The organism is Blattabacterium cuenoti, assembly GCF_014251315.1.
Classification (GTDB): Bacteria; Bacteroidota; Bacteroidia; order Flavobacteriales; family Blattabacteriaceae; genus Blattabacterium; species Blattabacterium cuenoti_AJ.
Window position 1 is genome coordinate 307,373 of the sequence record NZ_CP059185.1, and the last position, 57,671, is coordinate 365,043.

Consider the following 57,671-nt stretch of genomic DNA (forward strand, 5'->3'; position numbering starts at 1 on the left):
ACGTAAATTCCAGCATTTAAAAACATGCAATACTTCTTCTAAAACCGTTGTGTTTGTGTTTTTTTCTTCTTTTTTTATGATTTGATTCCCATAATTTAAAATCAATTGAATCAATTCTTCTTCAAGAAGAAGAATTGTATTTGTTTTTTTTGAAGAAAAAGTTGGATCTTCCTTAACCTTATTAAATGGACTAAGTTTATGTACAATTTTTTCGTTTATTCTTTTCAATTCAAAAATCAGAACTTTTTGACGAATGTTTAGTACTTTGGAAGCTTCTTGTAGGTATAATTCCTTTTGAATAACGTTGGATATTTTTGAAATACTATTCAAAATATTTTTTACTAAAAATGATTTTTTTATGGGATCGTCTTTATGTTTATGGAATATTTCATATATTTTTTGTTTAAAGGAAACAAAATTATAACTATTTTTTGCTACAAAATCTCTGAGTTGAGAATGAGAAAAACAATATTTTTTGGATATAGAATCTGGATCTTCTCCATTAGAAATAAATAATATACGTAAATTCATTTCTTGTTCTAGCATCATATTAATTCCTCTTAAAGAGGCTTTAATTCCAGAACGATCTCCATCATAAAACAGAACAATGTTTTTTGTAAATTTTTTGATTAATAGAATTTGATTTACAGTGAGTGAAATTCCAGAAGAAGAAACTACATTTTTTATTCCAGACTGATGTAAAGAAATAACATCTGTGTATCCTTCCACTAAATAACAAAAATTTTCTTTGAGAATGTTTTTTTTAGCTTGAAAAAAACCATATAAAATTTTACTTTTTTGAAAAATATTACTTTCTGATGAATTGATATATTTAGTGGAATATTCAGAATCAATATTACGACCTCCAAAACCTATAACCCTTCCTGATAAATTATGTATTGGAAACATCACACGTTTACGGAAACAATCAAAAAAATGATTAGTTTTCTTATTGAAAACAGCAAACCCAGATTTTTTTATATCCCGTATTTTAAATCCTTGTTTTAATGCTGTTTTCGTAAGTATATTCCAAGAAATCGGTGCATATCCTAACTCGAATTTTTGAATTATTTTTATATCAAAGCCCCTTTTTTGAATTAAATAATTCAATCCATTTTCCTGTCCTTCTTTGGTAGAATATAATTGATTAATAAAAAAACGTTTTGCATAATCTTGTATCAAGTATAATTTTTCATGTTCTTCTTCCTCTTTCTTTTTTTTATGATCGTTGTCTATATGATCAATCTTGATATTATATTTCTTGGAAAGAAAACGTAACGATTCCTCATAAGTCAAATGCTCATGTTCTATAAGAAAAGTGATGATATTCCCTCCTTTTCCAGAACTAAAATCTTTCCATATTTTTTTTGTAGGAGAAACTATAAGAGAAGGTGTTTTTTCATTAGAAAAAGGACTTAATCCTCTATAATTAAACCCACTTTTTTTTAATTCTACAAAGTCTCCAATAACATCTTCTATGCAAGAAACAGAAAGTATTTTTTTTATAGTTTCTTTAGAAATCATATATATAATTAATAATGTTTAATTTCCGAATTTCATTCTATGAATAATTTCTTTTGGATTAGAATCAGAAAAAATAGTAGTTCCTGCCACTAATATATCTGCTCCATTTTTGAATAAAAAAGAAGAATTTTCTAAATTAATTCCTCCATCTACTTCTATGAGAGCAGAAGAATCTTTTTTTAAAATTAAATCTTTAGTATCTTCTAATTTTTGATATGTTTGATGAATGAATTTTTGTCCACTATAACCAGGATTAACACTCATTAATAAAACAAAATCTATATCATTAATAATATCTTGCAAAAGAAAAACTGGAGTATGTGGATTCACAGCTATACCTACTTTCATCCCATTTTTTTTTATATAATAAATTGTTCTGTTTAAATGAATGCAAGCTTCATAATGAATATGTAAATGATTGGCTCCACAATCTTTTAACTGTTCTATATAACGTTCTGGTTGTAATACCATTAAATGTACATCCATAGGCTTATGGGCATATTTTTTGATATATTTAGTAAACAAAAATCCAAAAGAAATATTAGAAACAAAAGAGGAATCCATTATATCAATATGAAACCAATCTGCTTCACTTTGATTCAGCATTTCTATATCACGATATAAAAAAGCTAAATTTGCTGAAAGTAAAGATGGAGCTATAATTTTTTTCATATTTATTTTTGATAATTAATTAAAATGATAGTTTAATATTCTCTGTTCTAGTATATTTTTATGAAATCATAGCTTCACTAATTCCAATCCGAGAAAAACCTCCATCATGATATAAATTTTGCATGGTTACTTTTCTTGTTAAATCTGAAAAAAGTGTAATTATATAGTTAGCACAATCTTGTGTGGAAGCGTTTCCTAAGGGAGATATTTTTTCAGATAATATCAAAAGTTGATTAAAACCTTTAATGGCTTTTGCTGCTCTTGTTATAGTAGGAGATTGTGATACCGTATTCACCCTTACCTTTTCTTTAATCCCCCAATGATATCCAAAATTACGTGTAACACTTTCTAAATAGGATTTATAATCTGACATATCTCCATAATGTGGAAAACTTCGATGAGAAGCAATATATGTTATAGCTACAATAGAACCCCATTTATTCATCGCTTTTTTATTCCAAGCTGTTTGCATAATCTTATGATAAGATACAGCAGATATTTCCCATCCTTTTTTTAAAAATTCATAATTTAAAGAGGTGTAAGTTAACCCCTTTCGTATATTCACAGACATAGCTATGGAATGCAATAAAAAATCTATTTTTCCTCCAAAATGATCTAATGTTTTTTCAAATAAAATATTAAGATCTGGTATGGAAGTAGCATCTGCTGGAATCACTATAGATTTTGTTTTGTGAGATAATTCATAAATTTTACCTATTCTTAAAGAGGCTGGTGTATTGGTTAATACGAAAGATGCTTTTTCTTCATAAGCACGTTCTGCTACCTTCCAAGCAATAGAACTTTCATCCAAGGCTCCAAATATAATACCTTTTTTTCCTTTCAATAGATTGTAAGACATATTCAAAATATTTAACTAAAAATACTTATTTTTTGAAATATTAAATATTTCTTTGATAACGGATAAATAGTCCAATTTTTCCCATGTGAAAAGTTCCACTTCTTGTTTTTTTTGATTTCCTTCTATATCTAAAAAAGACTTATACACTTTTTTTGGAGTTTTTCCCATATGTCCATACACAGATGTTTCTTCATACATTGGTTGACGCAATTTTAATCTTTTTTCTATAGCATAAGGACGTAAATCAAAAATTTTCTTTATATTTGACGTAATATTTTCATTATTTATTTTTGATTTACCATAGGTATTTACAAAAATTCCTATGGGGTCCGAAATGCCTGCAGCGTAAGATATTTGTATCAGCAATTCATCTGAAATTCCTGCTGCTACTAAGTTTTTAGCTATATGTCTAGCGGCATAAGATCCAGATCTATCCATTTTAGATGGATCTTTTCCAGAAAAAGCTCCTCCTCCATGAGATCCTCTTCCTCCATAAGTATCTACTATAATCTTTCTTCCAGTTAAACCAGTATCCCCATGAGGTCCTCCCGTTACAAATTTTCCTGTTGAATTAATGTAATATTTTGTTCTATCCGTGAATAATTTTTTTACATTTTTTATATTATTCATTACTCTTGGTATGAGAATATTTTTAACATCATGAACTATACGTCTATGCATTCTTTCTTTCGTGTCAAATTCATCATGTTGAGTTGAAATGACAATAGCATGAATATGTACCGGAACATTAGCATTAGAATATTCTAAAGTGACTTGAGATTTTGCATCTGGACGTAAATAAGTCATTTTTTCTCCTTCGTTTCTAATAAACGAAAGTTCCCTTAATATATGATGTGAAATCTCTAATGACAAAGGCATATAATTTTCCGTTTCTCTCACAGCATATCCGAAAACAAGTCCCTGATCTCCAGAACCTTGTTCTTCTTTTTTTGATCGTTGAATTCCCTCTAATAGATCTAAAGATTGTTCTTGAATAGAAGAAATAACTCCACAAGAATCTGCATTGAATCTATATTCATTTTTAGTATACCCTATTTTTCTAAGGATATTACGAGCTATTTTTTGAACATTAACCCAGGTCTTAGAATTGACTTCTCCAGCTAATATAATTTGTCCCGTGGTGACTAAAGTTTCTATAGCTACTTTTGCATTTGGATCATACGCTAAAAAATGATCTAATATAGAATCAGATATTTGATCTGAAATTTTGTCAGGATGACCTTCTGAAACAGATTCACTGGTAAATAAATAAGCCATTTTTAGGACTAAAAAGTATTTTTACTTCTTTTTTTAAAAAATTACCTAATTTTGATTTGATTTTGAATTTTAATAGATTCTTGATGCAAAAGTTTAAAAACTCCTTCAAGCAATTCTTCAGAAATTCCTAAACTTTTCCCAAAAAAAAGAGATTTTTTCATAATATCTTTCCATCTACTGGGTTGAAAAATAGCAATATCTGAAGATTTTTTCAAAGTTCCTAATTTTTTAGAAATGTTCATTCTTTCTGCTAAAAGTGCAATAATATTTTCATCTAGTTCATCAATTAAAATCCTAAAAGAATCTAAATATCTTTTACTTTTCTGATTATATTTTTCGGTACATGTTAATTCTTTTAACATTTCCAAAAGATTTTCTGGAGTAATTTGTTGTTGAACATCGCTCCAAGCATGATCGGGATTACAATGACTTTCTATCATTAATCCCTCATATTGAAAAAAATGAAAAGCTTTTTTTGCTATATCTAAAAGTCCTTCTTTATTTCCACAAATATGTGAAGGATCACATAAAATAGGAATTCTAGGAAGAAGGCTCCTAAAATTTAATAAAAGGTTCCAATTAGGTTGATTTCGATATTTTGAGTTTTTGTAGGTATAAAAACCACGGTGTATAACTCCTAATTTCCTGATTCCCTTACCCGATAAACGTTCTAAAGCTCCTATCCATAATTCTACATCAGGATGAATAGGGTTTTTCACCAAAACAATTTTATTATTTTCTCCTTCCAAAGCATCCGCTATTTCTTGAATCGTAAAAGGGCTCGCCGTGCTTCTAGCTCCTATCCAAAGAATATCTATTCCAAAAGAAATGGCTAACTTCACATGTTCTGCATTCGCTATTTCTGTAGCCACCATTAAACCCGTACTTTTTTTCACCTTATGAAGCCATTCAAGTCCTATTTTTCCAATTCCCTCGAAATTATTAGGTTTCGTTCTAGGTTTCCATATTCCAGCTCTAAATACTTGAACATAGGAAGGATTCAATCTACGGGCTGTTTCTAATATTTGTTCTTCACTTTCCGCACTGCAAGGACCAGATATAATGAAAGGTTGATTCCACTTATCAATCCAAGATCTGTCTATACTATTATTCAATTTTTCCATCACAATACATTTAATTTACACATATTTTTTATCTTTTATATTGTTCGCCTTTTTCATATACTGATCTATTTTATGAAATTCTTTGTCTATTAAATAATTACGAAATTTATTTAAATAATCAATATAAAAATCTATAGCTTGAATCATATTTTTTCTATTCGAAATGAAAATAGGCAACCATGTTTCAGGGTTACTTTTAGCCAAACGTGTAGTAGAATCCAATCCACTCCCCATCATATTATTAAAAATTTTTTTTTCATTTTTAAATTTTTTTAAAACTGTACTAGCCAAAGCAAAAGAAATCACATGAGGTAAATGAGATATATAAGCAATATATAAATCATGTTCTTTAGAAGTCATATAAATCATACGCATTTTCATAATAGAATAAATTTTTGTAGCAACATTCATTGCATCTGTAGCGCTCAATTCAGAATCACAAATGATGCATTTTTTTTGAAAAAACAAATCAGAATCAGCTGAAATAGGTCCAGAATTTTCAATTCCTGCAATCGGATGTGTAGCTACAAAACGACTTCTATTAGGGTGAGAATCAATCCTATTACAAATATCATATTTAGTTGATCCCGTGTCTAAAACGACTGTATCCGTACTAACTCTAGTCAGAATACTTGGAAGTATTTTTTCTATTCCGTCTACGGGAATAGATAAAATAATTACTGAAGATTGCATAATGAGATCCTGTAAAGGAATTATTTCATCTACAATTCCAAGTTTTACAGCACGTAAAGCATTTTCTTTATTAGAATCTGATCCTATAAATTTATCTCCAAAATTGGATTTTTTCAATCCTAATCCAATGGATCCACCAATCAATCCTAATCCTATTATTCCAATATTCATGAAAAAATTCTATTTTTTGCCTGTTCCAAAATTTTGATTGGACAACACATAGAAAATCTTACATATCCTTTTCCATTATGACCGAACACTCTTCCAGGTGTGACAAATATGTGATAAGTTTTTAGAAACTTTTCGGCCCATATACGATCATTTTTATCTGCATCAGTGATTTTTGCCCAAACAAATATTCCAGAACTTTTTATTGCATATTTTAAATTTAAATAATCACATATTTCCCATATAATTTTTTTTCGTTTAAGATATTCTATATTAAGTTTTTCAAACCATTTTGAATCATGATTCATGGCTTCTATAGCTCCAATTTGTATGGGATAATACATTCCAGAATCCATTTGACTTTTTATTTTCAAAATATTCTGAATAAATTCCTTTTTTCCTATTATCATTCCAACACGCCATCCAGACATATTATAACTTTTACTTAAAGAATTTAATTCCAAAGCTATATCTTTAGCTCCTTTCACATTAAAAATGCTTAAAGGACGTTTCTGATTCAATATAAAACTATAAGGATTGTCATGAACGAGTAATACACGATTTTTTTTCGCAAAAAAAACAATTTTTTCTAATTCTTCAAAAGAAATTGTGGCCCCCGTAGGCATGTGAGGATAATTAATCCACATTATTTTTGCATTTGTTCTAGATAGGTTATCCAACCTAGGAATCCAATTTTCATTCTCATAAAGATCATAATAAATGATTTTTGCTTCCAAAAGTTTTGATATTGAAGAATAAGTAGGATATCCAGGATCAGGAATTAATACTTCATCTCCTTTATCTAAATAAGACATACTTATATGCATAATTCCTTCCTTAGAACCTATTAATGGTAAAATTTCATTTTTAGGATCCAGATCAATTTGATATATTTTTTTATACCAATTCGAAATGGCATTCCGAAGTGCTTCTATTCCAATATAACTTTGATAAGTATTAGCATGCTTTAATTCTGACGCTTTTTTCATTTTATGTACAACCCCATATGGAGGAAGTAAATCAGGATTTCCAATTCCCAAATTAATGATTTTTACCCCATCTTTTTCAAGATTATGAATTTCCTTCATTTTTTCGGAAAAAAAGTATTCCGATATTTGATGCGTCCTTTTTGCTGCTATAATCATATAATCATGAGATTATCATTAGGATCTGATTCTCCCATTTTTATATTCTCCCATAATAGATAATTGATAAAGACAGGGAATTTTTTGTATTTTTTTTTTCATATTTTCATAATATTTTATATTGTTAAATATAATATCCACATAAAATGAATATTCCCAAGGTCTTTGTATGATAGGAATAGATTGTATTTTCGTCATGTTAATTCCAAGACTAGATATAAGACTCAATATTTGAGATAAACTACCAATAGTATGCGATATTTTGAATATTAATGAAGCTTTATTAAAATAATCATTTTCTTGTTTGTAACAATTTTTAATAATAAAAAATCTAGTAAAATTACTTGTAATAGTTTGTATATTTTTTGAAATGATTTCTAGACCATATTCTTTAGCCGCATTTTCAGATGCTATTGCAGCTAAACCTTTTTTTTTGCATATAGAAACATATTTAGCAGCAGCAGCTGTATCCGAATATTCGGATATTTTGATATAAGGATGTGCATCTATGAATAATTCACATTGTAAAATAGCCATGGGGTGAGAATATATCTCCTTAATCTCTTCTATATTTTGTCCGGGATAAGCCATCAGATGATGTTGTATCGGCATATATACCTCTCCCACTATTTTCAAATTGTATTCAGATAAAAGACTGTAATTCGTTAATATTGTTCCCGCTATGGTATTTTCTATAGCCATAACCCCAACATCTACATTAGATTTAGCTACAGAAACAGCCAATTCTCTAAAAGAAGAACATTCCATCAATTTATAATTGCATCCTTCAAAATAGCTGGAAACAGCTGCATGATGAAAACATCCCCTTACCCCTTGTATCGCTATTTTTTTCATGAAACCAAAAAAAGATTGAATCACTATCAATCAACGCGGATAAATTTTATTGAAGCAAAGATAAAAAATTATTCTCAATTTTATCAATTTTTCAAAATTGAAAATGATAAAATATGAATTGATAACAAAAAGATTAAAACGGTTAACTTTATATTTTCGTATTCTATTCTACTATATGCATATGAAAAAAAAAAAATATTCCATAGGATGGAGGAATGAAAACAAGCACCCTTCTCTTTCGGAAGTTTTTTCTTCCGTTTCTGTTCCTAAGCAGAAAGGAATATGGAAAAAACTTTTTGCTTTTACCGGTCCAGGGTTATTAGTTGCTGTAGGATATATGGATCCAGGAAATTGGGCAACAGATATTGCTGGAGGAGCTCAATTTGGTTATATGCTATTATCCGTTATTTTTATATCTAATTTTTTTGCCATTATTTTGCAACATTTAGCTTTAAAATTGGGAATTGTTTGTGAGAGAGATTTAGCTCAAGCTTGTAGAGATCATTATCACCCATTTATTAACTTCATTCTGTGGATTTTATGCGAAATTTCTATTGCGGCTTGTGATTTAGCTGAAATCATTGGTTCTGTATTAGCCTTAAAATTACTTTTTGGGATTCCTATTACATGGGGGGTATTAATCACAGCTATAGATGTTTTAATTATTTTATTTTTTCAATATAAAGGGTTTAGATATATTGAAAGTGTAGTAGCAGCTTTAATTTTTACAATTTTAGTTTGTTTTAGTTTTGAAATTGTGAGTTCCAAACCTGAAATTTTTCCCATATTACAAGGTATTGTACCTAATCCTGAAATTATGAAAAACTCGCATTCTTTTTACATATCTATAGGAATATTAGGAGCTACAGTAATGCCTCATAATCTTTACCTTCATTCAAGCATCATACAAACTAGAGATTATCCACGTACTTTTGAAGGAAAAAAAATGGCTATAAAATATGCAACTATAGACAGTACTTTATCTTTATCCTTAGCATTTTTTATCAATGCAGCTATATTAATTATATCTGCAGCCACTTTTCATAAAGCTGGACATACAGAAGTTTCATCTATTATGGATGCACACAAACTTCTGTCTCCTATACTAGGTTCTAGCCTAGCTGGAGTTTTTTTTGCATTAGCTTTACTAGCATCAGGACAAAATTCTACATTAACTGGAACTCTAGCTGGACAAATAGTCATGGAAGGATTTCTTAACATAAAATTCAAACCTTGGATTCGAAGATTAATTACAAGACTTATAGCTATTGTTCCAGCTATGATCGCCTCTATTGTCTATGGAGAAAAAGGAACAACTGAATTATTAATAATTAGTCAAATCATTTTATCAGCACAATTAAGTTTTGCGATTATTCCATTAGTTAATTTTACAGGAGATTCTGAAAAAATGGGTCCATTTGTCAATGGAATTACTTTAAAAATATCAGCTTGGTTCATTACCATCATCATTGTCTTGCTAAATTTATTTTTATTATATGATACTTTCTTTAAGTAGAGAATACTTCAAAAGTTAACGTAAACTCGCGTTTTCGATGTAACCGGATACTTGCCTGATGTTTTCCTATTGTTTTAATCACTTTATTTCCAGGTATTCTAATAAATTTTTTATCTATAGAAACCCCTTCTTTATTCAAAACTTTCATCAAATATTGATTATTAATCGAACCGAAAAGTTTTCCTCCTTTACCTACCTTAACTGGTATTTTAATAGTTAATTTTCTTAATTTTTCTTCTATTTCCTTCGATTTTTCAATTAAAAAACTTTCTTTTTTAGAACGTTGTTTCAATATTTCATGAGTATTTTTTATAGTTCCAGGCAAAGCTAAAACAGCATATCCTTTAGGAATTAAATAGTTTCTAGCATAACCAGGTTTTACATCTAATTCATCATATTGAAATCCTAAATTTTCTATGTCTTTTTTGAGAAGAATTTTCATTTTATCTTAAATCATCTGTTACAAAAGGTAAAAGTCCAATCTGCCTACATCTCTTGATAGCCGAATTTAATTTATTTTGATTTTTTTGTAAAGTACCTGTGATACGACGTGGTAGAATTTTTCCTTGCGCATTCAGAAATTTGATTAAAAATACAGGATCTTTATAATCTATATATTTAATATTTCTTTGTTCAAAAAAGCAATATTTTTTTTCTACTTTAGTTTCTATTTTAATAGGAGATAAATATCTTAATTCATTATCTACTATTTGTTTTGCATGTTGATGGGTTTCCTCTAATGTCATAATTATTCATCTTTTTTTAACAATTTTTTTCTTCTTTTTTCCGCATATTCTATTCCATATTTATTTAATTTTACAGTTAAAAAACGTAAAATACGCTCATCTTGTCTGAATTTCAGTTCTAAATCAGAAACTAAATTAGAATTTAACAAAAATTCAAATAAGTGATAACAACCGCTTTGTTTTTTTTGAATGGAATAAGCAAATTTTTTCAATCCCCAATGTTCTTGATGAATAATTTCTCCTTTTTTTTGTATAATATAATTTTCATATTCTTTTGCTGTTTCTTTTGCTTGATCGTCAGACAATATAGGAGTTATTATGATAACATTTTCATAATGTTTAAGCATTGAATTTTTTTTTACGAAAATGTAAATCTATATTTTTATGTTCTTTTTTCAAAAAGATTCTAAATTTTTTCTTTGATTCGATTGATCAATTTTTCTATGCGTCGTATACTTTCTTTTTTTCCTAGCATTTCTAAAATTAGAAAAATATCAATTCCTTTTAGAAACCCTACTAAAGCTAAACGAAATAATTGCATGATTTTATGTTTATTTTTTATCGTATGAAATAAAAACCTCAAATTTACAGATGTAAATTGATTCATATCATATAACAATATTTTTGCATTTTCTAATTGAAGTATGGTATTTTCATGACAAATTTTATTGAAAAAATTTTCTTCATAAGAATTAGGAGGAACAAAAAAATAAAAAGAATGTTCCCATATTTCATGAATAAAATGAATTCTATCTATTGTTAAATGAATTATTTTCCATAAATAATCTTTTTTGCATAAAATAGAACGTGTTTTAATTTCCTTGAATAGAAAGGAAAATATCTCTTCTTTTTTTTTATTTAAATGTTTTTTATTGAACCAATTCGTTTTTTTGATATCAAAATAAACACCAGATTTTTTTATTTTTTCTAAAGAGAAAAAATGGATTAATTCTTGTAAAGAAAAAATTTCTCTTTTTAATCCAGGATTCCATCCTAACAAAGCTAACATATTCACAAATGCTTCTGGCAAATAACCTAATTCCCTATATCCTGGGATGATAATTTGGCTTTTTGGAACTTTCCATTGTATAGGATATATAGGAAAATTTAAACTATCTGTATTTCTTTTGCTAATTTTTCCTTTTCCATTATTTTTTAAAATTAAAGGCAAATGTGCAAAATTAGGAGGGGTCCAACCTAAAGACCTATATAACAATATATGCAAAGACGTAGAGGGAAGCCATTCTTCTCCTCTGATCACATGAGTAATTTTCATTAAATGATCGTCTATTGTATTAGCTAAATGATAAGTAGCCACTCCATCAGATTTTAATAAAATTTTATCGTCTAAGTGATTTGTATCGACTATTATATTACCACGTATGATATCATGCATTTTCAATTTTTCTCCAGGTTTTATTTTAAATCGAATCACATAAGAACAAGATCGTAATTTATCATATAATTGTTCTTTCGTCATAGTTAGAGAATTATTCAGATCCATTCTAATTCTAGAATTATAAGAAAAAACTAACCCACGATTATTATATTCTTTTCTTTTTTTATCAATTTCTTGATCTGTGTCGAAAGCATAATAAGCATCTCCTTGTTTTAACAATTTATTAATATACATACGATAAATATTATTCCTTTGAGATTGATAATAAGGAGAATAAGGGCCTCCATATCCGACTCCTTCATCAGGTTCTATCTGGCACCATTTTAATGTTTCCAAAATATACAATTCAGAATTTTCAACAAATCTTTTTCGATCAGTATCTTCTATTCTCAGGATGAATGTCCCCCCATATTTTTTAGCAAAAAGATAATTATATAATGCTGTTCTGATTCCACCTAAATGAAGTGGACCTGTAGGACTAGGGGCAAAACGAACTCTTACAGAATGTGATGACATAATTTTTTAATCTTATTTTCCAATGCAAAATTTTGAAAAAATATTATTGAGTACATCTTCCCTTGTGATTTCTCCCGTAATCTCTCCTAAATACCGTAATGCTTCTTTAAGATATATTGATACTAAATCTACTGAATATCCTTTATTAAAAGCATTATGTGCCAATGAGAGTTCTCTGAATGAGAGTTTCAAAGCTTCATAATGCCTGTATTGTGTTACCACTATTTTTTTTTCTTTTAATTTATCCAAAAATAAAGAACTCAAAGTATTGAGTACCTTTTTCACTTCATGATAATTTTTTGCCGAAATTTCAAAAAAATAAGGAATGTTTGATTTGAAATTCTCAAAATCCTGAAAACAAGATATATCCGATTTATTCGCTATGGAAAAAATATTTTTTAATGGATATTTTTTGTAAATTTTTTGAATATCACTAATAATTTTTTGTTTTTTTTGATTTGAAGAATCAAAAATATATAATATGACTTGAGCCTCTTCCATTTTTTTCATGGTTTTTTTCACTCCTATAGTTTCTATAGGATCTTTGGTTTTCCTAATTCCTGCTGTATCCAAAAAATGAAAAAGAATTCCATTTAAAATGACTTCTCCTTCCACACAATCTCTAGTTGTTCCTTCAATATGGGATATAATGGAACGGTCTTCTTGAAGAACCTGATTAAAAAAAGTAGATTTTCCCACATTGGGTTCTCCAATAATAACTACAGAAATTCCTTTCTTGATAGCATTTCCTAACGAAAAAGATCCAATTAAATCTTTTAAAGTTCCTTTTAATTCTTGTAAAAAAGAAAAGAGTTCTGATCTCTTAGCAAAAATCAGATTTTCTTCAGAAAAATCCAGTTCTAATTCTAGTAAAGATGCAAAATCCAATAATTTTTTTCTTAAATTTTTAATAGTTTCAGCTAACGTTCCTTTGATTTGTTGTAAAGTCATTTCATGACAGATTTTGTTTTCAGATCTAATCAAATCAGCTATAGCTTCAGCTTGTGATAAATCCACTTTTTTATTTATAAAAGCACGAAATGTAAATTCTCCAGGACGAGCCAAACGTGTTCCTTTTCTAATGAGCAATTGCAAAATTTGTTGTTGAATATAATAAGATCCATGACAAGAAATCTCTATCATATTTTCTCCTGTATAAGAAAAAGGGGATTTAAAAATAGAAACTAAAACTTGATCTAACAAATTATTATTTTCTGCCACAATATCCCCTAAATGAATAGTGTGTGTCGATTGGTTTTTTAGTTTTTTTCCAGATTTAACAGAAATAAAAATATTTTCAACTGTAGATATGGCATTTTTTCCAGAAATGCGAATAACAGAAATAGCACTAGACCCAATAGGTGTAGCTAAAGCTACAATGGTATCATCATCTAAATCTAACATAAAAAAAATAAAAAATTATGGGATATAAAAATAAGTATTTTTTTTTGAAATTTGCATTATTTTAAATATGGAATCTTTTTACAAATTTTATTGTTTTTTTCAAAAAACTCTTCAAGATTTATATCCAGAACCTAAAGAGTTAGAAACTATCTTTTTTTTACTTACTACCCATATTTTTCAATGTGATAAAACAACTATTTTATTGCGATTAAGTAGAAAAGAAAAAATCAATTTTTTTACTTACGATAAATTAATAAAAAAATTATGGGAATTAAAAAAAAATAGACCTATACAATATGTGATTGGTCACACCTATTTTTTTGGTATGAAATTCATTGTTAATGAAAAAGTATTCATACCAAGACCAGAAACAGAAGAACTTGTAAATTGGATCTTACAGGAGGATCATTCCGTTTACAATCATAATCATTCCATTCAAGTATTTGATATGGGAACAGGAAGTGGATGTATTAGTATTACTTTAAAAAAGAAAAAACCTGAAATTATACAACACATTCATGCCATTGACTCTGATCAAAAAGCTCTTGACATAGCTCGTAAAAATGCAAAATTACATAATGTTAAAATTTCATTAAAAAATGTGAATCTTTTGAAAGATAGCATGTACATATCCACAAATAAAAATAGTGTTAACATTATCGTAAGTAATCCTCCTTATATCAAACTATCTGAAAAAAAACTACTACATCCAAATATTGTTCAATACGAACCTAATCAAGCTTTATTCGTACCTGACGAAGACCCTTTGATTTTTTATAAAAAAATTTCTTTTTGGATCAAAAAAAGATTGACTGGAATCGTTTATGTTTATTTTGAAATCAACCAATTTATTTATTTAGATATTATTGATTTTTTAAAAAAAATGGGATTTCGAAAAATAGAAATCAGAAGAGATTTTCAAGGATTTTTTAGAATGGTTCGTGCAGTTTATTACGAAAATTATAAATAATTATAAAACAATATGGATAAAAAAATAGAAAAAAAAATATATAAACTCAGAAAAGAATTGTTAAAATATAATGATCAATATTATAATTTGGACACTTCTGAAATATCAGACTTCCATTTTGATAAAAAATTAAAAGAATTATCTTTTTTAGAAACAAAATATCCTGAATTACAGGATCCCACTTCACCTACAATGAAAGTAGGAACAAAAGTTCATGAAACAGACTCTATTATTGTTTATCATAAATACAAAATGTATTCTATTCAAAACACCTATTCTAAAAAAGAATTAATGATTTGGGAAACAAAAATAAGTAAATCAGTTCATTCTTTATCTTTTGTATGCGAACCTAAATATGATGGAGTATCTATTAATTTAGTTTATAAAAACGGATTTTTAACAAATGCGATAACTCGTGGGAATGGAAAAAAAGGAGAAAATGTCACAAAAAATATAAAAACGATAAAATATATTCCTCACAAATTAAGAGGGGATAACTATCCTACGTATATTGAAATACGTGGAGAAATTTTTATTCCTATAAAAAATTTTATAGAAATAAATAAAAAACGTATTAAAAATGGACAAAATCCTTATTCCAATCCAAGAAATACAGCAAGTGGAACACTGAGGATTCATGATCATCAAGAAGTACGTAAAAGAGATTTATTTTGTGTAGCATTTCATGTTATAGGAAATAATTTACCTTTTCATACACAATATGAAGCTATAAAATATATAAAATATTGGGGGTTTAAAACTCCAGAAAAAGCACGTCTTTGTAGGAACATAAAAGAAGTATTTCATTTTATAGACTTTTGGAACATCTATCAAAATCAACTACCGTATCATACGGACGGAATAGTTATTAAAGTTAATGAATATAAAAAACAATCCCTTTTAGGGTTTACCAACAAATACCCACGTTGGGCTATAGCCTATAAATTTAGACAAAAATCGTATGAAACCAAATTATTAAATATTACGTTTCAAGTGGGACGTACAGGAATCATTACTCCTGTCGCCAATGTCGTTCCTGTTTTCATATCTGGAACTACAATAAAAAGAGTAGCACTTCATAATGATAATTTTATACAAAAAATGGGAATTCATTATGGAGATACACTTTTATTAGAAAAAGGGGGAAATATCATTCCAAAAGTCACAAAAATCAATATCAAAAAAAGATCAAATCAAACCTTTCCTGTATTTTTTTTAAAAAAATGTCCATCATGTAATAGCATTTTAACAAAAAAAAATGAATTATTTTACTGCACTAATCAAAACTGTTTTTCTCAAAGAATAGAAAAAATCATACACTTTGTAAGTGTTATGAATATAAATAAAATTGGAAGTAAAATGATAAATAAACTATACAAAAAAGGTTTTTTATATAATTTTTATGATTTATACGAATTGAAAAAAGAAAAACTTCTTCAAATAGATGGAGTCAAAGAAAAATTGGCATGTAGCATTTTGAATAATATAGAAAAATCTAAAAAGAATCCCTATTACAGAGTATTGTTTTCTTTAGGTATTCGTCATGTAGGAGAATATATTTCAAAAATACTGACAGAAAATTTATTGGATATCAATTCTTTGATGCATGCAAATTATAATCATTTAATTTCTATTTCTGGCATAGGAAAAAAAATTGCAAAAAGTATCATTACTTATTTTTCAATTACAGAACATCAACACATAGTTAAAATGCTTGTAAAATACGGATTACATATTTCAAAATGTACTATGATGAAAAAATATTCTTTTTTTGAAGGAAAATCTTTTGTATTTACAGGTAAAATATCTTGTATGACCCGTCATGAAGCTAAAAATATAGTAGAATTTTTAGGCGGAAGAGTGTATAATACTGTCAATAATAAAATTAATTTTATAGTAGTTGGAAAAAATTTTGGTTCCAAATTAAAAAAAAGTATGAAAAAAAATCATATCAAAATTTTGACAGAACATCTTTTTTTGGATATACTTCAAAAAGAAAAAAAATAAAATAAATCAATTTTTTAACGATTGTCAGTAATTAATTTAAGTCCGTATAGATGGTTTTGTTTTTCATATAGAAAACAGTATATTTAATTTCTAAGTGGTGATTGATTCTGAGATGAGTTAATCCATCATTTAAGTCAGAAATCTATTTTTTTATGTTATTAAAAAATATATTTACAGAATCTGGATTCGAGTCTGAAGCTGAGTTTATTCCCTTAATGAGTCAAGATGAAGAAGATCAATTACTTAAAGACGATATTCCTGAGCAATTATGTATCTTGACAGTAAGAAATATGGTTTTATATTCTGGAATTGTTTTTCCAATCATAGCAGGAAAAAGTGGATCCATCCAATTGTTACAAGATGCTTATGGATTAGACAAAACAGTTGGAGTATTAACTCAAAAAAATTCTGGTATAGAAAATCTTAGTGAAAAAGATTTGTATTCTATTGGAACGGTTGCTAAGATATTAAAATTATTGAAAATGCCTGATGGGAATACAACCGTTATTTTGCAGGGAAAAAGAAGATTTAAAGTCAATCGTTTTATTCAAAACGATCCATATTTTAAAGCAGAAATTATAGCATTAGAAGAAAATAAACCTTCCTGTAAGGATAAAGAATACCTTGCTTTAGTAGAATCTATAAAGGAGATAGCTATAAAAATTATTCAAGATAATCCTAATATTCCATCAGAAGCAAGCATTGCTATTCGTAATATAGAAAGTCCTTCTTTTTTAATAAATTTTGTAGCAGCCAATATGAATTTGGCTACTAGAGATAAACAAAAATTGTTAGAATACGATGATTTGAAAAAAAGAGCAATGGAAACATTGCGTTTTTTAAACGTAGAACATCAACAAATTAAATTAAAAAACGATATTCAATCCCGTGTCCGTAGTGATATGGATCAACAACAGAGAGAATACTTTTTACATCAGCAAATTAAGGCCATACAAGAAGAACTAGGAGATATTTCTTATGAAAAAGAGATAGATGAAATGCGTGCTAAAGCTTCCAGAAAAAAATGGCCAAAGGAAGCAAAAAAACAGTTTGATAGGGAATTATTAAAAATGCAAAGAACTAATCCTCAAATGCCAGAGTATACGGTACAGAGAAATTATCTGGAATTGATGATAGATCTTCCTTGGGGAAGATACTCGAAAGATAATTTTGATTTGGAATATGCACAAAAAATATTAGACAGAGATCACTATGGACTGGAAAAAGTAAAAGAACGTATTATAGAATATTTAGCTGTATTAAAATTAAGGGGAGATATGCGTTCTCCTATTTTATGTTTTTATGGTCCACCTGGAGTCGGAAAAACTTCTTTAGGAAGATCTATAGCTACTGCACTGAAAAGAAAATATGTTCGTATTTCTTTAGGAGGATTACATGATGAATCAGAAATACGTGGGCACAGAAGAACTTATATAGGAGCGATGCCTGGTCGTCTATTACAATCTATTCGAAAAGTAGGAACTTCAAATCCCGTTTTTGTTATAGATGAAATAGATAAAATGGGGTTAGGAACGAATGGGGATCCTTCTTCTGCTATGTTAGAAGTTTTAGATCCGGAACAAAATACCTCGTTTTACGATAATTTTTTAGAAATGGGTTACGATTTATCAAAAGTATTATTTATTGCGACAGCAAATTCTCTTTCCCATATTCAACCAGCTCTAATAGATAGAATGGAGGTTATAGAAATGAATGGATATACTGTAGAAGAAAAAACACAAATTGTAAAAAAACATATTTTACCTAAACAATTGAAAGATAATGGATTAAAAAAATCCGACTTAGTTCTGGGAACGAAAGAAATAGAAAAAGTCATAGAAAGCTATACAAGAGAATCTGGATTGAGAACTTTGGAAAAACATATTGCAAAATTAGCACGTTATGTCGCCAAACATATTGCTATGAACAAGAAATATGTAAAGCATTTAAGTATTGAAAAAATAGAAAGTATTCTTGGAATCCCAAATGATCCAGATCGTTATGAAGAAAATAATGCTCCAGGAGTCGTTACGGGGTTAGCTTGGACTCATTTTGGTGGAGATATTTTATATATTGAATCTAGTTTATCTAAAGGGAAAGGTCATTTAAGTATTACCGGAAATTTGGGAGAGGTGATGAAAGAATCTGCTACAATTGCTTTACAGTATATTAAAGCTCATTATAAAGAATTTAACATAGATCCTATAATGTTTGAAGAAAAAAATATACATGTTCATGTTCCTGAAGGAGCAGTTCCTAAAGATGGGCCATCTGCAGGAATAACGATGTTAACATCTCTAGTATCAAGTTTTACTAAAAGAAAGTTAAGACCTCATTTAGCTATGACAGGAGAAATTACTCTAAGAGGGAAGGTTCTTCCTGTTGGTGGAATTAAAGAAAAAATTCTAGCGGCTAAACGTGCTAATATTAAGGAAATTATCCTTTCACAGGATAATAAAAAAGATGTAGAAGAAATTAAAACCGAACACTTAAAAGGATTAACTTTTGATTATGTTAGAAATATGAATGATGTGATTCATTTATCTTTATTGTAAATTATGATGCATGAATTAGAAAATAATACCTACCCAGACCCAATTCATAATAGAGAATACTTAATTAAACTCGCAAAAAAATATGGAACTCCACTTTACGTATACGATTCTTTAAAAATAAAGAAACAATATATAAAGATGAAAAATGCTTTTAGTGGTATAAAAAATTTAATCATTAATTATGCCTGTAAAGCTAATACTAATCTAAATATATTAAAATTTTTGCAAAAATTGGGAAGTGGATTAGATACCGTGTCTATTCAGGAAGTAGAATTAGGATTAAAAGCAGGTTTTCATCCTAAAAAAATTATATTCACACCTAATTGTGTTTCTATTCAAGAAATAAAAAAGGCTGTTGATTTCGGAGTTAGAATTAATTTAGATAATCTATCCATTTTAGAACAATTTGGAGAATATTACCCAGATTATGCTATAGGAATCAGAATCAATCCGCATATTATGGCAGGAGGAAATTACAAAATTTCAGTAGGACATATTGATTCTAAATTTGGCATTTCTTACTATCAAATTCCTCACATGAAAAGAATATTAAAGAATACCGGACTTAAAATAGAAGGATTTCATATGCATACAGGATCTGATATATCAGATCCAAAATCTTTTTTAGAAGGAGCAAAAGTTTTGTTTCAAACAGCTATCGATTTTCCAAATCTTGATTATATTGATTTTGGAAGTGGCTTTAAAGTTCCATACACAAAAAATGATATAAAAACGGATCTTAGTTCTTTAGGTTACTATATTACAGAAAAATTTGAAGATTTTTGTAAAAATTATGGAAGTCAAATTACTTTGATCTTTGAACCAGGCAAATTTATAGTTAGTGAATCGGGATATTTTTTAGTTAGTGTCAATGTCATTAAACATACTACTTCTACTGTATTTGCTGGAGTCGATTCAGGGTTTAATCATTTTCTTCGTCCTATGTTTTACGATGCTTATCACTGTATTGAAAATATTTCTAATCCCAATGGTCGTTTTCGTTTTTATACAGTGGTGGGATATATTTGCGAATCGGATACCTTTGGTTTTAATAGAAAAGTTAAAGAAATCCGTGAAGGAGATATTTTATGCATTAAAAATGCGGGAGCTTACTGTTTTTCTATGTCTTCCAATTATAATTCTCGTTATAGACCTTCTGAAGTTATGATTTTTAAGGGAAAAGATTTTCTTATAAGAAAAAGAGAAACGATGCAAGATCTTCTGAGAAACATAGTAGAAATACACAACATGTAGATCTCTATATTCTATATGGAGAGATGGCAGAGTGGTTAATTGCGGCGGTCTTGAAAACCGTTGAGGGTGATACCTCCGGGGGTTCGAATCCCTCTCTCTCCGCCAAATTTTACCATAGGGAATCTATAACATACATATTAAATCATGAATCATTCTTTCTTATTGAATGTTTTCTAGCTTTTTCATCTGTTTTTCAATACTTTCTGTGGTTATTTTTTTAAATAAAAATGTAGTATTCCCTAATACATGTCCTGGACATAAAATTTCTTCTATGTTTTTTATTTTATTCCAAAAAAAAGTTTTCAAACGAAGCATATCTAACAATTTTTTTGCCGTATGTGGAAGAAAAGGTTCGGCTAATTGAGCTAACATACCAACAATTTGCAGCGATACATAAAGTATAGTATTAATACGTTTTTCTTTTTTTTTATTCCAAGGTTCTTCTTCTGTTAAATATTTATTTCCTAGTCTAGCTAAATTCATAAAACATGCTAAGGATTCTCGGAATTGATAAGATTCAATTAAATCACCTATATGTTCTGGATAATTTTTAATTTTTTTTAAAATATTTTTATCCTTTATAGATAACATTTCAGGATGAGGAATAATGCCTTTATTGTGCTTTTGTATTAAAGTTAGACTTCTATTTACAAAATTTCCTAATATAGCAACCAATTCAGTATTATTTTTTCTTTGAAAATCTTTCCAATTAAAATTATTATCTTTCTTTTCAGGCATATTAGCTATGAGAATATAACGAAGTGTATCCTGTTGATTTGGGAAATCTTTTAAATATTCATGAACCCATACCGCCCAATTTTTAGAAGTAGATATTTTTTTATTTTCTAAATGAAGAAATTCATTAGCCAATATTTGATCTGGAAGAATATATCCACTATTATATGCTTTAAGTATAACTGGAAAAATAATACAGTGAAAAACAATATTATCTTTTCCTATAAACTGAATTAATTTGGTTTTTTCATCTTTCCAATAAGGTTTCCAATCTTTTTTTGTTTGTTTAGCCCACTCTATAGTAGAAGAAATATATCCTATAGGAGCTTCAAACCATACATACAAAACTTTTCCTGTATCTTTCGGAACAGGAACTCCCCAATTCAAATCTCTTGTTATGGCACGAGGTTTTAATCCTTGATCTAACCAAGATTTTGCTTGTCCATAAACATTCACTTTCCAATCTTTTTGATGCCCAATTAAAATCCATTTCTTCAAAAATTTTTGATATTGATTTAAAGGAAAGTACCAATGTTTAGTTTTTTTCAAAACTGGAAAACTTCCACTTATAGTTGATTTCGGATATATTAAATCTTCAGGGATTAGCGAACTTCCACAAGTTTCGCATTGATCTCCATAAGCTTCTTTATTTTTGCAATAAGGGCATGTCCCAGATATATACCTATCCGCTAAAAATTGTTTAGCTTCTTCATCATAATATTGTTCAGATATTTTTTCAAAAATTTTTTTTTTTTCATAAAGTTTTTTAAAAAAAGAAGTAGAAATTTCGTGATGAATTTTTGTAGAAGTTCTGGAATAGTGATCAAACTGTATCCCAAAATTATTAAAACAATCTTTAATCATGGAATGATACTTATTTACTATTTCTTGAGGAGTTTTTTTTTCTTTTTTCGCTTGTATAGCAATAGGGACTCCATGTTCATCCGATCCACATATAAAAATAACATCTATTTTTCTTCGTCTGAGATAACGAACAAAAACATCTGCAGGCAAATAAACTCCTGCTAAATGTCCAATATGAATTGGCCCATTTGCATAAGGTAAAGCAGCAGTAACTGTATATTTATTTGATTTTTTCATGTATAATTAGTTTAATTAAAAGTATAGTTATGAATAATAATAAAAAATTATTTTTAATTGACGCATATCCTCTTATTTATCAGAGTTATTATGCTTACATACGTAATCCCCTTTTCACTTCTAAAGGACTTAATACCTCACCTATCATAAATTTCACATATTTTTTAATGAACACGTTAAATAATGAAAAACCATCCTATATGGCTACTATTTTTGATTCCGGAACTTCTTTCAGAAAGAAAGAATATGACAAATATAAAGCGCATAGAAAAAAAACCCCGGAAGCTATTTACATCGCTATTCCTTATATCATAAGAATTTTAAAAACCTTTCAAATTTCTTTTTTTTATGCTCCAAACGGATATGAGGCCGATGATTTTATCGGAACAATAGCTAAAATAGCAGAAAATAAAGGATATATTATTTATATAATCACTTTAGATAAAGATTTTTTTCAACTGATAACAGAAAATATTAAAGTTTATATTCCACCTTTTAAAGGAAATGCAAAAAAAATCTTGGGGATAGAAGAAATAAAAAAAAAATTTGGGGTGAATCACCCAAAACAAATTATAGATTTATGGAGTATGATGGGAGATCCTTCTGATAATATACCAGGATTACCAGGAGTTGGAATCAAAAATGCCATGAAATTTATTAAAAAATATGGAAGTATTGAAAAATTATTAAATTCAACTCATGATCTTAACGGAAGAATTCAAAAAAATATTGAAAAAAATAAAGATTTAGGTCTTTTATCAAAGAAATTAATTACTATTGTTACTAATATCCCCTTTTTTTCTTTTCATGAAGAAAAATTTTATGTAAAAAAACCAAGTTGGCATTCCATCAAAAAAATATTCGGAGAACTTGAATTTATAAAATTGTTAAAAAAAGCTCATAAATATTATAAATATAAAACGAAAGAATAATTTTACTTTTTTATATAAAATTTATATTTTTTCATATAATTCCAAACTTTTGCATGAAGCATGGGTTTCATATTTTTTCCTTCTTGAATAGATTTTCTAATAAAAGAAGAAGATATTTCAATAATTGGAGCTTTCAAAAAAATTATGTTATTCTTTTTATGTTTCAAAACAGGGTAGGAAAAAGAGACAATTCTGGGATAAACCAAAATATCATATTTATTCAAAATAATTTTATAATTTTTCCATTTTTTTAAAGAAAGAAAAGAATCTTTTCCCAAAAGAATATAAAATTGATTTTTAGGATATTTTTTTTCTATATTGTAAAGTGTATGAATTGTATAAGAAGGAAAATATCCATATTCAATATCCAAAACACTCATTTTTTTATAATCATAAATAGCTATTCGAACCATTTTGATTCTATGTTCATAATCTAAAATATTCTTTTTTTTTTTAATGGATTTTGGGGAGAAACCACAAACCAAACATAATCTATATCTAAAAATTCTGTTATATGATTAGCAATAATTGTATGTCCTAAATGAATAGGATTAAATGATCCAAAATAAAGTCCGATTTTCATACTGATCAATAAAATAAAAATACCGAGCCTACATCATATCGTATCTCGATATTTTTTATTATTATTTTTTTAAATCATTTTAACACGATAACTAAATCCTAAAATGATAAAATGATTATTCTTATTTTCTTTTTTCATTTGATCTAAATTATAATTTATTCTTTGGTTTTGATACGCAAGATGAAAACTAAGATCATCACTTTTTCTGATAGGAAGAAATTCTATACCTCCATAATAAGTATATGCTTGTTTAAACAATTTATTTTCTCCTAAAATATTATTTATTCCTTTTTTAGAAGTCCCTATTTCATATACTCCTTTAGCAATTAAATTCCATTTGGGAATAAAGTTGTATTTTAATTTTACTAAATAAGTTCCATATTTTACAGAAGAAACAGAATGATAATCATCATTCAATGATCGTAAAATCTTTGTTACACTCCTATTTTTTTCTATATCCTCATCGCTCAATATATAGTCTGCTTCTATAGAAAAAGGTTTCAAATTGAATTTGCTACCTAAAGCTAGGAATTTCCAAAATTTTTTCTTCTCATTTTCTTGAAAAATAGAATAAGACCATCTATTTTGTATGATTTTATTATTGTTATTTAACAAACTCCAATTCCAATTCACAGAATATCCCATAGGATGATTCACTTCTTGAACGACATTTTCTTCCCTGTTTTTTATGCCATTTACAACTTGAAATTGTAACTCATGATCTTTTATGGGAAGATAAATAAAACTAAATCCAACAGAATTAACCTGACTTTTGTATACATTAGGATAACGATATGCGTTTTCATAGAAACTATTAGCATATTCCATACTACCAAAAGAAAAAGGTTGTTTTCCTAACAATAAATAAAGTTTATCATTCCACTTATATTTTAAATAAGCTAAATCAATCGTTTCAGACGTATCAGAATTTTCTATTTTTTTAAACTGTTTTGCAAAACGATAACTAATTTTGTCATTTACCTTTCCTATTACTTCCAAATTTAAATAGTCTTCAGAAAAACGAGAACCTTCAGAAAATTCTTTTTTTATTGTAGAATTAAGACTACTAGAAAAATCTATAAATATGTTACAATTAGGATTTTCATCTGTTGTTTTTTTTTGCTTTATGATTTCTGAAAAGCTATAAAAAGGATAAAAAAATCCTAAAAAAAGAATAATGAAAATAATTTTTGTTTTTTTCATTTTTTTAATTTTATTATATCAATCATATTATAATATAATAAATTTTCCAGTATAAAAAACTTTTTTCAATCAAAAACAAATAGTTAAAAAAAGATTAAATTTTTTTTTCATTATTATATTTATTTTGATAATAAAATAAAAAAAAAAGAAAAAAGAAATGAAAAGAAAACTTTTAAAACCATTTTTGGATTTTTATTATTAGGAAATAGTCTTTTTTTATTCCTAAGTTTTTTTTCTTTTCTTTTTCATTGGAAAAATGATCAAAGCCAACTCGAAAAACTTTTCGATAAAGAGATCATGGCAGAAAATTTACTTGGAAAAATGGGAGCGATTGTCTCTCACTATTTTATTCATTGTGGAATAGGAATCAGTGTTTTTTTTATCCCTATACTTTTATTTTTCACAGGATTAAAAATTCTTTTTCTTAAAAAAAAATTATTCAATAATTTTTACAAATCCACAATATATCAATTGCTATTCTTTAGCATATGGCTCCCCATATTTTTTTATGTTATTATTCCTGATCAAGGAATCTTAAGTGGAACTTTTGGATTTGAAATAGGAAACTACTTGATTCATTTATTTGGAAAAGTAGGATTATATATGCTTCTTTTTACGAGTATCATTTTTAACTTGATTATCATTTTTCGGATCAGTACTCCAACCATAAAAAATGACATGAAAAAAAAAAACCAAAATATTAACAAAAAAATAGATACAAAATTACAATTAAATACAAAAATTTTCTATAAACCAGAGAGGGCTTCTTCTTTCAGAGATAAAAACATTCTTCATTCTATTCTTTCTAGAAAAAAGGAAGATTTATCACCCATTGATCTGGAAATAGATTTAGAATCTAATAAAAAAAAAATTGTTCAAATTCTGAACTATTATAATATAGAAATATGTGAAATAAAAGCGAGTATAGGACCTACTGTCATTTTATATGAACTTTTTCCTAAAATGGGAACACGCATTTCCAAAATCAAAAACTTAAAAAATGAGATAGCCTTAAATTTATCCGCTATATCCATAAGAATTATAGCTCCCATACCTGGAAAAGGATCCATTGGAATAGAAATTCCAAATCATCATCGTTATCCTGTTTATATGAAAGATATTTTGTTTTCAGAAGAAAGTAATAAAAAAAGTCATAAAATGGAACTTCCTATTTCTTTAGGTAAAACAGTATTTAATGAGATTTTTATTATAGATTTAGCAAAAATGCCTCATTTACTTATAGCAGGATCAACAGGACAAGGAAAGTCCGTAGGATTAAATGTTATGATTGTTTTTCTACTATATAAAAAAAATCCAAAAGATATCAAGTTTATTTTGATTGATCCAAAAAAAGTAGAATTATCAATATACAAAAAGATTTCAAAATCTTATTTTGCCACACTTCCAAATTCTATAGATCCTATCATTACAGACTTACATAAAGTAAAAAATATATTAAATTCTTTATGTAAAGAAATGGATCAAAGATATGCTATTTTAGAAAAATATAAAGTTAGAAATATTCAAGAATATAATAATATAAAATACAATAATAAATATCATTTACCTTATATCATATTAATTATTGATGAATTTGCCGATTTAAATATTAATAATAGAAAAAAACAAATAGAAACATACATTACCCGATTAGCACAGCTAGCTCGCGCTGTAGGCATTCATTTGATTATAGCAACACAACGTCCATCAGTAGATGTAATTACTGGATTAATAAAATCTAATTTTACTGCAAGAATTGCATTTAGAGTGAGTTCTAAAATAGATTCTAGAACTATATTAGATTGTACAGGTGCTGAACAATTAATAGGAAAAGGGGATCTTTTATTTTATAATAAAAATGAATTGATACGATTACAATGTCCATTTATGGAATTATCAGATATTAAAAAAATCATTGATTTTTATGGAAATAATAATAAAAAAAATGAGTACTTTTTTTTGCCAGAACCAGATAAATAGAACTTATAAATAAATGAATGTTTTAATTCAAATTAATCATGATCATAAAAAAACTTGATTTATACATGATTCGTCTATTTATGACTCCTTTTTTAATTATTTATTCTACAATATTTATCATTTTTATGATCCAATTTTTTTGGAGTCAGATAGATGAATTAACAGGTAAAAACATTAGTATTTTCATAATATTAAAATTTATATTTTACTTTGGAATATCTATTATTCCATTAGTAACTCCCATTGCTCTATTATTGACTTCTATTATGATATTTGGTGATTTTTCAGAAAATCAAGAATTGATCGCTATAAAATCTTCTGGAATATCTCTATTTCGTGTTATGATCCCTCTTTTAGGGATAACCTTTGTTTTATCTATTGTATTGTATTTATTTTCAGATTTTGCCATTCCAAAAGCAAAAATGAAAGCTAAAAAATTAGGATATAAAATATCATTAACTCATCCATCTTTAAAATTAAAGGAAGGAATTTTTGTAAATCTATTCCCAAATTTTTTTATAAGAATAGATAGAAAATCAATAAACAGCAATTACTTACATAATATATTTATTTTTTTTTATGGTAAAAATTCACTTGTCAATACTATTATTTCTCAAAAAGGAATTTTAATTCCTAATAAAGAAGACGAATCAATTCAATTGAAATTAATGAATGGAGTTTTATATAGTGAAAATTTTAATGCCTCCCAAAAAAAACAATACTCTTATCAAATTGTAGAATTTGATACTTTAATTCAAAATTTTAAAATTCCTTCAGAATCAAAAATAAAAAACTTAGATGATTATGATTTTTATCAAACCCTAAATACAAAAAATCTTATCAAAAAAATAAATTTTTTCAAGATAAAAAATCAAAAAAAAATTAACACCTACGAAAATAAAATATACTTAGCCAAGTTGCAATTAGAATTACAAAAAAAATTCACATTTCCAGTGACATGCATTATAATGTTTCTTATTGGAGCTCCATTAGGTGCTATTATTAGAAAGGGAGGAGTAGGTTATCCAACTATGATAGCACTGATTATATTCATCATTTATTATACTTTATTAACTCTTACTCAAAATAAAGTAGAAAAAGCTGAAATATGTCCATGGATAGGAGCCTGGATTCCAAATTTTATTTTTTTTCCAGTAAGTATATGGATGACTTATAAAACTGTAATGGATGATTTTTATATTATATAATTTAATAAAATAAAATAGATATAGATATGGTTTTTGATTGGAATCAAAATTTTAATGGTATTGAAGAGGCCATACAAGATATACAAAATGGAAAAATTATTATTGTAGTTGATGATAAAAATCGTGAAAATGAAGGAGATTTTATAGTAGCTGCTGAAAAAATAACTCCTAAAATTGTAAATTTTCTCATTACTCATGGGAAAGGATTAGTCTGTGTTTCCTTAACAAAGGAAAAATGTGATCAATTAGAACTTCAAATGATGGTAAAAAATAATACAGATCCTAGAAAAACGGCTTTTACAGTATCCGTAGATTTACGAGGATATGGCGTTAGCACTGGTATTTCTGCTTCAGATAGAGCGAAAACTATTCTTGCCTTAGTTAAGAAAGTAAAACCAGAAGCATTCAATAAACCAGGACATATCTTTCCTCTTTGCGCAAAAGAAGGAGGTGTATTAGCTAGACCTGGACATACAGAAGCTGCTATTGATATCACTACAATGGCCGGATGCATTCCTGGAGGAGTTTTGGTAGAAATCCTAAATAAAAATGGATCAATGGCACGTCTACCGCAATTGATTCAGATAGCTAAAAAATTTCATATGAAAATTATATCCGTAGAAGATCTTATTAAATATAAGATGAAATATAATAAAAATAAATAAATCATAGCGGTCTGGACGGGATTTGAACCCGCGACCCCATGCGTGACAGGCATGTATTCTAACCAACTGAACTACCAGACCAGACCATAAATAAATTATGTAATAATTAAAGCGTCTAATTTTCTTATTATATCTTCTTTGGAAAGAATTCCAATATGAATATCTTTTTTTTCTCCATTTTTAAAAAAAACCATAGTAGGAATACTACGGATCCCATATTTAGAAGAAGTTTTCGGATTATTGTCTACATTCAGTTTAAAAACAGATACTTTTGTCTGATATTCAGAAAATATTTCTTCTAATAAAACAGACAAAGCTCTACATGGAGCACACCATGGAGCCCAAAAATCTACCAAAATAGGTTTATTCGATTCAGAAATCAATTTTTCAAAATTATCATCGTTTATTTCTTGTAACATACTTTTTCCATTTAAATAAAATAAAAAACATAACAAATTTACCTTTTTTTTTCGTTTTCATTTCAAAAATGAAAATCTTTCAATAAACAGATATAAATATCGATTCCCTCCATGATTTCTGAAATCAAAACAAATTCATTCGGTGTATGAGAACGTACACTATCTCCTACTCCCATTTTAATAGTAGAAAAAGGCATTATACTTTGATCTGAAAGAGTAGGAGATCCATAAGTCTTTCTTCCTATCAATTTAGCCTTTAAAACAATAGGATGCATAGGATTTATGAAAGATGAATTTAAATGTGAAGAACGCGGTATCATTTTAGAAAAAATTTTTTTTTTCATCATATAAATCAATTCCTCATTTTTATATAACTCATTGGTTCTGATATCTATGACAAAAGAACAAATATCAGGTATTACATTATGTTGTATTCCTCCTTGTATTTGAGTTACATTTAAAGTAGTAAAACCGAGTAATTTCGATTTTCTCTCGAAAGAAAAACTTCTTAAATATTCTATATCTTTTGTAGCTATATAAATAGCATTGATTCCTGTATTTCTAGCAGAATGTCCTGTCTTCCCTTCAGCTATACAATCTAATACTATTAATCCTTTTTCAGCAATAGCTACTTGCATTTGTGTTGGTTCTCCCACAATTCCTAAATCTATATATCCCAATTCAGGTAAAATGGATCTTACCCCTAAATCCCCAGATATTTCTTCTTCTGCAGTGATGGAAAGGACTAATCTATAAGACAATTTCGATAAACTACTTAAATATATAAAAGTAGATATCAATGATACTAGAGAAGCTCCAGCATCATTACTGCCTAATCCGATTAATTTATCTTTTTTTTTGATAGCAGTAAAAGGATCTGTAATCCAATTTTTTCCGGGTTTTACTGTATCATGATGAGAATTCAATAATATGGTTTGTATATCTTTTTTTTTAGAATAATTGTTATTTTCAGTCCATATATTATTAAATTTTCTTTTTACATGAAATCCATACTGATGAAGATAATCCTCTATCAGGAGAGAAACCTTATTTTCTTGTCTAGATATAGAAGGCGTGTTGATGATCTGAATTAGAAGTTGTATCGCTTCTTCCTTTAAAACCTGCAAATTAACTACAGACATAGCATAGTTTGATTATTATTATTAACATCATTTAAACAATTAGGGAGGCCTATACTAACCTTAGTAACTCCATTTTTTAATGCAAAAAAAGCATTTTCCAATTTAGGAATCATACCATTTGTTATGGTATGATTTTGTTTCATCTTTTGAAATAAATGAAAATTTATTTTTCGAAAATAAGATTCCGAATCCTGCACATTTCGTAAAACCCCTTTTTTTTCAAAACAAAAATGTAACTCTACTTTACAATCTTTTTCCCGAGCTAAGGACATAGCTATATAAGCAGCTATTGTATCCGCATTTGTATTTAGCAGATTTCCTATTCCATTATGTGTGATGGAACAGAATACAGGAATGATATTATTTTTTAATAAAAATTTAATTAAATGTGTATTAACGCTTTTTCCATTAATATCTCCTACATATCCATAATCAATATTTGTCACTTTACGTAAATATGATTTAATACAATTTCCGTCTGCTCCACACAATCCTAAAGCATTACAATGATAAGATTGTAATATAGCCACAATATTTTTATTGATTATTCCTGCATAAGTCATAATAACTATATCCAGAGTTTCTTTATCTGTTATTCTTCTCCCTTGTATCATTTTTGGGGAAATACCCATTTTATTTGAAATAAAATCTGCTTTTCTGCCTCCTCCATGAATCAATACTTTATATTCTTGTAGTTTACAAAAAGCTTCCAAGGAATCATGAAGAGACTTCCGATCATTAATTAAATGACCTCCAATTTTTACTATATGAATTTTCATGATAAAGATTGTAACATTCTTAAAAAAATTATTTGCGAAGCGTAAATCCTATTTTTTGCTTGTTCCAATACAATGGAATTTTTACTGTCTAAAACCGAATCTTCCACTACAACATTTCTCCTTACAGGCAAGCAGTGCATAAATTTTGCTTTATTAGTTAGCTTCATTTTATTTTCAGTAATCATCCAATCGGAACTCTGACAAAGTATTTTTCCATAATCTAAATAACTGCTCCAATTTTTAGCATAAATAAAATCTGCATTTATAAATGCTTCATTTTGATTTTGTGTAGTATAAGCTCTATTAGAAAATTTTTTATGTAAATTGTATCCTTCTGGACACGTAATCGTAAAATCTATCTGTTCTATTTTTGATATCCATTGAGCAAAAGAATTCGCAACGGAATGAGGTAATGATTTTACATGAGGAGCCCAACTTAATACTACTTTACATCTCTTTCTAAAAAAAGATGTAAATTCCGCAATAGTCATAACATCAGCTAAAGATTGTAAAGGATGTAAAGTCGCACTTTCCATATTCACTACTGGAACTTTGGAATAATTCAATATTTTATTAAAAATAATTTCTTGATAATCATAATCTTTATCAAAAAGATTCGGAAAAGTTCTTACTGCAAGTATATCACAATACATACTCATTACAGAAATAGCCTCTTTAAGATGTTCTTGTGTTAGATTCATGATGTTTCCATCATTTATTTCAATTTTCCAAGAATCCCTATGAATATCTAACACCCAAGTATTACATCCTAAGTTAAAAGCTGCTTTTTGACAACTAATTCTTGTTCGTAAACTAGGATTAAAAAAAACCAATCCAATTGTTTTATTCTTTCCAAGATATTGAAAATCATACGGATTCTTCTTCAATAAAATAGCATCTTTAATAAGATCATGTAGATTGATCACATCTTCTACGCTAAAAAATTTTTTCATAAACTTATTTATATTCAATATTCATCCCAAGCTTTTATAAATAATTCATCTATAGACAAATTACAAAATGCTTGTATAAAAGCTTTTGCTAAACGCGCATTAGTGAGTAAAGGAACATTAAAATCTACGGCATAACGTCTAATTGCATAATCATTATTCAATTCTGATTTACTAAGATTTTTTGGAATATTAATAATAAGATCCAATTTTCTATTTTTTATTAACTCAAGAACATTTGAATATTTCTTTACATTAGGCCAATAAACTTTTATTGAAGGAACCCCATGATGGGATAAAAAACTATTGGTTCCTTCTGTAGCAAATAATATATATCCTTTTTTATACAAAAGTTTTACAACCTCTAAAAGATCTAATTTAGATTCGATAGGCCCTCCAGAGATCAATATATTTTTTTTGGGAACGGTATAACCTACAGAAAGCATAGATTTCAAAAGTGCTTCATCAAAAGTATTTCCTATACATCCCACTTCTCCTGTGGAAGCCATATCTACACCTAAAATAGGATCTGCATCTTGCAATCGAGAAAAAGAAAATTGAGAAGCTTTTACCCCTAAAAAATTTGTAATAAAAAAATCAGGTTTTATTTTATTTTTCTTCTTTTCAAGAAGAACTTGAGTAGCTAATTCAATCATATTAAAATGAGAGACTTTTGATACAAAAGGAAAACTTCTGGAAGCTCTCAAATTGCATTCAATTACTTTTATTTCATTATCTTTGGATAAAAATTGAATATTGAAAGGACCGGATATATTAAAATATTTGGATATTTTTTCAGATATACGAATGATTTCTTTTAATGTAGATAAATATAAATTATGTGGAGGATATACTAATGTCGCATCTCCTGAATGTACTCCTGCAAATTCTACATGTTCTGATATAGCATAATACAAAATTTCTCCATTTTGAGAAACAGCATCTAATTCAATTTCTTTGGCATTTCTAATAAATTCTGTAATAATTAATGGGTATTCAGAAGATATAGATACTTTTTCACGAAGATAATATTGCAGTTCTTCTTGATTAGAAATGACATTCATATCCGCTCCAGAAAGAACATAAGAAGGTCTAACCAATATAGGAAAATCTACTTCTTTTATAAATTGATAAATAGCATCAAAATCGGATAATTCTTTCCATCTAGGTTGTCTGATTTTTAAATGATCCATTGCATTAGAAAATTTATATCTATTCTCCACTTTATCTATGGAAACGGGAGAGGTTCCTAAAATTTTTACCTTTTTTTCATAAAGTTTTAAAACTAAATTATTAGGAATTTGTCCTCCCATGGATACAATTGTTCCTTTAGGTTTTTCTAATTCAACAATATCTAATACACGCTCTAAAGTCAGTTCTTCAAAATACAATCTGTCACATACATCGAAATCAGTGCTAACAGTTTCTGGATTATAATTTATCATTATGGATCTATAAGATTCTTTATGAATTGTATTCAATGCATTTACACAACACCAATCGAATTCCACACTGCTTCCAATTCTATAAACACCAGAACCTAAGGTTATGACAGATTTTTCATCTCCTTCATAAAGAATATCATGTTGAATAGCATGATATGTTAAATACAAATAATTTGTATGTGCTGGATACTCAGAGGCTAAAGTATCAATTTGTCTCACATGTGGAACTATATTTTTTACTTTTCTATGTTTTCTGATTTCTTGTTCTAAATCATAAATATTGTGATTTTTATTTTTTTTAAAAAAAATACTAGCTATTTGTATATCAGAAAAACCTTCTTTTTTAGCTTTTCTTAACAATTCTTCCGGGATATCTATAAAATTATCAAAACGATCTATATTTTTTTTTGTTTGAAAAATATTATCCAGTTGATATAAAAACCATGGATCAATTTTTGTCAAATCATGTATTTCTTTTATGGAAATCCCTTCTTCTAAAGCTTCTTCTAAAAAGAAAATTCTTTGATCTGTAGGTTTTTTTAGATATTCTTTCAGCAATCGAACAGACTTCAATTTCTTATTATTATTTTTTTTAATAATATTAATAAATCCTTGCATCCCTATATCTAACATACGAATTCCTTTTTGTAAGGCTTCTTCGAAAGAACCTCCAATAGCCATAACTTCTCCTACACTTTTCATACTACTTCCAATTCTATTAGAAACACCATAAAACTTATTAAGATCCCATCTAGGAATTTTACATACTACATAATCCAATGCAGGTTCAAAAAAAGCAGAAGTATTTTTAGTGACAGAATTTTTTAATTCATGCAATCCGTATCCTAAAGATAATTTTGCGGCAACGAAAGCTAAAGGATAACCTGTTGCTTTAGAAGCAAGAGCACTAGAACGAGAAAGACGTGCATTCACTTCAATTACACGATAATCTTCAGAACTAGAATCTAAGGCAAATTGTACGTTACATTCTCCTATTATATGAAAATCTCTAGCTATATGTATCGCTAATTTTCTTAAATTATAATATTCAGAATTGGTTAAAGTTTGTGACGGTGCAACAACAATGCTTTCTCCCGTATGAATTCCTATGGGATCAAAATTTTCCATATTGCATACAGCAATACAATTATCATATCGATCTCTAACTATTTCATATTCAATTTCTTTCCATCCTTCTAAATATTCTTCTACAATAATTTGAGAAGAGTGAGAAAAAGCCTTACTTACTATCTTCTTTAAATCATTAACATTTTTAGCAAAACCACTTCCTAAACCTCCAAGGGTATAAGCAGATCTAATGATAATAGGAAATCCTATTTCTAAAGAATAGGAAATGGCATCATCCATGGAATGAACTACAAAACTTTTTGCCGTTTTTATGTTAATATGAGTTAATCTATTTCTAAATAAGTTTCTATCTTCACTGTGAATAATAGACTCAATAGAAGTCCCTAAAACTTTAATTTTATATTTTTCTATAATACCTTCTCGAAAAAGCTGTATACCACAATTCAATGCAGTTTGTCCACCAAAAGACAATAAAATTCCTTGTGGTTTTTCCTTATCTATAACACGTTTAATAAAAAATAAAGTTAAAGGAAGAAAATAAACTTTATCAGCAATTTCTTTCGAAGTCTGAACAGTGGCAATATTTGGATTAATCAATATAGTATAAATTCCCTCCTCTTTAAGGGCTTTTAATGCTTGTGTTCCAGAATAATCAAATTCTCCAGCTTCTCCTATTTTTAATGCACCTGATCCCAGGATGAGTATTCTATCTATTTTCATACTAATTTTGAAAGATTCTTTAATTATTTATTTTGTTTAATTGAATCTACAAAAAAATCGAATAAAAATTCAGTATCTCTAGGTCCACTTGAAGCTTCTGGATGAAACTGTACCGAAAAAAAAGGTTTATCATTATGAATGATTCCTTCGCAAGTGTCATCATTTAAATTTTTAAAAAATACTTTCCATTCTCTAGAAAGATTTTTTTCATCTAAAACATATCCGTGATTTTGTGATGTGATAAAACTTTTTCCTGTTTCTAATGACAAAACTGGTTGATTATGACTCCTATGTGCATATTTCAATTTATAAGTATCTCCTCCTGCTGCTATACCCAAAAGTTGATTTCCCAAACATATGCCAAATATAGGTTGTTTTTTTTTCATAACTATACGAAGATAATCTATCGGTTTTTTATAAATCTTAGGATTTCCAGGTCCATTAGAAAGAACCAATCCATCATATTTTTCTTTCGTAAAATCATAATTCCATGGAACTCTGATAATAGAACAATCTCTTCGTAAAAGACAACGTAATATATTATTCTTTAACCCAAAATCTACAAGTAGTATTTTGTATTTTCCATTTCCATATATAATTTTCTTGTGTATCGAAACTTTTTCAGAAAGATTATCCTGATTCGGATCATAAAAAGGAAGATCTTCTTTTTCCATCAAAATTTTACCTAACATAGATCCTCCATTTTTCCTAAGTTTCTTTGCAAGAAATCTAGTATCTACACCATATAATCCAGGAATTCCATTTTCATACAACCAATTTGATAAGGATTGATTCATATTCCAATGATACGGACGATTCGAATAATAAGAAATGATAAGTCCGGACACTTGAATTCTATCGGATTCATAAAATTCAGAAATAGATTTTTCACTGTAAGAATAAGAAGGAATTCCATAGTTTCCTATTATGGGATAAGTAAAAGTTAGTATTTGACCTTTGTAAGAAGGATCTGTTATACTTTCTGGATAACCAGTCATAGCTGTATTAAATACAACTTCTCCAGAAGAGGAGACTGGAGCTCCAAAATGAGAAGCTTCATATCTAGTTCCATCTTCCAATACTAGTATCGCTTTTTTTATTTTATTTTCCATTTTTTTATAGATACATACGCTAAGGCATTTTTTAATTTTTTCAGGAATAATTTAATATGATCTTCATTAATATTTAATGGAGGAAGTAATCGTAAAACATATGGATTATTAGATGTACCGACAAATACTTTTTCTTTATAAATTAAAATATTTTTCAAATCCTGAATAGGAAAATTAAATTTTAACCCTATCATAAGCCCTCTCCCCCTAACTTCATTAATCTCAGGAATGAGACGCAATTCTTGTAACAAGATTTTTCCCATTTTTTTAGCGTTTTCAATTAAATTTTCTTTTTTAATAATTTCCAATACAGCAATACCAGCTGTGCAAGCTAAATGATTTCCTCCAAAAGTTGTTCCTAACATTCCATAATATGGTTGGAATTTAGGATGTATAAGCACTCCTCCTATAGGAAATCCATTTCCCATACCTTTAGCTACAGTAATTAAATCTGGTTTTATAGAATAAAATTGATGAGAAAAAAAAGATCCTGTTCTCCCATATCCACTTTGAACCTCATCTATAATCAATACTGTATCATATTTTCTGCAAAAATTTTCAATTTTATAAAAAAAATTTAATCCGGGATCTATAATTCCAGATACACCTTGTATTCCTTCAGTAATTACAGCACAAATATCTTGATTTTTTAATTCTTTTTCCAAAGAATCAAAATCAAGATAATCTAGAAATATGGTTTCATGTTGAGCATTAAAAGGGGATATAAATTTATAATTATCTGTTACAGAAAGACTTCCACTTGTTCTTCCATGAAAAGAACCTTTAAAAGCAATAACTTTTTTTTTACCTGTATGAAAAGAAGCTATTTTCAATGCATTTTCATTAGATTCTGTTCCAGAATTGCATACAAATAATGAATAATCTTCATATCCTGAAATCTTTCCAAGAAGATTAGATAATTTTTTTTTTTGATAAATACAAACGCTATTAGAATAATAGGATATTTTATGAATTTGTTCTATCAGAGCATTCACATAATATGGATGTGAATGTCCTACAGAAATCACAGCATGTCCTCCATAAAAATCTAAATACATATTTCTTTGTAAATCAAAAACATAAACGCCTTTGCTTGTACTTAATTCTATATCTAGAATAGGGTAAACGTCAAATAATTTCATTTTAAAAACGAACGGATTTTAATCTTAAACCACAAGTCTCATCTAACCCAAACATAAGATTCATATTTTGTATAGCTTGACCAGAAGCTCCTTTTATGAGATTATCTATGATACTGATAACAATTAGTTGATCTTTTTCTTTAAGAAGATATAAAATACATTTATTGGTATTGATCACTTGTTTAATATCAACATTAATATCAGAAATCTTTACAAATGGATGATTTTTATAATATTTTTTATATATTTCTTGATTTCTTTCTAAAGAAAGAACAGAATGAGTATATAAAGTAGTTATAATTCCTCTAGAAAAATTTCCTCTGTAAGGTACAAAATAAATTTTAGAATAAAAATTGTTTTGTACTTGATAAATGGTTTGTTCAATTTCCTTCAAATGCTGATGTTTAAAAATTTTATAAGAAGAAATATTATTATTTCTTAAACTAAAATGATTTATGTCGCTCAGTCTTCTTCCAGATCCTGTAGAACCTGTTATGGCACTAATATGAATATCTTTTTCTAATAATTTATTTTTAGCTAATGGTAAAAGAGCTAAAAGAATAGCTGTGGCAAAACATCCAGGATTAGCTATATTATTGGATTTTTTTATTGTTTCTTTTTGCAATTCTGGTAATCCATAGACAAAATTTCTATTGTTAAAAATGGATTGAATATTGATTCTGAAATCTTGACTCAAATCAATCACTTTTATATTTTCTGATATGTTATTCAATTCTTTTCTGGATTGTCCATGTCCAGAACAAAGAAATACAATCTCTATTTCTTTGCTTAAATCACGGGTAAACTTTATGTTTTTCATTTCTCCTAACAAATCTTGATGGACCAAATGAATCAATTTTCCCGGATGACTTTTGCTAACTATACTTTTAATATGAGTTTTGGGATGATGAATCATCAATCTAATCAATTCTCCAGCAGTGTATCCAGTTCCTCCTATAATGCCTATTTCAATCATTCTTCTTTTTTATTTAAATTGTGATACATTTTCATTTGATTGCTCAAAATTTTTGTAAAACCCTTAACATCTTCTGCTGTCCAAGCATAATTCATTTCTCCATATTTAGCCATGTTAGATGATGTCATTAAATCAAATTTAGATTTGATCCCTACTAAATGGAATCTATAAGGATAAAGAATAATATCTACAATTCCGGTTAATCTTTCTTGTGTACTTTTTAAAAATTTTTCTATATCACGCATAACAGGATCTAAATATTGAGCTTCATGAAGTAACATGCCATACCAATTAGATAATTGGTCTTTCCAATAAAGTTGCCATTTTGTAAGAATATGTTTTTCCAACAAATGATGAGCTTTTATAATAATAATAGCAGCTGAAGCTTCGAATGCGACTCTTCCTTTAATTCCTAAAATAGTGTCTCCTATATGAATCCCTCTTCCTATAGCAAATTCTGAAGCGATTTTTTCAATTTTTATTATATTTTTTACAGCTTTTCCTTTTTCTTTATTAACACTTACTAATTCTCCCTTTTCAAATTCTAATTCTAAGTTCTCACTTTTTTCTCTTTTTAATTTTGTTGGATAAGCCTTTTCCGGAAAATCGTGATAAGAAGTAAGGGTTTCCTTTCCTCCTATACTCGTCCCCCAAATTCCTTTGTTAATAGAATATTTAGCTTGATCCCAACAAATAGATACTCCTTGATTTTTCAAATATTCAATTTCTTCTTCTCTAGATACTTTCATTTCTCTTATGGGAGATAAAATTATTTTGTCTGGACAAATGATTTGAAAAGCTATATCAAATCTAATTTGATCGTTTCCTGCTCCTGTACTTCCATGAGCAATTGCTTTTGCTTGAATATAAGTGGCATATTGTGCTATTTTAATAGCCTGAAAAATTCTTTCGGAACTTGCTGAAAGTGGATAAGTGTTATTCTTGAGGATGTTTCCGAATATAAGATATTTTATACAATTTTGATAGTATTCTTCTATGGCATCAATAGTTTTGTGAGATTTAGATCCAATGTTTAAAGCTCTTTTCTCAATTTTATCTAATTCATCCTTCTTAAAACCCCCCGTATTAATAATAACTGTATGAACTTCATATTTTTCTTCCTGTATTAAATATTTTAAACAAAAAGAGGTATCTAAACCGCCACTATAAGCTAAAACAATTTTATCTCCAGTATATAAATCATTTTTATCTTTCTTATTTTTATGTTTTTGATTATTATCATCCGTATTTGGATTGTATAAAAGACCAGTACATAAACACATTTTTCTTTGATTTCTAGTTAAAATATCAAAGTTTACACAACTTTGACATCCTTTCCAAAACTCTTCTGAATGAGTCAATTCACTAAAAGAAACAGGCTTAAACCCCAATTCCGTATTAATTTTAATAACTGGATTACTTGTTGTAATACTAAAAATTTTAGAATTTGGAAATTTTTTTCTGGAAAGTTTAAAAATTTCGATTTTAATAATTTTCGCCAATCCTTGTTTTCTAAATTCAGGAAAAACAATTAAACCGGAATTAACAACAAATTCTTCATTCTGAAAAGTTTCAAGATAGCTAAATCCCGCTAGTTTTTCATCATAAAAAGCAATAACCGCATTTCCATGAATCATTTTTGATTTAATATACTCTGGATCTTTTTTTGCAATTCCAGTCTTCCTTATTTTTGCTGACTCCTTAATTTTTTTGCAAATTAAGAAAGCATATTTCGTATCCTCTTCATGAGATACTCTAACTTTTATTTTCATCTTTGTAAGAACACACTAAGAACTTAAGAAAAAAAATAAATGCGTTTTCCCGATTGGGAGTAGAATAATGCTTCATATATTTATTTTACTTTTCTGTGACCAAATACAAATTTAATAAAGTCTTTTTAATTAATGTAAGTCTTTACAATCTAGATGAGTTTTAGTTTAAGCAAAAATCTAATCCTTTTATTTTTTCCAATTTTTTTAAAAAACTTGAGTTAACATTTATTTCATATTTTATAGATTCAAAATTTAAAAAAATTTGATCTTCTTTATCATAAAGAACTATATTCAATTTTTTATTTCCTATTTGTTGAGAAAAAAGTTTTTCTATATTGTTAATAAATACATTATTTAAACTGTTTATATTGATTTTTATTATCAGTTTGTAAACCAATTTTTTTAAAACATTTTGTAAATTTTCTATATGTATAATGTTTATTTTATATTTTTGATATTTTGATTTATCAATAGAAATACATAAATACAACGGATTATTGTGAATCAAAAAAGACTCATATTTAAAATATTGTTGTCCATAAATCCTGAATTCTTTAGAAGAATTATAATCTTCTAATAAAAAAATACCATATTTAATTCCATTTTTTATGTATGTTTTTTTTTCTATTTTGGATAAAATTCCAGATACATACATTTTTTCTCCTATAAGGAAAGATTCCTTCTTATTTAATTGTTCTAAAGAGATATTCGTAAAATATTTCATTTCATAATAAAAATCATCTAAAGGATGTGCAGATGTATAAACACCTAACACTTCTTTTTCTTTGGATAATTTATATATGTTATTCCATAAATCACATCTCATAATAATAGGTTGATCTACTTTATTTTTTGTTTTTTGTAATTTAGATCCAAATCTAATAATTTTCTCTAAAGTGCTTAATTTATCATCAGGTCCAATATGAAAATATTGTTCTCTATAAATATGAAAACGGTCTAAAGATCCGGATAAAATTAAACTCTCTAAAGTTTTTTTATTCACTACACGCAAATCTATTCTTTTAACTAGATTAAAAATAGAGGTGTATAATCCGTTTTTTTTCCTTTCTTGAAGAAGAATTTTTACAGCATTTTTTCCAACTCCTTTTATCCCCGCAAGACCAAATCTAATATGATTATAATCAGTCACTTTAAAAAAAGAATCACTTTCATTTATATCTGGACTGATTACAGATATATTCATTTTTTTACATTCTTCTATGAAGAAAGTAAGCTGTTTAATATTATCCATATTATTACTTAATACAGAAGCCATATATTCACATGGAAAATGTGCTTTTAAATAAGCAGTTTGAAAAGCTATATAAGCATAACATGTCGCATGAGATTTATTAAAAGCATAACAAGAAAAATATTCCCAATCTTTCCATATTTTTTCTAATTTATTTTTAGGATAACCTTTTTTCATAGCTTGGTAAAGAAACAAATTTCTCATTTTGTTCAGTTTTTCTTTTTGTTTTTTCCCCATAGCTATTCTAAGAATATCCGCTTCTCCTTTACTAAAATCAGCGATCTTTTGAGCTATTAGCATGACTTGTTCTTGATATATCGTGATTCCATAAGTTTCTTTTAAAAATTCTTCCATCTCTGGTAAATCATAAGTAATAGCTTCTTTCCCATGTTTTCTGGATATAAAATTAGGAATGTATTGTAAAGGACCTGGTCTATACAATGCTGTCATTGCAATTAAATCATCAAATTTATCAGGTTTTAGTTTACGTAAATATTTCTGCATACCTGGAGATTCATATTGAAAAACGGCTATAGTTTCTCCTTTTTGAAAAAGATGATAAGTTTTCTCATCTTCTAAAAAAAATGAATCCTCTGTCAAATTAATATGTTTACGTTTTTTTTTTATAAGATTTATTGCGTCTTTAATAATAGTAAGAGTTTTCAAACCTAAAAAATCCATTTTCAATAATCCAGCATGTTCCACCACATGATTATCAAATTGCGTAAGCAATAAATCTGATTCTTTTGACACAGACACTGGAATATATTCTTGAATATCATCTGGACTTATTATGATTCCACAAGCATGGACCCCTGTGCTTCTTATAGTTCCTTCCAAAATTTCTGCTTGTTGTAAAACTTTTCCCTCCAATGTATCTTTATTTTTTGCAATGTCTCTCAATCTTTGTATGTTGTTCAATTCTTCTTTATTTATCTTTTCTTGTATATTTTTTTTAGATAAAATTGTTTTTAATGAAAACATATTAGGGACCATTTTTGCCATACGATCTGTATCTTTTAGAGGTAAATCTAATACACGTCCAGTATCTCTTATGGATGATTTTGCTCCCATTGTTGCATATGTTATAATTTGTGCTACTTGATGTTTCCCATATTTTTGAACAACCCATTCAATAATTTTTTCACGTCCTCTATCATCAAAATCAATGTCAATGTCTGGTAAAGAAATTCTATCCGGATTTAAAAATCGTTCGAACAGCAGATTATATTTCATCGGATCTATGTTGGTTATTTCTAAACAATAAGCAACAATAGATCCTGCGACTGAACCTCTTCCAGGACCTACTGAAATATTCATTTTTCTAGCTTGAGAAATAAAATTATGAACAATTAAAAAATAACCAGGATAGCCAAGTTTTTCTATTGTTTTTAGCTCAAAAAAAATTCTTTCTTGAATTTGATTAGTAATATTTTTATAACGTTTTTTAGCTCCATCAAAAGTTATTTTTTTTAAAAATCGATTCTCTCCTCTATTTCCTCCATCTCTTTTATCTATAGAATCTTCAAAAGATTTTGGAATTTGAAATTTGGGAAGCAATATTTTGTGCGAAAGATGATAAGATTCAATTTTATTAACCAATTCTTCTAGAAAATCAAAAGATTCTGGAAGATCAAAAAATATTTTTTTCATTTCTTCCGTATTCTTGAAATAAAATTCATGGTTTGGAAAACCAAATCTATAACCTATTCCTTTTCCTATAGGAGTTAATTGTTTTTCTACATTTTTTACACAAAGTAAAATATCATGAGCATTTGCTTCCTTTTTATCTAAATAAAAAGTATTATTTTGTATAATATATTTTACATGATATTTTTTTGAAAATTTCAGTAATACATTATTTACATAATCTTCTTCTTCTAAACCATGACGCAATAATTCTATGTAAAAATCATCTCCGAAAAGATCCTTCCACCATAAAAAAATTTTCTCAGCTTTTCTTTCTCCATAATTCAGAATAGTATATGGAATTTCTGCATTTAAATCTCCAGTAAGAGCAATTAAATTTTCCTTATATTTTTCTATCAACTTTTTTGCAACTCTAGGAATTCCAGCATACAAACCTTCTGTAAAACCCAACGAACAAAGTTTTGCTAAATTATGGTAACCTTTTTTATTTTTAGATAGAAGAACTTGTTTATATCGTTTATCTGGGGCTTCTTTAGTAAACTTTTTTTGTAAATAATTATCTGAAATAAATACTTCACAACCTACGATTCCTTTAATTGATTTTTTTGGATAATATTTTTTGTTTATGGAATGAATAGCATTTAAAAAATGAAAAACACCCATCATGTTTCCATAATCTGTTATGCCTACAGCTGGCATGTTCAAGTCCATAGCTCTTTCTACTAGAGATTGAATGTTTATAGTAGAATAAAGAATAGAAAAATAAGTATGATTATGAATATGAGAATACTTTTTTTTATCCAATTTTTCCTTTAATATCTCATTATTGTTAAATAAAATTTTTTCTTTTTTTTCTACTTTTTCTTTTTCTAAGTAAGAGTCAGAATGATCTTTTTTAAAAAAAACTACAGAAGAAGAAATTTTTTTGGAATATTTATTTCTGAATTTCAAGATGGTATCTTTATCTACTCCTACATCTTTATGTGATATTATTCCAATACGTAATAGTTCTAAAAAAGAACGTGCTGTAGCTTTAACATCATTTGATGCATTATGTAAATTTGGAATTTTTTCTTCAAAAAGTTTTTGATATAATTCAGATAATGTAGGCCATTTCAATTTTTTTCCACTTCCTGATAATTTGCAATAAGGAGTGGAAATTTCTTTAGTATCTAGTATTTTTTTTCTTTTAAAAGAAATTTCTTTTTTTTTTCTGAAAAATTCACATTCAATAACTTTTATATCAAATTTTAAATTATGTCCAATGAAGCATTGAGATTTCTCAAAAGATTTTTGAAATTCATGTAGAACAAAATTTAAATCAACTCCATATTTTTTTGCTATTTTATTAGTGATTCCATGAATTTTAAAAGCATTAAAAGGAATATCATAATGATCCGGTTTTACAATAAAATTTTTGAATTCTATTAAATCGCCTATAACATTATGACTTTGCCATGAAATTTGCACTATTCTTGGCCAATTTTCTACATGAATTATTGGAAGATTATAGGATACAGGCAATCCTGTGGTTTCGGTATCAACAATGAGGTACATTTTATTTGAATTAGTAGAAAAAGTTACTGAAAAATTATTAGTTTTGTATTACCTGTTTTTTTATTAAATAAAATAAATAAACGAGAATACTAAAACGACTTTCTCTGTCCATATATGTATTTTTTATGGATAAAAAATAGCGAAAAAATAATAAAAATTATGTCTAATCAAACCGAAGAAATAAAAAGAAAATCACCCCCTTCATATGAAATAAAAAATGAAAAACTGGACGATCAGATAAATATAAAAACAAGTTTCGATTGGACGAAATATGAAACTCATTTAAACAATGAGATACAAGAAGAAAGAAAAAAATTGGAAAAAATATACACAAAAACTTTACCAGATGTTCAAGAATTAGAAATATATCAAGGAATTATAACACATATTTCGGATAAAACTATTATTGTAGATATTGGATTTAAAGCAGAAGGCGCCATTCCTATAAGTGAATTTAGAGAAAATTTTAATATTCAAGTTGGAAGTAAAATAGAAGTGATGGTTGTTAAAATTGATTATAAAGGACAATGTATTCTTTCGTATCAAAAAGCGAAAATGCTAAGAAACTGGCAACGTATTAATGAAGCATACGAAAAATCGGAGGTTATATTAGGTTATGTTGCAGCTAGAACAAAAGGAGGATTAATTGTTGAAATATTTGATATAGAATGTTTTTTACCTGGATCACATATCAATGTGAAACCTGTTCGGGATTATGATACTTATGTTGGAAAAACTATGGAAGTAAAAGTAGTTAAGATCAATAAAAAAACGAAAAATGTTGTTGTTTCTCATAAAGTATTAATAGAAAGAGATATTGAAGAGCAAAGAAAAGAAATGATATCAAAGTTAGATAAAGGTCAAGTATTAGAAGGTAAAATCAAAAATATTCTTCCTTATGGTGCTTTTGTAGATTTAGGGGGTGTAGATGCTTTACTCCATATTACCGATATGAGTTGGCCGCATATTAACCATCCTACAGAAATAGTTCAGTTAGAACAGGAATTAAAATTTGTTGTATTAGGAGTAGATAAAGACAAAAATCGTGTACAATTAGGATTAAAACAATTGCAACCCCATCCTTGGAATTCTTTAGATCAAAATTTAAAAGTAGGAAGCAAAGTAAAAGGAAAAGTAAGTGTTTTAGCTGATTATGGAGCTTTTATTGAGATCAAACCAGGTGTAGAAGCATTATTGCATATTAGTGAAATGTCTTGGTCTTCCGATTTATCTTCTACTCAAGATTTTGTACAAATAGGGGATGAGTTGGAAGCTGTTATATTAACCATAGATCGTCAAGAAAGAAAAATGTCTTTAAGCGTCAAACAATTAACTCAAGATCCTTGGATTAATATTCAAGAAAAATATCCTATAGGATCAAAACATACTGGAATTGTAAAAAAATTTACAAATTTTGGAGTTTTTTTGGAATTGGAACAAGGTATCTCTGGAATGATTTACACTAATGATCTTTCATGGATTAAAAAAATTAAACATTCTTCTGAATTTTGCAGTATAAATGATAAGTTGAAGGTCATTGTACTTGCTTTAGACACTCAAGCAAGGAGATTAAATTTAGGACATAAGCAATTAACAGAAAATCCATGGGAAAAATATGAAAAAATTTATTATGTAGGAAGTATTCATAATGGAATAATCTCAAGTTTATTTGAGAAGGGTGCTTCTGTAAAATTTACAGAAGATCAAAAAATAGAAGCTTTTGTCCCATTACGTTTTTTAGAAAAAAAAGATGGCACTTCTTTAAAAAAAGGAGAAAAAGCTAATTTTAAAATCATTGAATTTAATAAAGAAACTAAAAAAATTGTGATATCTCATACATCTGTTTATCGTGATCAGGATCAGAAAAAAGAGCAACGTGTGAGAAATAGAAAATTTGAGAGATCCACTTTAGGTGATATAGCAGGATTAGCTAAACTAAAAGAACAAATAGAAAAAGAAAAAAATAAATAGTTCTAAAATAAAGTAAATGGAAACACACCCTATTGCAGAAAAAGAAGGATGGAAAGTAGGAAAAGATTTTCCTGTTTGGGCTAATAATGAATTATATTTAACTACAATTAAAGGGGGATACTTGTTGGATGGAGAAACTCCTTTTGAGGCATATAAAAGATTGTCGAAAAATGCTGCAAGAATTTTAAAAAAACCGAAAATGGAAGGAGAATTTTTTAATATTTTTTGGAAAGGTTGGCTAATTCCTTCTACTCCAGTTATGGTGAATCTTGGAACAGAAAAAGGTTTACCTATTAGTTGTTTCTCTGGAAGAATTGGGGATAGTATGTACGAAATATATAGAAAAAATTTAGAAATGGCTATACTTAGTAAACATGGTGGAGGGACATCTTATGATTTTAGTTTAGTTAGACCTGTAGGTAGTTCTATTAAAAATGGAACATTAGGAACTTCCGACGGAATTATTCCCTTTATTAAATCATATGATAGTGCTATAGTAGCTAGCAAACAAGGTAGAACGCGTAGAGGCGCTGTGGCTATTTATTTGAATATAGAACATAAAGAATATACGGAATTCCTAAAAATAAGAGAACCCAAAGGAGATATTAATCGTCAGTGTCATAATGTTCATCAAGGAGTAATAATTTCTAATTCTTTTATGGAAAAGGTATTAAAAAAAAATGGAAAAGAACGAGCTATGTGGATTGATACTCTTAAAGAACGTGTTAAAACTGGAGAACCCTATCTTTTTTTTAAAGAAAATGCTAATAAAAATATTCCAGAACATTGGAAAAAACACGGATTAAAAATACATCATAGCAATCTATGTTCAGAAATTATGTTACCAACAGATGAAAATCATACACTTGTATGCTGTCTCTCTTCTTTGAATTTATATAAATATGTAGAATGGAAAAATACAAATACTGTTTTTTATGCCATTTTATTTCTTGATGCAGTTATGCAAGAGTTTATTGATAAAGGAAAACATATACGGGGGATAGAAGATGCCGTTCGTTTTGCAGAAAAAAGTAGAGCTTTAGGTCTAGGAACCTTAGGTTGGCATTCGTATTTACAATCTAATATGATTCCTTTTATATCTGTTAAATCTGAAATGTTAACGCACAATATATTTAGTAATATACAATTAGAATCTCAAAAAGCTACTAAATATTTGGCTAAAGAATATGGAGAATCTGAATGGAACATAGGAACAGGAAGGAGAAATTTAACTTTAATGGCTATGGCTCCTAATAGGAGTTCTGCTAAATTAGCTGGAGGTCTTTCTCAAGGTGTAGAACCTTTAGCTGCAAACATATATGTAGATGATGATTCAAAAGGAATGCATATTCGTAAAAATCCTTATTTGGAAAAAATACTCATAAAAAATGGATATAACATTCCAGAAGTTTGGGAACAAATAGCTAATGAAAAAGGATCTTGTCTTGGATTAACTGCTCTTAGTGAAGAACAAAAAAATGTTTTTAGATGTTTTAAAGAAATTAATCAATTAGAATTAATTAAACAAGCTAGCATCCGACAAAAATATATTGATCAAGGACAAAGTATAAATCTTTCTTTTCATCAAAATACTCCAGCTAAATATATAAATAAAGTACATCTTGAAGCTTGGAAAATAGGTTTGAAAAGTCTTTATTATTATAGAAGTGAAAGTATTCTGCGCGCAGATACCGGTAATCGAGATTTGTATTCTAAAAGTTTGTTGTAATTAATATAATTAAAAAAAAACAAGGGCGGCGACTTACTCTCCCGGAATTAACCAGTACCATCAGCGCTAATGTGTTTCACTTCTCTGTTCGGAATGGGAAGAGGTGGGCCCACATTGCTATAACCACCCAAATAATTATAATAATGCTAAAAAAGACATAACATAATATACTTTTCATGATAAATTAAAAAGCTTACGGGTAATTAGTACTACTCAGCTATGATATTACTATCTTTACACTTGTAGCCTATCAACGTTGTCATCTTCAACGACCCTTAAAAGAAGCCTAATCTTGTGGTGAGTTTCGCACTTATATGCTTTCAGTGCTTATCTCTTCCGAACATAGCTACTCAGCGATGCACCTGGCGATACAACTGATACACCAGAGGTTCGTCCAATTCGGTCCTCTCGTACTAGAATCAGGTCCACTCAAGCTTCTAACGCTCGCAATAGATAGAGACCGAACTGTCTCACGACGTTCTGAACCCAGCTCGCGTGCCACTTTAATGGGCGAACAGCCCAACCCTTGGGACCTTCTTCAGCCCCAGGATGTGACGAGCCGACATCGAGGTGCCGAACCTCCCCGTCGATGTGAGCTCTTGGGGGAGACTAGCCTGTTATCCCCGGAGTACCTTTTATCCTTTGAGCGATGGCCCTTCCACACGGAACCACCGGATCACTATGCCCTACTTTCGTACCTGATCGACTTGTAAGTCTCACAGTCAAGCACCCTTATGCCATTATACTCTACACACGATTACCAAACGTGTTGAGGGTACCTTTGGAAGCCTCCGTTACCTTTTTGGAGGCGACCACCCCAGTCAAACTACCCACCACGCAATGTCCTCAATTTTTTTGATTGAGTTAGATTTCAATTAAAAAAAGGGTGGTATTTCAAGGACAACTCCACACTGCCTAGCGACAACGTTTCAAAGTTTCCCACCTATTCTACACATTTTTTAATCAAAACCAATACGAAGCTATAGTAAAGGTTCACAGGGTCTTTTCGTCCCATTGCGAGTAATCGGCATCTTCACCGATATTACAATTTCACCGAGCTCACGGCCGAGACAGTTTCCAGATCGTTACACCATTCGTGCAGGTCGGAACTTACCCGACAAGGAATTTCGCTACCTTAGGACCGTTATAGTTACGGCCGCCGTTTACTGGGGCTTCAGTTAAAAGCTTTGCCGAAGCTAACCCTTTTCTTTAACCTTCCAGTACTGGGCAGGTGTCAGACCCTATACATCATTTTTCAATTTAGCAGAGTCCTATGTTTTTGATAAACAGTCGCCTGGATCTCTTCGCTGCGGCCTTTCTTAATTAAAAATTAAAAAAGGCTACCTTTCTCCCGAAGTTACAGGTTCATTTTGCCTAGTTCCTTAGCCGTGAATCACTCGAGCACCTTAGGATTCTCTCCTCAACTACCTGTGTCGGTTTTGGTACGGGTTGCTTTTATCTGAAGCTTAGAGGCTTTTCTTGGAAGTTCTTACCTGTACTATCCACTCGCCCGAAAGCTTGTGGTACTATTGTAGATGAGCAAAATACACGGATTTTCCAATATATTTTATACCTAACTACTTCAACGTACACATCCGTTCGTACGCGACAGTTTCATTACTCCGTCCCCCCATCGCAATAAAAGCAAGTACCGGAATATTAACCGGTTTTCCATCAATTACACCTTTCGATTTCATCTTAGGGACCGACTAACCCTCAGCTGATTAACATGGCTGAGGAATCCTTAGTTTTTCGGTGTACGGGTTTCTCGCCCGTATTATCGTTACTTATACCTACATTTTCTTTTGTAAAAGCTCCACCACACCTTACGACATGGCTTCTATGCCATTACAATGCTCCCCTACCGATTAATTATATAAATATAATCAATCCCATAGTTTCGGCGATATATTTTATGCCCGATTATTATCCATGCCCAGTCACTCGACTAGTGAGCTGTTACGCACTCTTTAAATGAATAGCTGCTTCCAAGCTAACATCCTAGCTGTCTCAGCAACTGAACTTCGTTTATTCAACTTAATATATACTTGGGGGCCTTAACTGATGGTCTGGGTTGTTTCCCTCTTGGACATGGACCTTAGCACCCATGCCCTCACTACCGTGAAACATAATAACAGCATTCGGAGTTTGTCAGGAATAAGTAGGTGGTGAAACCCCTTCATCCAATCAGTAGCTCTACCTCTGTATTATTTCACACGATGCTGCACCTAAATGCATTTCGGGGAGTACGAGCTATCTCCGAGTTTGATTGGCCTTTCACCCCTATCCACAAGTCATCCGAAGACTTTTCAACGTCAACCGGTTCGGTCCTCCACTATGTGTTACCACAGCTTCAACCTGCTCATGGATAGATCACTCGGTTTCGCGTCTAATCCTTCCGACTATACGCCCTATTCAGACTTGCTTTCGCTACGGCTCCATAGCTGAACTACTTAACCTTGCCGAAAAAATTAACTCGTAGGTTCATTATGCAAAAGGCACGACGTCACTTCACGAAGAAGCTCCGACAGCTTGTAAGCGTATGGTTTCAGGATCTATTTCACCCTTCTATTCGAAGTACTTTTCACCTTTCCCTCACGGTACTAGTTCACTATCGGTCTCTGAGTAGTATTTAGCCTTACCGGATGGTCCCGGCAAATTCAGACAAGATTTCCCGTGTCCCGTCCTAATCAGGTTTCCTACTTATGTAATTTTTCCATTTCGCATACAGGATTATCACCTTCTATGATTGATTTTTCCAAATCATTCTGCTATAGAAAAATAGTCTTTTTATTGTAGACCTACAACCCCACTATAGCCTAGACTATAATGGTTTGGGCTATTCCGCTTTCGCTCGCCACTACTAACAGAATCACTATTGTTTTCTTTTCCTCTAGATACTTAGATGTTTCAGTTCTCTAGGTTCGCTTTACTAAAAAAAGTAATATCATATTATTAATTCACATGATAGGTTTCCCCATTCGGAAATCTGCGGATCAATTCGTATGTGCCAATCCCCGCAGCTTATCGCAGCTTATCACGTCCTTCTTCGCCTCTCAGAGCCAAGGCATCCACCATACGCCCTTTATTAGCTTTTTGTAATTTCATCATTCATTGTATATTATGTATGTCAAAGAACTTTACTAAAGTCAAGAAAAATGGAGAATATCGGAGTCGAACCGATTACCTCCTGCGTGCAAAGCAGGCGCTCTAGCCAACTGAGCTAATTCCCCCTACTATTACTATATAAAAATAAATAAGTAAATAAAATATATATAATAGTCTCGCGCGGAATTGAACCGCGGACCTCTACATTATCAGTGTAGCGCTCTAACCATCTGAGCTACGAGACTGATTATAATCAATCTCCACTTATTAACTATTTTTTTTAAAAAAAGCTCCTAGCCCAATTTTTACTAGATTTTTTTAATAAGAAAAATACTCTAAAAAAGAGATGTTCCAGCCGCACCTTCCGGTACGGCTACCTTGTTACGACTTAGCCCCAGTTATCGATTTTACCTTAAGCAGCTCCTTTTATGGTCACCGATTTCAGGTACCCCCGACTTCCATGGCTTGACGGGCGGTGTGTACAAGGCCCGGGAACGTATTCACCGCATCATGGCTGATATGCGATTACTAGCGATTCCAACTTCATAGAGTCGAGTTGCAGACTCCAATCCGAACTGAGATCGGCTTTTAGAGATTAGCTTCTGATCGCCCAGTAGCAACCCTTTGTACCGACCATTGTAGCACGTGTGTAGCCCAAGGTATAAGAGCCGTGATGATTTGACGTCATCCCCACCTTCCTCTCGACTTACGTCGGCAGTCTTGTTAGAGTCCCCGACATTATTCGCTGGCAACTAACAATGAGGGTTGCGCTCGTTGAGGGACTTAACCCAACACCTCACGGCACGAGCTGACGACAACCATGCAGCATCTTGTACTCCGTCCGAAGACTAAACTATTTCTAATTTATTCGTAGTACATTTAAACCTTGGTAAGGTTCCTCGCGTATCATCGAATTAAACCACATGCTCCACCGCTTGTGCGGGCCCCCGTCAATTCCTTTGAGTTTCAGCCTTGCGACCGTACTCCCCAGGTGGATCACTTATCACTTTCGCTTAGTCACTGAAAAATATAATCCAACAACTAGTGATCATCGTTTACGGCGTGGACTACCAGGGTATCTAATCCTGTTTGCTCCCCACGCTTTCGTGCCTCAGCGTCAGTATAGACTTAGTAACCTGCTTTCGCGATCGGTGTTCTGTGTGATATCTATGCATTTCACCGCTACACCACACATTCCAGCTACTCCAATCTCACTCAAGTCTATCAGTATCAATAGCCATTTTAACAGTTAAGCTGCAATATTTCACTACTGACTTAATAAACCGCCTACGCACCCTTTAAACCCAATAAATCCGGATAACGCTTGTGTCCTCCGTATTACCGCGGCTGCTGGCACGGAGTTTGCCGACACTTATTCGTATAGTACATTCACAATTCTTATCGCGTAAGAATTTTTATTCCTAAACAAAAGCAGTTTACAACCCGTAAGGCATTCTTCCTGCACGCGGCGTGGCTGGTTCAGAGTTTCCTCCATTGACCAATATTCCTCACTGCTGCCTCCCGTAGGAGTCTGGTCCGTGTCTCAGTACCAGTGTGGGGGATCACCCTCTCAGGCCCCCTACCGATCATTGTCTTGGTAAGCCTTTACCTCACCAACTAACTAATCGGGCGCACGCCCATCTTTTGCCGCATTTCTGCTTTAATAATAAAATCATGCGATTTTATTATGCTATAGAACATTAATCCAAGTTTCCTCAGGCTATTTTCTAGCAAAAGGTAGGTTACGTACGTGTTACGCACCCGTACGCCGGTCGCCATCAAAATCTATACAGATTTCATGCTGCCCCTCGACTTGCATGTGTTAAGCCCGCCGCTAGCGTTCATCCTGAGCCAGGATCAAACTCTCCGTTGTAAAAAAAAATTAATATCAAATACGCAAAACCTTATCAAAAAATCCTGAAATCTCAGGTCTAGAAGCTTATTTCTTTAAATTTCTTGAATAATATATTAAAGAACAATAAAAATATAAACATTATTTCTTCAAATACACAATTATACATTTTTTTTTCAAAAAAAAAAAGTTTTTTACTTCATACTTCCATATTAAAAATATATATATATTTTTTTTGTTAAAAAAAAAATAATCTAATTTTATGGAATAGATAATGTCACAAATTTTCTAATTCATTAGATATGAGAACTTCAGATTTCGATTTTATTTATCCTACAAACCTTATCGCTGAATTTCCTGTTCAAGAAAGAGATGAATCTAAATTAATGATTATTCATAGAAAAAATCAAAAAATAGAACATAAATTATTTAAAAATTTATATGAATATTTTGAAGAAGGAGATACCCTTATCCTCAATAATACCAAAGTATTTCCAGCAAGATTATTTGGAAATAAAGAAAAAACAGATGCTAAAATAGAAGTTTTTTTACTTAGAGAACTAGATCCAAAAGATAGAACATGGGATGTCTTAGTCGATCCTGCAAGAAAAGTTAGAGTAGGAAATAAATTAAATTTTGGATTTGGATTAACAGGAGAAGTTATAGACAACACAACTTCTAGAGGAAGAATTTTACAACTTAATTTTAATGGAAATCATGAAGAACTTATAAAAAAAATAAAAGAATTAGGGAGAACTCCTTTACCTAAATACATTAATAGGAAACCAGAAAAAAACGATGAAAAACGTTATCAAACTGTATATGCAAGAAAAGAAGGGTCTGTAGCTGCACCTACAGCAGGATTGCATTTTTCAAAACATTTATTAAAAAAATTAGAAATAAAAGGGATCAATCTTGCAGAAATCACCCTACACTTAGGGTTAGGAAGTTTTCTTCCAGTGGAAGTAGAAGATATATCAAAACATAAAATGGATTCCGAAAAATGTTCTATAAATGAAAATGCATGTAAAATCATAAATCTCTCTATACAAAAAAAAAAACGAATTTGTGCAGTTGGGACCTCTTCTATGAGAGCTATAGAAAGCTCTGTTTCTTCTAATAAAAATTTAAATCCATTTCATGGATGGACTAATAAATTTATTTTTCCTCCTTATAATTTTAGTATAGCTAATTCTATGATTACAAATTTTCATATGCCTAAATCTACATTACTTATGATGACAGTTGCTTTTGCAGGTTTTGATTTAACAATGAAAGCATATCAAATAGCAATAAAAGAAAAATATAGATTTTATTCTTACGGAGATGCTATGTTAATATTATAAAAAAAATCATATGTCATTATGATATTATGAAAATTATCTTAGAAAAAATAAAAATTACTATAAAGAAAGAAATAAGAGAATTTGAAAAGCAATTTACAGATGTAATTAAAAGTAACGTTCCTCTTATAAATCAAATTACTCATTATATTACTCATAGAAAAGGAAAACTAATTCGTCCTATATTTGTTTTTTTAATAGCTAAAATGTTAGGAACAATACAAAAAAAAACATATCATACTGCTTGTTTAATTGAATTAATACATACGGCAACACTAGTACATGATGATGTAGTAGATAACAGTTTACTTCGTCGTGGTTCCTCGTCTATTAATGCTATATGGAAAAACAAAATAGCTGTTTTAATTGGAGATTATTTACTTTCTAAAAGTCTTTTAATTGCAACAAACAATAATTATTATGATTTACTAAAAATTGTCTGCAAAACAATAAAAAATATGAGTGAAGGTGAATTGTTACAAATGGAAAAATCTAAAAATTTAGATATTTCTGAAAGGATTTACAATCAAATTATTTATCATAAAACAGCAAGTTTAATTGCGGCTTCTTGTGAAGCAGGAGCACGTTCAGTTAATACAGATGAAAAAACTGCTTTAAAAATGAGAGAGTTTGGAATTTTTACGGGAATAGCTTTTCAAATCAAAGATGATTTATTTGATTATGAAGAAAAAAATAAACACGTAATAGGAAAACCTGTCGGAATAGATTTAAAAGATAAAAAAATAACACTTCCACTTATTCATACCCTTCAAAAAGCTTCTGAAAAGGATCAAAAAAATATATTGAATTATATCAAAAATTATGATGAAGAAAAAAGATGTAAAATAATTGATTATGTAAAAAAATATAAAGGATTAGAATATGCTACTCAAAAAATGATTAAATTCCGTAATAATGCATTAAAAATTTTGGAAAAATATCCAGAAGGAACAATCAAAAAAGCGTTAAAAATGATGGTAAATTTTATTGTAGAAAGAAATCAATAAATTCAAGAATTAATTATATGAAAAAAAACTTAGTCATTGTAGAATCACCTACTAAAGCTCATACAATACAAATATTTCTTGGAAAAGATTATCATGTAGTATCTAGTTATGGACATATTATAGATCTACCGGAAAAAAAAATAGGAGTTAAAATTAAAAAAAATTTTGAACCTGACTATGTAATTTTATCCAAAAAAAAAAAATTGTTCAAAATCTTAAAATATTAATAAAAAATTACGAAATCATTTGGTTAGCTTCTGATGAGGATAGAGAAGGTGAAGCCATAGCATATCAAATTTATAAGACATTTAACATTCCTGATAAAAAATACAGAAGAATCGTATTTCATGAAATTACAAAAAAAGCAATTTATAATGCTATAGAAAATCCAAGATCAATTGATTATAATTTAGTTTATGCTCAACAAACTAGACGGATAATAGATCGGTTAGTCGGTTTTCAATTATCTCCTATTTTATGGAGAAAAATAAATACAGGTCTTTCTGCAGGAAGAGTTCAATCTGTAGCAGTAAGACTCATAGTAGAACAAGAAAAAAAAATTCAAAATTTTATTCCTTTTTTAATTTATCAAATACACGGAGTTTTTACTAATCTTGAACATAAAATAATTTTCAATGCTAAATTAGAAAAAAAAATAGAGGATAAAAAAAATATGAAAAATATTTTAACATTATGTGTTAACAGTATTTTTACTGTAAAAAATATTACTGTAAAAAAAGAAAAAAAATGTCCTCCAGCCCCGTTTACTACTTCTTCTTTACAACAAGAAGCTTGTAACAAATTAAACTATTCTATATCTCAAACAATGTTATTAGCTCAAAAATTATATGAAAAAGGATTTATTACATATATACGAACAGATAGTACAAATTTATCAAAAAGTATATTATTAGAAATCAAAAATTATGTGCTTTCTTCATATGGAAAAAAATATTTGTCTATAAAAAATTTTTCTAAAAAAGCAAAAAAATTTTCTCAAGAAGCTCACGAAGCAATTCATCCTACAATTATTAATTTTAATGAAAATTATTTAGAGTCTTTAGATATGTTTCAAAAACGTCTTTATAAACTCATATGGGAACGAACAATTATAGGACAAATGACAGATGCTATTTTTGAAAAAAAAGATGTTTATATTCAATCTTCTCATTTTAAAAATTTTTTTATTTGTACAAAAAAAACAATATTATTTGATGGATTTATGATAATATCAAATAAAGGAAAAAAAGAAAAATCTGATATTGATATTTTAAAAGAAGGTTATATTTTAGAAAAAAAAGAAATTACAGCTAAACAAATTGTTAAAAATCGTCTATATAGATACAATGAAGCTAGTTTAGTTCAAAAATTGGAAAAATTAGGAATAGGAAGACCTTCCACTTATGTTCCTATAATATCCACTATTCAAAAAAGAAATTATGTTAATATACAAAAAATTTCAAAAAAAATAGAAATCCGTGAAACTTTTATTTTAAAAGAAAATTTAATTATTAAGAAAAATGATCAAATTACTGAAATGGAAAAAAATAAATTTTTCCCCACA

40 protein-coding genes, 4 tRNA genes, 3 rRNA genes and 1 pseudogene (2 of these 48 running past the window's edge) are annotated in these 57,671 nt (G+C 28.8%); 16 read left to right on the top strand and 32 right to left on the bottom strand.

All coding sequences use genetic code 11. The features are described from left to right. The 8 genes in view from dnaG to H0H74_RS01500 are tightly spaced (at most 58 nt apart) and all read right to left on the bottom strand, a layout consistent with a single transcriptional unit that may run on beyond the window. On the bottom strand, positions 1-1,524 hold the 5' portion of the coding sequence (dnaG, locus tag H0H74_RS01465; protein ID WP_185849478.1) for a DNA primase. Its footprint begins 348 nt before the window's first position; 1,524 of the gene's 1,872 nt are visible here — the first part of the coding sequence; it begins with the start codon at positions 1,522-1,524; its stop codon lies beyond the left edge, outside the window. A gap of 18 nt (positions 1,525-1,542) precedes the next feature. After that, positions 1,543-2,196, bottom strand: a complete 654-nt coding sequence (gene rpe, locus H0H74_RS01470; RefSeq protein WP_185849479.1) for a ribulose-phosphate 3-epimerase — start codon at positions 2,194-2,196, stop codon at positions 1,543-1,545. A gap of 58 nt (positions 2,197-2,254) precedes the next feature. After that, positions 2,255-3,055: an enoyl-ACP reductase FabI gene (locus tag H0H74_RS01475; protein ID WP_185849480.1), complete on the bottom strand. Its 801-nt coding sequence runs from the start codon at positions 3,053-3,055 to the stop codon at positions 2,255-2,257. Positions 3,056-3,070: 15 nt separating this feature from the next. Further along, complete coding sequence (gene metK, locus H0H74_RS01480) at positions 3,071-4,333, bottom strand: methionine adenosyltransferase (protein WP_185849481.1); 1,263 nt, start codon at positions 4,331-4,333, stop codon at positions 3,071-3,073. A gap of 41 nt (positions 4,334-4,374) precedes the next feature. Next, positions 4,375-5,457 (bottom strand): bifunctional 3-deoxy-7-phosphoheptulonate synthase/chorismate mutase type II, encoded by a 1,083-nt coding sequence (locus H0H74_RS01485; protein WP_185849482.1) that lies wholly within the window; start codon positions 5,455-5,457, stop codon positions 4,375-4,377. A 15-nt stretch (positions 5,458-5,472) separates the two neighbouring features. Beyond that, positions 5,473-6,321, bottom strand: a complete 849-nt coding sequence (locus tag H0H74_RS01490) for a prephenate dehydrogenase (RefSeq protein ID WP_185849483.1) — start codon at positions 6,319-6,321, stop codon at positions 5,473-5,475. Next, entirely contained in the window at positions 6,318-7,463 is a 1,146-nt protein-coding gene (locus H0H74_RS01495) for a pyridoxal phosphate-dependent aminotransferase (protein ID WP_185849484.1), read from the bottom strand. Before H0H74_RS01495 ends, H0H74_RS01490 begins: the two co-directional genes overlap by 4 nt. An 18-nt stretch (positions 7,464-7,481) precedes the next feature. Then, positions 7,482-8,318, bottom strand: a complete 837-nt coding sequence (locus tag H0H74_RS01500; protein ID WP_185849485.1) for a prephenate dehydratase — start codon at positions 8,316-8,318, stop codon at positions 7,482-7,484. Between the two features lie 181 nt (positions 8,319-8,499). Here H0H74_RS01500 and H0H74_RS01505 point away from each other — a divergent pair, with 181 nt between their 5' ends. Further along, positions 8,500-9,834: an Nramp family divalent metal transporter gene (locus H0H74_RS01505; RefSeq protein WP_185849486.1), complete on the top strand. Its 1,335-nt coding sequence runs from the start codon at positions 8,500-8,502 to the stop codon at positions 9,832-9,834. Here the strand turns inward: H0H74_RS01505 and rplI are convergent. Genes rplI through mnmE form a run of 5 tightly spaced genes read right to left on the bottom strand, consistent with a single transcriptional unit; the run spans position 9,827 to position 13,899 of the window. Further along, positions 9,827-10,276, bottom strand: a complete 450-nt coding sequence (gene rplI / locus H0H74_RS01510; RefSeq protein ID WP_185848963.1) for a 50S ribosomal protein L9 — start codon at positions 10,274-10,276, stop codon at positions 9,827-9,829. The two genes, H0H74_RS01505 and rplI, sit on opposite strands and share 8 nt — an antisense overlap. A 1-nt stretch (position 10,277) precedes the next feature. Then, on the bottom strand, positions 10,278-10,580 hold the full coding sequence (gene rpsR / locus H0H74_RS01515; RefSeq protein WP_185848964.1) for a 30S ribosomal protein S18: 303 nt from the start codon (positions 10,578-10,580) through the stop codon (positions 10,278-10,280). Between the two features lie 2 nt (positions 10,581-10,582). Continuing rightward, positions 10,583-10,927, bottom strand: coding sequence for a 30S ribosomal protein S6 (gene rpsF / locus H0H74_RS01520; protein WP_185848965.1), 345 nt, complete (start codon positions 10,925-10,927; stop codon positions 10,583-10,585). Between the two features lie 59 nt (positions 10,928-10,986). After that, positions 10,987-12,495 (bottom strand): glutamate--tRNA ligase, encoded by a 1,509-nt coding sequence (gene gltX / locus H0H74_RS01525; RefSeq protein ID WP_185848966.1) that lies wholly within the window; start codon positions 12,493-12,495, stop codon positions 10,987-10,989. 12 nt (positions 12,496-12,507) lie between these two features. Then, a complete protein-coding gene (gene mnmE / locus H0H74_RS01530; protein WP_185848967.1) occupies positions 12,508-13,899 on the bottom strand; it encodes a tRNA uridine-5-carboxymethylaminomethyl(34) synthesis GTPase MnmE in 1,392 nt (463 codons plus the stop codon). 67 nt (positions 13,900-13,966) lie between these two features. On the opposite strand from mnmE, the gene prmC reads away from it, so the two are divergent. The 5 genes from prmC (at position 13,967) to H0H74_RS01555 (ending at position 20,790) form a co-directional block, all read left to right on the top strand. Beyond that, positions 13,967-14,869, top strand: a complete 903-nt coding sequence (prmC, locus tag H0H74_RS01535; protein ID WP_185848968.1) for a peptide chain release factor N(5)-glutamine methyltransferase — start codon at positions 13,967-13,969, stop codon at positions 14,867-14,869. A 12-nt stretch (positions 14,870-14,881) separates the two neighbouring features. After that, positions 14,882-16,876 (top strand): NAD-dependent DNA ligase LigA, encoded by a 1,995-nt coding sequence (ligA, locus tag H0H74_RS01540; protein ID WP_185848969.1) that lies wholly within the window; start codon positions 14,882-14,884, stop codon positions 16,874-16,876. Between the two features lie 152 nt (positions 16,877-17,028). Further along, entirely contained in the window at positions 17,029-19,431 is a 2,403-nt protein-coding gene (gene lon, locus H0H74_RS01545; protein ID WP_185848970.1) for an endopeptidase La, read from the top strand. 6 nt (positions 19,432-19,437) lie between these two features. Further along, entirely contained in the window at positions 19,438-20,685 is a 1,248-nt protein-coding gene (gene lysA / locus H0H74_RS01550; RefSeq protein ID WP_185849504.1) for a diaminopimelate decarboxylase, read from the top strand. Between the two features lie 17 nt (positions 20,686-20,702). After that, positions 20,703-20,790 (top strand) — tRNA-Ser (locus H0H74_RS01555). Positions 20,791-20,844: 54 nt separating this feature from the next. On the opposite strand, the gene metG is transcribed toward H0H74_RS01555, so the two are convergent. Continuing rightward, entirely contained in the window at positions 20,845-22,521 is a 1,677-nt protein-coding gene (gene metG / locus H0H74_RS01560; RefSeq protein WP_185848971.1) for a methionine--tRNA ligase, read from the bottom strand. Positions 22,522-22,550: 29 nt separating this feature from the next. Here metG and H0H74_RS01565 point away from each other — a divergent pair, with 29 nt between their 5' ends. After that, positions 22,551-23,453: a 5'-3' exonuclease gene (locus H0H74_RS01565; protein WP_185848972.1), complete on the top strand. Its 903-nt coding sequence runs from the start codon at positions 22,551-22,553 to the stop codon at positions 23,451-23,453. Between the two features lie 2 nt (positions 23,454-23,455). Here H0H74_RS01565 and nadD read toward each other — a convergent pair. Together nadD and H0H74_RS01575 are read right to left on the bottom strand one after the other, a co-directional pair. After that, positions 23,456-24,036 (bottom strand): annotated as a pseudogene (nadD, locus tag H0H74_RS01570) (nicotinate (nicotinamide) nucleotide adenylyltransferase). A gap of 69 nt (positions 24,037-24,105) precedes the next feature. Next, positions 24,106-25,239: a porin gene (locus H0H74_RS01575; protein ID WP_185848973.1), complete on the bottom strand. Its 1,134-nt coding sequence runs from the start codon at positions 25,237-25,239 to the stop codon at positions 24,106-24,108. 180 nt (positions 25,240-25,419) lie between these two features. Between H0H74_RS01575 and H0H74_RS01580 the strand changes: the two genes are divergently transcribed. The 3 genes from H0H74_RS01580 to ribB are packed head-to-tail and all read left to right on the top strand — an operon-like array spanning position 25,420 to position 29,092. Further along, positions 25,420-27,219 (top strand): DNA translocase FtsK 4TM domain-containing protein, encoded by a 1,800-nt coding sequence (locus H0H74_RS01580; protein ID WP_317167888.1) that lies wholly within the window; start codon positions 25,420-25,422, stop codon positions 27,217-27,219. A gap of 38 nt (positions 27,220-27,257) precedes the next feature. Continuing rightward, positions 27,258-28,427, top strand: coding sequence for an LptF/LptG family permease (locus tag H0H74_RS01585; RefSeq protein ID WP_185848974.1), 1,170 nt, complete (start codon positions 27,258-27,260; stop codon positions 28,425-28,427). A 26-nt stretch (positions 28,428-28,453) separates the two neighbouring features. Next, on the top strand, positions 28,454-29,092 hold the full coding sequence (gene ribB, locus H0H74_RS01590; protein ID WP_185848975.1) for a 3,4-dihydroxy-2-butanone-4-phosphate synthase: 639 nt from the start codon (positions 28,454-28,456) through the stop codon (positions 29,090-29,092). A gap of 7 nt (positions 29,093-29,099) precedes the next feature. Here ribB and H0H74_RS01595 read toward each other — a convergent pair. The 11 genes from H0H74_RS01595 to dnaE all read right to left on the bottom strand — a co-directional run bounded on the left by H0H74_RS01595 (position 29,100) and on the right by dnaE (position 45,097). Continuing rightward, a tRNA-Asp gene (locus tag H0H74_RS01595) sits at positions 29,100-29,173 on the bottom strand. Positions 29,174-29,187: 14 nt separating this feature from the next. Further along, positions 29,188-29,511, bottom strand: coding sequence for a thioredoxin (gene trxA, locus H0H74_RS01600; protein WP_185848976.1), 324 nt, complete (start codon positions 29,509-29,511; stop codon positions 29,188-29,190). A gap of 62 nt (positions 29,512-29,573) precedes the next feature. Beyond that, the gene (locus H0H74_RS01605; protein WP_185848977.1) at positions 29,574-30,653 is read right to left on the bottom strand and encodes a M20 family metallo-hydrolase; all 1,080 of its coding nucleotides are present in this window, start codon (positions 30,651-30,653) and stop codon (positions 29,574-29,576) included. Then, positions 30,644-31,432 (bottom strand): acetylglutamate kinase, encoded by a 789-nt coding sequence (argB, locus tag H0H74_RS01610; protein WP_185848978.1) that lies wholly within the window; start codon positions 31,430-31,432, stop codon positions 30,644-30,646. Before argB ends, H0H74_RS01605 begins: the two co-directional genes overlap by 10 nt. Next, positions 31,429-32,385, bottom strand: a complete 957-nt coding sequence (locus tag H0H74_RS01615) for an N-acetylornithine carbamoyltransferase (RefSeq protein ID WP_185848979.1) — start codon at positions 32,383-32,385, stop codon at positions 31,429-31,431. Before H0H74_RS01615 ends, argB begins: the two co-directional genes overlap by 4 nt. Positions 32,386-32,399: 14 nt before the next feature. Continuing rightward, positions 32,400-35,636 carry a carbamoyl-phosphate synthase (glutamine-hydrolyzing) large subunit gene (carB, locus tag H0H74_RS01620; protein WP_185848980.1) on the bottom strand — a complete coding sequence of 1,079 codons (3,237 nt, stop codon included), beginning with the start codon at positions 35,634-35,636 and terminating at the stop codon, positions 32,400-32,402. A gap of 23 nt (positions 35,637-35,659) precedes the next feature. Beyond that, positions 35,660-36,748, bottom strand: a complete 1,089-nt coding sequence (carA, locus tag H0H74_RS01625; protein WP_185848981.1) for a glutamine-hydrolyzing carbamoyl-phosphate synthase small subunit — start codon at positions 36,746-36,748, stop codon at positions 35,660-35,662. After that, positions 36,733-37,890: an aspartate aminotransferase family protein gene (locus H0H74_RS01630; RefSeq protein ID WP_185848982.1), complete on the bottom strand. Its 1,158-nt coding sequence runs from the start codon at positions 37,888-37,890 to the stop codon at positions 36,733-36,735. The genes carA and H0H74_RS01630 overlap by 16 nt, the downstream gene beginning before the upstream one ends. A 1-nt stretch (position 37,891) precedes the next feature. Continuing rightward, positions 37,892-38,866, bottom strand: coding sequence for an N-acetyl-gamma-glutamyl-phosphate reductase (gene argC / locus H0H74_RS01635; protein WP_185848983.1), 975 nt, complete (start codon positions 38,864-38,866; stop codon positions 37,892-37,894). Beyond that, positions 38,863-40,638 (bottom strand): argininosuccinate synthase domain-containing protein, encoded by a 1,776-nt coding sequence (locus tag H0H74_RS01640; protein WP_185848984.1) that lies wholly within the window; start codon positions 40,636-40,638, stop codon positions 38,863-38,865. The genes argC and H0H74_RS01640 overlap by 4 nt, the downstream gene beginning before the upstream one ends. Before the next feature lie 160 nt (positions 40,639-40,798). Next, positions 40,799-45,097 (bottom strand): DNA polymerase III subunit alpha, encoded by a 4,299-nt coding sequence (gene dnaE / locus H0H74_RS01645; protein WP_185848985.1) that lies wholly within the window; start codon positions 45,095-45,097, stop codon positions 40,799-40,801. A gap of 159 nt (positions 45,098-45,256) precedes the next feature. Between dnaE and rpsA the strand changes: the two genes are divergently transcribed. Then, a complete protein-coding gene (gene rpsA, locus H0H74_RS01650) occupies positions 45,257-47,068 on the top strand; it encodes a 30S ribosomal protein S1 (RefSeq protein WP_185848986.1) in 1,812 nt (603 codons plus the stop codon). 16 nt (positions 47,069-47,084) lie between these two features. Continuing rightward, a complete protein-coding gene (locus H0H74_RS01655) occupies positions 47,085-48,797 on the top strand; it encodes a ribonucleoside-diphosphate reductase subunit alpha (protein ID WP_185848987.1) in 1,713 nt (570 codons plus the stop codon). A gap of 20 nt (positions 48,798-48,817) precedes the next feature. Here H0H74_RS01655 and rrf read toward each other — a convergent pair. The 5 genes from rrf to H0H74_RS01680 all read right to left on the bottom strand — a co-directional run bounded on the left by rrf (position 48,818) and on the right by H0H74_RS01680 (position 53,778). After that, a 5S ribosomal RNA gene (rrf, locus tag H0H74_RS01660) occupies positions 48,818-48,928 on the bottom strand. Positions 48,929-48,980: 52 nt separating this feature from the next. Beyond that, positions 48,981-51,896, bottom strand: a 23S ribosomal RNA gene (locus H0H74_RS01665). Between the two features lie 60 nt (positions 51,897-51,956). Beyond that, a tRNA-Ala gene (locus H0H74_RS01670) sits at positions 51,957-52,030 on the bottom strand. A gap of 46 nt (positions 52,031-52,076) precedes the next feature. Beyond that, positions 52,077-52,150, bottom strand: a tRNA-Ile gene (locus H0H74_RS01675). A 94-nt stretch (positions 52,151-52,244) separates the two neighbouring features. Continuing rightward, positions 52,245-53,778 (bottom strand): 16S ribosomal RNA (locus H0H74_RS01680). The 16S, 23S and 5S rRNA genes sit together here with 2 tRNA genes alongside, the layout of an rRNA operon. A 281-nt stretch (positions 53,779-54,059) precedes the next feature. Here H0H74_RS01680 and queA point away from each other — a divergent pair. The 4 genes in view from queA to H0H74_RS03175 are tightly spaced (at most 26 nt apart) and all read left to right on the top strand, a layout consistent with a single transcriptional unit that may run on beyond the window. Beyond that, positions 54,060-55,103 carry a tRNA preQ1(34) S-adenosylmethionine ribosyltransferase-isomerase QueA gene (queA, locus tag H0H74_RS01685; protein ID WP_185848988.1) on the top strand — a complete coding sequence of 348 codons (1,044 nt, stop codon included), beginning with the start codon at positions 54,060-54,062 and terminating at the stop codon, positions 55,101-55,103. 26 nt (positions 55,104-55,129) lie between these two features. Continuing rightward, positions 55,130-56,107, top strand: a complete 978-nt coding sequence (locus H0H74_RS01690) for a polyprenyl synthetase family protein (protein ID WP_185848989.1) — start codon at positions 55,130-55,132, stop codon at positions 56,105-56,107. Between the two features lie 17 nt (positions 56,108-56,124). Beyond that, complete coding sequence (locus tag H0H74_RS03170; protein WP_394798655.1) at positions 56,125-56,334, top strand: toprim domain-containing protein; 210 nt, start codon at positions 56,125-56,127, stop codon at positions 56,332-56,334. A gap of 17 nt (positions 56,335-56,351) precedes the next feature. Then, on the top strand, positions 56,352-57,671 hold the 5' portion of the coding sequence (locus H0H74_RS03175; RefSeq protein WP_394798662.1) for a type IA DNA topoisomerase. It continues 564 nt past the right edge of the window; the window shows 1,320 of its 1,884 coding nt (coding positions 1-1,320); it begins with the start codon at positions 56,352-56,354; its stop codon lies beyond the right edge, outside the window.

Coding starts and splice junctions, on each gene's coding strand:
- rpe (WP_185849479.1), bottom strand. CDS start 2,196: ATGAAAAAAATTATAGCTCCATCTTTACTTTCAGCAAATTTAGCTTTT.
- H0H74_RS01475 (WP_185849480.1), bottom strand. CDS start 3,055: ATGTCTTACAATCTATTGAAAGGAAAAAAAGGTATTATATTTGGAGCC.
- metK (WP_185849481.1), bottom strand. CDS start 4,333: ATGGCTTATTTATTTACCAGTGAATCTGTTTCAGAAGGTCATCCTGAC.
- H0H74_RS01485 (WP_185849482.1), bottom strand. CDS start 5,457: ATGGAAAAATTGAATAATAGTATAGACAGATCTTGGATTGATAAGTGG.
- H0H74_RS01490 (WP_185849483.1), bottom strand. CDS start 6,321: ATGAATATTGGAATAATAGGATTAGGATTGATTGGTGGATCCATTGGA.
- H0H74_RS01495 (WP_185849484.1), bottom strand. CDS start 7,463: ATGATTATAGCAGCAAAAAGGACGCATCAAATATCGGAATACTTTTTT.
- H0H74_RS01500 (WP_185849485.1), bottom strand. CDS start 8,318: ATGAAAAAAATAGCGATACAAGGGGTAAGGGGATGTTTTCATCATGCA.
- H0H74_RS01505 (WP_185849486.1), top strand. CDS start 8,500: ATGAAAAAAAAAAAATATTCCATAGGATGGAGGAATGAAAACAAGCAC.
- rplI (WP_185848963.1), bottom strand. CDS start 10,276: ATGAAAATTCTTCTCAAAAAAGACATAGAAAATTTAGGATTTCAATAT.
- rpsR (WP_185848964.1), bottom strand. CDS start 10,580: ATGACATTAGAGGAAACCCATCAACATGCAAAACAAATAGTAGATAAT.
- rpsF (WP_185848965.1), bottom strand. CDS start 10,927: ATGCTTAAACATTATGAAAATGTTATCATAATAACTCCTATATTGTCT.
- gltX (WP_185848966.1), bottom strand. CDS start 12,495: ATGTCATCACATTCTGTAAGAGTTCGTTTTGCCCCTAGTCCTACAGGT.
- mnmE (WP_185848967.1), bottom strand. CDS start 13,899: ATGTTAGATTTAGATGATGATACCATTGTAGCTTTAGCTACACCTATT.
- prmC (WP_185848968.1), top strand. CDS start 13,967: ATGGAATCTTTTTACAAATTTTATTGTTTTTTTCAAAAAACTCTTCAA.
- ligA (WP_185848969.1), top strand. CDS start 14,882: ATGGATAAAAAAATAGAAAAAAAAATATATAAACTCAGAAAAGAATTG.
- lon (WP_185848970.1), top strand. CDS start 17,029: ATGTTATTAAAAAATATATTTACAGAATCTGGATTCGAGTCTGAAGCT.
- lysA (WP_185849504.1), top strand. CDS start 19,438: ATGCATGAATTAGAAAATAATACCTACCCAGACCCAATTCATAATAGA.
- metG (WP_185848971.1), bottom strand. CDS start 22,521: ATGAAAAAATCAAATAAATATACAGTTACTGCTGCTTTACCTTATGCA.
- H0H74_RS01565 (WP_185848972.1), top strand. CDS start 22,551: ATGAATAATAATAAAAAATTATTTTTAATTGACGCATATCCTCTTATT.
- H0H74_RS01575 (WP_185848973.1), bottom strand. CDS start 25,239: ATGAAAAAAACAAAAATTATTTTCATTATTCTTTTTTTAGGATTTTTT.
- H0H74_RS01585 (WP_185848974.1), top strand. CDS start 27,258: ATGATCATAAAAAAACTTGATTTATACATGATTCGTCTATTTATGACT.
- ribB (WP_185848975.1), top strand. CDS start 28,454: ATGGTTTTTGATTGGAATCAAAATTTTAATGGTATTGAAGAGGCCATA.
- trxA (WP_185848976.1), bottom strand. CDS start 29,511: ATGTTACAAGAAATAAACGATGATAATTTTGAAAAATTGATTTCTGAA.
- H0H74_RS01605 (WP_185848977.1), bottom strand. CDS start 30,653: ATGTCTGTAGTTAATTTGCAGGTTTTAAAGGAAGAAGCGATACAACTT.
- argB (WP_185848978.1), bottom strand. CDS start 31,432: ATGAAAATTCATATAGTAAAAATTGGAGGTCATTTAATTAATGATCGG.
- H0H74_RS01615 (WP_185848979.1), bottom strand. CDS start 32,385: ATGAAAAAATTTTTTAGCGTAGAAGATGTGATCAATCTACATGATCTT.
- carB (WP_185848980.1), bottom strand. CDS start 35,636: ATGAAAATAGATAGAATACTCATCCTGGGATCAGGTGCATTAAAAATA.
- carA (WP_185848981.1), bottom strand. CDS start 36,748: ATGGAAAATAAAATAAAAAAAGCGATACTAGTATTGGAAGATGGAACT.
- H0H74_RS01630 (WP_185848982.1), bottom strand. CDS start 37,890: ATGAAATTATTTGACGTTTACCCTATTCTAGATATAGAATTAAGTACA.
- argC (WP_185848983.1), bottom strand. CDS start 38,866: ATGATTGAAATAGGCATTATAGGAGGAACTGGATACACTGCTGGAGAA.
- H0H74_RS01640 (WP_185848984.1), bottom strand. CDS start 40,638: ATGAAAATAAAAGTTAGAGTATCTCATGAAGAGGATACGAAATATGCT.
- dnaE (WP_185848985.1), bottom strand. CDS start 45,097: ATGTACCTCATTGTTGATACCGAAACCACAGGATTGCCTGTATCCTAT.
- rpsA (WP_185848986.1), top strand. CDS start 45,257: ATGTCTAATCAAACCGAAGAAATAAAAAGAAAATCACCCCCTTCATAT.
- H0H74_RS01655 (WP_185848987.1), top strand. CDS start 47,085: ATGGAAACACACCCTATTGCAGAAAAAGAAGGATGGAAAGTAGGAAAA.
- queA (WP_185848988.1), top strand. CDS start 54,060: ATGAGAACTTCAGATTTCGATTTTATTTATCCTACAAACCTTATCGCT.
- H0H74_RS01690 (WP_185848989.1), top strand. CDS start 55,130: ATGAAAATTATCTTAGAAAAAATAAAAATTACTATAAAGAAAGAAATA.
- H0H74_RS03170 (WP_394798655.1), top strand. CDS start 56,125: ATGAAAAAAAACTTAGTCATTGTAGAATCACCTACTAAAGCTCATACA.